General features: G+C 37.8%; 57 protein-coding genes and 1 other annotated feature (1 of these 58 running past the window's edge). Of the genes, 52 read left to right on the top strand and 5 right to left on the bottom strand.

Going from position 1 to position 57671, the window contains the following annotated elements:
* Positions 1-302: 302 nt before the first annotated feature.
* Complete coding sequence (gene ytvI, locus ACHABW_RS00005) at positions 303-1361, bottom strand: sporulation integral membrane protein YtvI (protein ID WP_435753537.1); 1059 nt, start codon at positions 1359-1361, stop codon at positions 303-305.
* A gap of 327 nt (positions 1362-1688) precedes the next feature.
* Entirely contained in the window at positions 1689-2042 is a 354-nt protein-coding gene (locus ACHABW_RS00010; RefSeq protein ID WP_110936478.1) for a YugN family protein, read from the bottom strand.
* A gap of 153 nt (positions 2043-2195) precedes the next feature.
* On the opposite strand from ACHABW_RS00010, the gene ACHABW_RS00015 reads away from it, so the two are divergent.
* The 8 genes from ACHABW_RS00015 to coaD all read left to right on the top strand — a co-directional run bounded on the left by ACHABW_RS00015 (position 2196) and on the right by coaD (position 7188).
* A complete protein-coding gene (locus ACHABW_RS00015) occupies positions 2196-2624 on the top strand; it encodes a CBS domain-containing protein (RefSeq protein WP_435753538.1) in 429 nt (142 codons plus the stop codon).
* A gap of 225 nt (positions 2625-2849) precedes the next feature.
* Positions 2850-3944 carry a CAP domain-containing protein gene (locus tag ACHABW_RS00020; protein WP_435753539.1) on the top strand — a complete coding sequence of 365 codons (1095 nt, stop codon included), beginning with the start codon at positions 2850-2852 and terminating at the stop codon, positions 3942-3944.
* Between the two features lie 73 nt (positions 3945-4017).
* Positions 4018-4437: a spore coat protein YlbD gene (gene ylbD / locus ACHABW_RS00025; protein WP_435753540.1), complete on the top strand. Its 420-nt coding sequence runs from the start codon at positions 4018-4020 to the stop codon at positions 4435-4437.
* Positions 4438-4464: 27 nt separating this feature from the next.
* Positions 4465-4704 (top strand): YlbE-like family protein, encoded by a 240-nt coding sequence (locus ACHABW_RS00030; RefSeq protein ID WP_110936474.1) that lies wholly within the window; start codon positions 4465-4467, stop codon positions 4702-4704.
* A 127-nt stretch (positions 4705-4831) separates the two neighbouring features.
* Positions 4832-5275 (top strand): YlbF family regulator, encoded by a 444-nt coding sequence (locus ACHABW_RS00035; protein WP_110936473.1) that lies wholly within the window; start codon positions 4832-4834, stop codon positions 5273-5275.
* Between the two features lie 263 nt (positions 5276-5538).
* Positions 5539-5814, top strand: coding sequence for a YlbG family protein (locus tag ACHABW_RS00040; protein ID WP_110936472.1), 276 nt, complete (start codon positions 5539-5541; stop codon positions 5812-5814).
* 294 nt (positions 5815-6108) lie between these two features.
* Positions 6109-6705 carry a 16S rRNA (guanine(966)-N(2))-methyltransferase RsmD gene (rsmD, locus tag ACHABW_RS00045; RefSeq protein WP_435753541.1) on the top strand — a complete coding sequence of 199 codons (597 nt, stop codon included), beginning with the start codon at positions 6109-6111 and terminating at the stop codon, positions 6703-6705.
* On the top strand, positions 6706-7188 hold the full coding sequence (gene coaD, locus ACHABW_RS00050; RefSeq protein WP_435753542.1) for a pantetheine-phosphate adenylyltransferase: 483 nt from the start codon (positions 6706-6708) through the stop codon (positions 7186-7188).
* Positions 7189-7266: 78 nt separating this feature from the next.
* On the opposite strand, the gene ylbJ is transcribed toward coaD, so the two are convergent.
* Positions 7267-8487, bottom strand: a complete 1221-nt coding sequence (gene ylbJ / locus ACHABW_RS00055) for a sporulation integral membrane protein YlbJ (RefSeq protein WP_435753543.1) — start codon at positions 8485-8487, stop codon at positions 7267-7269.
* A gap of 425 nt (positions 8488-8912) precedes the next feature.
* Here ylbJ and ACHABW_RS00060 point away from each other — a divergent pair, with 425 nt between their 5' ends.
* On the top strand, positions 8913-9956 hold the full coding sequence (locus ACHABW_RS00060) for a SepM family pheromone-processing serine protease (RefSeq protein ID WP_110936468.1): 1044 nt from the start codon (positions 8913-8915) through the stop codon (positions 9954-9956).
* Positions 9957-10132: 176 nt separating this feature from the next.
* On the opposite strand, the gene ACHABW_RS00065 is transcribed toward ACHABW_RS00060, so the two are convergent.
* Complete coding sequence (locus ACHABW_RS00065) at positions 10133-11359, bottom strand: nucleotidyltransferase (RefSeq protein WP_435753544.1); 1227 nt, start codon at positions 11357-11359, stop codon at positions 10133-10135.
* A 216-nt stretch (positions 11360-11575) separates the two neighbouring features.
* Here ACHABW_RS00065 and ACHABW_RS00070 point away from each other — a divergent pair, with 216 nt between their 5' ends.
* The 4 genes from ACHABW_RS00070 (at position 11576) to ACHABW_RS00085 (ending at position 13389) form a co-directional block, all read left to right on the top strand.
* On the top strand, positions 11576-12091 hold the full coding sequence (locus tag ACHABW_RS00070) for a YceD family protein (protein WP_110936466.1): 516 nt from the start codon (positions 11576-11578) through the stop codon (positions 12089-12091).
* A 54-nt stretch (positions 12092-12145) separates the two neighbouring features.
* Positions 12146-12319, top strand: a complete 174-nt coding sequence (rpmF, locus tag ACHABW_RS00075) for a 50S ribosomal protein L32 (protein WP_110936465.1) — start codon at positions 12146-12148, stop codon at positions 12317-12319.
* 224 nt (positions 12320-12543) lie between these two features.
* Positions 12544-12765: a hypothetical protein gene (locus ACHABW_RS00080; RefSeq protein ID WP_435753545.1), complete on the top strand. Its 222-nt coding sequence runs from the start codon at positions 12544-12546 to the stop codon at positions 12763-12765.
* 75 nt (positions 12766-12840) lie between these two features.
* Positions 12841-13389 carry an RsfA family transcriptional regulator gene (locus ACHABW_RS00085; protein ID WP_435753777.1) on the top strand — a complete coding sequence of 183 codons (549 nt, stop codon included), beginning with the start codon at positions 12841-12843 and terminating at the stop codon, positions 13387-13389.
* A gap of 118 nt (positions 13390-13507) precedes the next feature.
* Here the strand turns inward: ACHABW_RS00085 and ACHABW_RS00090 are convergent, their stop codons facing one another.
* The gene (locus tag ACHABW_RS00090) at positions 13508-13981 is read right to left on the bottom strand and encodes an N-acetyltransferase (RefSeq protein ID WP_183040902.1); all 474 of its coding nucleotides are present in this window, start codon (positions 13979-13981) and stop codon (positions 13508-13510) included.
* A gap of 173 nt (positions 13982-14154) precedes the next feature.
* Here ACHABW_RS00090 and ACHABW_RS00095 point away from each other — a divergent pair, with 173 nt between their 5' ends.
* From ACHABW_RS00095 to carB, 39 genes are all read left to right on the top strand, one after another.
* On the top strand, positions 14155-15042 hold the full coding sequence (locus tag ACHABW_RS00095) for a 2-dehydropantoate 2-reductase (RefSeq protein ID WP_435753546.1): 888 nt from the start codon (positions 14155-14157) through the stop codon (positions 15040-15042).
* Position 15043: 1 nt separating this feature from the next.
* A complete protein-coding gene (locus ACHABW_RS00100; protein WP_435753547.1) occupies positions 15044-15424 on the top strand; it encodes a DUF3397 domain-containing protein in 381 nt (126 codons plus the stop codon).
* Positions 15425-15620: 196 nt separating this feature from the next.
* Positions 15621-17258 (top strand): bacillithiol biosynthesis cysteine-adding enzyme BshC, encoded by a 1638-nt coding sequence (bshC, locus tag ACHABW_RS00105; RefSeq protein WP_435753548.1) that lies wholly within the window; start codon positions 15621-15623, stop codon positions 17256-17258.
* 114 nt (positions 17259-17372) lie between these two features.
* Positions 17373-17804, top strand: a complete 432-nt coding sequence (gene mraZ, locus ACHABW_RS00110) for a division/cell wall cluster transcriptional repressor MraZ (protein ID WP_110936460.1) — start codon at positions 17373-17375, stop codon at positions 17802-17804.
* Positions 17805-17911: 107 nt separating this feature from the next.
* Positions 17912-18859, top strand: coding sequence for a 16S rRNA (cytosine(1402)-N(4))-methyltransferase RsmH (rsmH, locus tag ACHABW_RS00115; protein ID WP_110936459.1), 948 nt, complete (start codon positions 17912-17914; stop codon positions 18857-18859).
* Positions 18860-18861: 2 nt separating this feature from the next.
* Complete coding sequence (gene ftsL / locus ACHABW_RS00120; RefSeq protein WP_223292284.1) at positions 18862-19233, top strand: cell division protein FtsL; 372 nt, start codon at positions 18862-18864, stop codon at positions 19231-19233.
* A 38-nt stretch (positions 19234-19271) separates the two neighbouring features.
* Complete coding sequence (locus ACHABW_RS00125; protein ID WP_435753549.1) at positions 19272-21464, top strand: penicillin-binding protein; 2193 nt, start codon at positions 19272-19274, stop codon at positions 21462-21464.
* A gap of 321 nt (positions 21465-21785) precedes the next feature.
* Complete coding sequence (locus ACHABW_RS00130; RefSeq protein ID WP_435753550.1) at positions 21786-23723, top strand: stage V sporulation protein D; 1938 nt, start codon at positions 21786-21788, stop codon at positions 23721-23723.
* 79 nt (positions 23724-23802) lie between these two features.
* A complete protein-coding gene (locus ACHABW_RS00135; RefSeq protein ID WP_435753551.1) occupies positions 23803-25269 on the top strand; it encodes a UDP-N-acetylmuramoyl-L-alanyl-D-glutamate--2,6-diaminopimelate ligase in 1467 nt (488 codons plus the stop codon).
* Between the two features lies 1 nt (position 25270).
* Entirely contained in the window at positions 25271-26608 is a 1338-nt protein-coding gene (locus tag ACHABW_RS00140; protein ID WP_435753552.1) for a hypothetical protein, read from the top strand.
* 15 nt (positions 26609-26623) lie between these two features.
* The gene (mraY, locus tag ACHABW_RS00145) at positions 26624-27601 is read left to right on the top strand and encodes a phospho-N-acetylmuramoyl-pentapeptide-transferase (protein ID WP_110936454.1); all 978 of its coding nucleotides are present in this window, start codon (positions 26624-26626) and stop codon (positions 27599-27601) included.
* Positions 27598-28971 carry a UDP-N-acetylmuramoyl-L-alanine--D-glutamate ligase gene (gene murD / locus ACHABW_RS00150; RefSeq protein WP_435753553.1) on the top strand — a complete coding sequence of 458 codons (1374 nt, stop codon included), beginning with the start codon at positions 27598-27600 and terminating at the stop codon, positions 28969-28971. Before mraY ends, murD begins: the two co-directional genes overlap by 4 nt.
* A 105-nt stretch (positions 28972-29076) precedes the next feature.
* The gene (gene spoVE, locus ACHABW_RS00155) at positions 29077-30177 is read left to right on the top strand and encodes a stage V sporulation protein E (protein WP_110936452.1); all 1101 of its coding nucleotides are present in this window, start codon (positions 29077-29079) and stop codon (positions 30175-30177) included.
* A gap of 820 nt (positions 30178-30997) precedes the next feature.
* On the top strand, positions 30998-32092 hold the full coding sequence (gene murG / locus ACHABW_RS00160) for an undecaprenyldiphospho-muramoylpentapeptide beta-N-acetylglucosaminyltransferase (protein ID WP_435753554.1): 1095 nt from the start codon (positions 30998-31000) through the stop codon (positions 32090-32092).
* Positions 32093-32119: 27 nt separating this feature from the next.
* Positions 32120-33046: a UDP-N-acetylmuramate dehydrogenase gene (gene murB, locus ACHABW_RS00165; RefSeq protein WP_435753555.1), complete on the top strand. Its 927-nt coding sequence runs from the start codon at positions 32120-32122 to the stop codon at positions 33044-33046.
* A gap of 144 nt (positions 33047-33190) precedes the next feature.
* Positions 33191-33994 (top strand): cell division protein FtsQ/DivIB, encoded by an 804-nt coding sequence (locus tag ACHABW_RS00170; RefSeq protein WP_435753556.1) that lies wholly within the window; start codon positions 33191-33193, stop codon positions 33992-33994.
* Positions 33984-34682: a DUF881 domain-containing protein gene (locus tag ACHABW_RS00175; RefSeq protein ID WP_435753778.1), complete on the top strand. Its 699-nt coding sequence runs from the start codon at positions 33984-33986 to the stop codon at positions 34680-34682. Before ACHABW_RS00170 ends, ACHABW_RS00175 begins: the two co-directional genes overlap by 11 nt.
* Positions 34683-34686: 4 nt before the next feature.
* Complete coding sequence (locus tag ACHABW_RS00180; RefSeq protein ID WP_435753557.1) at positions 34687-35385, top strand: DUF881 domain-containing protein; 699 nt, start codon at positions 34687-34689, stop codon at positions 35383-35385.
* Positions 35386-35748 carry a small basic family protein gene (locus ACHABW_RS00185; protein ID WP_110936446.1) on the top strand — a complete coding sequence of 121 codons (363 nt, stop codon included), beginning with the start codon at positions 35386-35388 and terminating at the stop codon, positions 35746-35748. It begins immediately after the preceding gene.
* 136 nt (positions 35749-35884) lie between these two features.
* The gene (gene ftsA / locus ACHABW_RS00190) at positions 35885-37192 is read left to right on the top strand and encodes a cell division protein FtsA (protein WP_435753558.1); all 1308 of its coding nucleotides are present in this window, start codon (positions 35885-35887) and stop codon (positions 37190-37192) included.
* A gap of 36 nt (positions 37193-37228) precedes the next feature.
* On the top strand, positions 37229-38389 hold the full coding sequence (gene ftsZ / locus ACHABW_RS00195; protein WP_435753559.1) for a cell division protein FtsZ: 1161 nt from the start codon (positions 37229-37231) through the stop codon (positions 38387-38389).
* A gap of 470 nt (positions 38390-38859) precedes the next feature.
* Positions 38860-39768, top strand: a complete 909-nt coding sequence (gene spoIIGA / locus ACHABW_RS00200) for a sigma-E processing peptidase SpoIIGA (RefSeq protein WP_435753560.1) — start codon at positions 38860-38862, stop codon at positions 39766-39768.
* A 228-nt stretch (positions 39769-39996) separates the two neighbouring features.
* Positions 39997-40716 carry an RNA polymerase sporulation sigma factor SigE gene (gene sigE, locus ACHABW_RS00205; RefSeq protein ID WP_183040904.1) on the top strand — a complete coding sequence of 240 codons (720 nt, stop codon included), beginning with the start codon at positions 39997-39999 and terminating at the stop codon, positions 40714-40716.
* Positions 40717-40840: 124 nt separating this feature from the next.
* Positions 40841-41626: an RNA polymerase sporulation sigma factor SigG gene (sigG, locus tag ACHABW_RS00210; RefSeq protein ID WP_110936442.1), complete on the top strand. Its 786-nt coding sequence runs from the start codon at positions 40841-40843 to the stop codon at positions 41624-41626.
* A 250-nt stretch (positions 41627-41876) separates the two neighbouring features.
* Positions 41877-42131 carry a YlmC/YmxH family sporulation protein gene (locus ACHABW_RS00215; RefSeq protein ID WP_110936441.1) on the top strand — a complete coding sequence of 85 codons (255 nt, stop codon included), beginning with the start codon at positions 41877-41879 and terminating at the stop codon, positions 42129-42131.
* 241 nt (positions 42132-42372) lie between these two features.
* On the top strand, positions 42373-43056 hold the full coding sequence (locus tag ACHABW_RS00220) for a YggS family pyridoxal phosphate-dependent enzyme (protein ID WP_435753561.1): 684 nt from the start codon (positions 42373-42375) through the stop codon (positions 43054-43056).
* Between the two features lie 29 nt (positions 43057-43085).
* A complete protein-coding gene (locus ACHABW_RS00225; protein ID WP_435753562.1) occupies positions 43086-43517 on the top strand; it encodes a cell division protein SepF in 432 nt (143 codons plus the stop codon).
* 21 nt (positions 43518-43538) lie between these two features.
* Positions 43539-43802 carry a YggT family protein gene (locus tag ACHABW_RS00230; RefSeq protein ID WP_110936438.1) on the top strand — a complete coding sequence of 88 codons (264 nt, stop codon included), beginning with the start codon at positions 43539-43541 and terminating at the stop codon, positions 43800-43802.
* A gap of 23 nt (positions 43803-43825) precedes the next feature.
* Positions 43826-44599, top strand: coding sequence for an RNA-binding protein (locus ACHABW_RS00235; RefSeq protein WP_435753563.1), 774 nt, complete (start codon positions 43826-43828; stop codon positions 44597-44599).
* A gap of 78 nt (positions 44600-44677) precedes the next feature.
* On the top strand, positions 44678-45181 hold the full coding sequence (locus tag ACHABW_RS00240; RefSeq protein ID WP_110936436.1) for a DivIVA domain-containing protein: 504 nt from the start codon (positions 44678-44680) through the stop codon (positions 45179-45181).
* A gap of 180 nt (positions 45182-45361) precedes the next feature.
* Positions 45362-45614: a binding site (T-box leader), on the top strand.
* 89 nt (positions 45615-45703) lie between these two features.
* A complete protein-coding gene (ileS, locus tag ACHABW_RS00245) occupies positions 45704-48469 on the top strand; it encodes an isoleucine--tRNA ligase (protein WP_435753564.1) in 2766 nt (921 codons plus the stop codon).
* Between the two features lie 374 nt (positions 48470-48843).
* Positions 48844-49305, top strand: a complete 462-nt coding sequence (lspA, locus tag ACHABW_RS00250; RefSeq protein ID WP_435753779.1) for a signal peptidase II — start codon at positions 48844-48846, stop codon at positions 49303-49305.
* Between the two features lies 1 nt (position 49306).
* On the top strand, positions 49307-50221 hold the full coding sequence (locus tag ACHABW_RS00255) for an RluA family pseudouridine synthase (protein WP_435753565.1): 915 nt from the start codon (positions 49307-49309) through the stop codon (positions 50219-50221).
* 197 nt (positions 50222-50418) lie between these two features.
* Positions 50419-50964 carry a bifunctional pyr operon transcriptional regulator/uracil phosphoribosyltransferase PyrR gene (gene pyrR, locus ACHABW_RS00260; protein ID WP_435753566.1) on the top strand — a complete coding sequence of 182 codons (546 nt, stop codon included), beginning with the start codon at positions 50419-50421 and terminating at the stop codon, positions 50962-50964.
* A gap of 161 nt (positions 50965-51125) precedes the next feature.
* Positions 51126-52454, top strand: a complete 1329-nt coding sequence (locus ACHABW_RS00265) for a solute carrier family 23 protein (RefSeq protein ID WP_435753567.1) — start codon at positions 51126-51128, stop codon at positions 52452-52454.
* A 168-nt stretch (positions 52455-52622) separates the two neighbouring features.
* On the top strand, positions 52623-53531 hold the full coding sequence (locus tag ACHABW_RS00270; RefSeq protein WP_110936430.1) for an aspartate carbamoyltransferase catalytic subunit: 909 nt from the start codon (positions 52623-52625) through the stop codon (positions 53529-53531).
* Positions 53515-54822: a dihydroorotase gene (locus ACHABW_RS00275; RefSeq protein ID WP_435753568.1), complete on the top strand. Its 1308-nt coding sequence runs from the start codon at positions 53515-53517 to the stop codon at positions 54820-54822. Before ACHABW_RS00270 ends, ACHABW_RS00275 begins: the two co-directional genes overlap by 17 nt.
* Positions 54819-55916, top strand: a complete 1098-nt coding sequence (carA, locus tag ACHABW_RS00280) for a glutamine-hydrolyzing carbamoyl-phosphate synthase small subunit (protein ID WP_435753569.1) — start codon at positions 54819-54821, stop codon at positions 55914-55916. Before ACHABW_RS00275 ends, carA begins: the two co-directional genes overlap by 4 nt.
* A protein-coding gene (gene carB, locus ACHABW_RS00285) for a carbamoyl-phosphate synthase large subunit (protein WP_435753570.1) crosses the window boundary here: on the top strand, positions 55909-57671 show its 5' portion. Its footprint extends 1450 nt past the window's final position; the window shows 1763 of its 3213 coding nt (coding positions 1-1763); its start codon is at positions 55909-55911; its stop codon lies off the right edge, out of view. Before carA ends, carB begins: the two co-directional genes overlap by 8 nt.

Raw genomic sequence — 57671 nt, forward strand, 5'->3', positions numbered from 1 at the left:
AGCTAGGTCTTTTATTGGAAAGTAGAAAGTGTAATTCAGACAATGTTTTCTTAAGGGAATGTGATATTTTTAGAGTTTGTTGTTTCCCAGGGAACAGCGGTGATCAATCCGCTCGAGGAGGCTGCTTTTCGCGGGGAACGACTGTCAGCCTCCTCGTGAAGTAAGGCTCGGCCCTGCGGAGCCTTCAGTCGTTGTTAATCAAGCAGAAATCGCAGCCTTCACTAAATCGAGCTTTTTAAAATCCAGTGTTAATTAGGCAACTGCTTCTAATTTAAATAAGAGACTTTTTGCGTTTTTCATATTCATACTTTAAAATTCATTTTAATAATTCCAGCTTCTTTTGCACTTGTGAAGAAGATGACAGCAAGTGGTCCTAGTATAAAACCAACAGCACCAAATAACATTAACCCTATGTACAAGGAGATAAGCGTTGCAAGTGGCGATAAACCTATGTGGTGGCCCATTACTTTAGGTTCTACCGTTCTTCTAATAGTTAGCAGTACAGCGGCTAGGATCAATAATTGAACTGCAACTGCGGTATTCCCTGCAATAAGATAATATCCTGCCCATGGCGCCAGAACTGCTATAGATCCGATAAGTGGAACGAAATCAACCGCCCAAATGAAGATAGACATTACTAATGCGACTTCTGGTGCAATAAAGAGTAATCCTATAAGGGTCACTATAAAAATAATAATACTGACAAGAAATTGTGCTTTAAAGAATCCAAATACAACATAGGATAACCTTGATGACATAAAACGTACTTTTTCTGCAGTATCTTCAGACATATAGCCGAATACTTTTGTTTTTAATCTTGGAAGATCTAGTAAAAATAAATATAAAGAGATCAAATAAACAAGAAATGAAACAAGATAAGATGGTATTTTCACTAAAATATTCGTTGCATGTCCGATGATATTCACATCTTGTAAAGTATTCCGCAAATGAAGTAACTGTGTCGTGACTGCTGCATCAATGTCATTAACAATGTCAGGAGAGTATTGGTCGAATTGTACCCTTAAATTTTCAAGAACAGACATCCATACAATGTTTATTTCGTTGATCATCATAGGTAGATTCTCTACGAATTGGTTTAACTGTGTAAGTGCTCTCGTAAATGTAAAGTAACCAATTACCACAATAATCATTAAGAAGGCTATAAATATAATAAAGACTGAAATACTCCTTGATAACTTTGCTTTATTTATCAGTAATTTTACTGGTGGAGAAAGAAATAAAGCAGTTATTAATGCAAGTATGATAGGTAGTGAAACAGGTAACACGAAATATGTAAACAGGGCAACGACAATGATGCCAATTATTAAATAAATATATTTTTTCTTTGATTGTGGTGTCAAAGTAATGCCCCTTTCTTGATAATGCTAAATGTATATATAAATAAACACCTATCTATTATTATATAAGAAAAACAATGAAATAAGTAAGATAGAGTAGAAAAATTAATCTTATTCAATAAATATAGTTATATCGTACCATAGAGTCATGGCTGACTCACTTAAAAGGCTTGTGAAAATCCTCAAAATTATGTTTATATTGAGAAGATAAGACGTCTCAATTTGAAAAAAGCCTTCGAGACATGTGTGTAAGACCTATGAAAATAGGTCTCACTAATCTGAATCGAAAGCAATTTGAATAAACGAATGTAGTTATATGTAGTTTACAATCTAAAGTGCTTCTGCTTTTAATTTGGCCAAGACAACTTCGATTTTTTTATTACATTTGTCTACAACTTTTTTAGGGAACTTTTCATCATACTCTACGCCGTGAGGATAATAGTGTTTCCCTACATAAGGTACCATAATTTCCACTAAACTATGAGGTAAAGGGATTTCTCCTTGCGTAACGTGTGCAGGAATTCGAAAATAATAAACGTCGTCGTGAACTTGGTCAATTATTTTGTAATCGAATGTAATTCGTTCATAATCGTATTGATTGTGAAAACCTGCTGCCTCCATAGCTTCTTCTATTACTTGATATTCAACTGTTAAACCATCTAGTCCAGTGTCATGAAATTTCATCTGTTGTAGCCTCCTTAGTATCAGTAAAACATCACTCTTCCTTAATAATATTATGAAATCGATTCTGTTGCAACGATGTCATCATTAAAAATAAAAATAAATCTTTAATTTATGGACAACCTAGGTGTGTGAATCTTGAAAGGAGGAAATTTAATGACTACATTGAAGGATATTATGACAGAAGAGGTTGATGCTTGTTCCCCAGCCGACAACATTTATGACGTAGCAGTTAAAATGAAAAATGACCATGTTGGTGCTATTCCAATTTGTGTTGATGGTAAACTGATGGGTATGATCACTGACCGAGACATCGTGATAAGAGGGGTTGCTGAGAAATTACCTAACACTTCTCAAGCTCAAGAAGTAATGAGTGATGATATTTTTACTGCTCAGAGTTCCATGGATGTAACAGAGGCTGCAAAGTTAATGGCTGAGCATCAAATTAGACGCCTACCTATTGTTGACGGTGATAAGTTAATCGGAATTGTCTCTTTAGGAGATTTAGCAGTACATCAATCTACAGAACACGAAGCGGCCATAGCCTTATCAGAAATATCTGAACTACCGCAGTACCATCATTAAAGTTATCATAAGTAAAAGGTTTCTCTTGTTATTAAAAGAGAAACCTTTTTCTTTTGCACTTTTTCTGTAGAATTTCTAGAGGCGTCTGAAGTGTTGGTCGCGGAAACCATCTGCCTGCAGTGAATTTCAATACCATCCTGTTCAATAGATGATATAATTATTTATATTTCCTTGGATTACTCTTAAAATAATTTGTTTATATATAATTAGGAAAGGAGAATTTTTTTGAAAGCAATTCTGGCATTTTTACTTACAATAGCTCTTTTATATTTTCTAGGTTCTGAGTGGTTAGAAAGCATTGAACCAGAAAATTTTGAAGATAATAATCAAGAAATTGAATTAGAAAGTGATAGTAACTCAGAGAATAATCAGGAAGTTCAAGTACAAAATGAGACCAATCACGAATCGGAAAACGAAACAGCTGACAATCTTGAAGACTTCTTTTTACACGAGTGGATAGGTCGAGATGCAGAGAATGTTTATAACATACTTGGGGACCCAGACAGAATTGATGAAACTCCATTTGGATATAAGTGGCTTGTATATACTTCAAGTGGGCCATTTAAAATGATTGGAGTACACGATAACAAGGTTGTGACTACTTATACGAACAGTGAGGATGTAATACTCGATGGAATTGCAATAGGGGGGAATTATGAAACAATTAGTTCCGTTTATTCTTTTGAAAAAAGTCAAACAGTATTAAACAGCGGGCTAAAGACAGTTACTTTTGAATTGACCGAGCAAGAACTTTTAGGGCGCCCACTTGTAAAAATCAAAGATGGTATATGGGCACAACTCTACTTCGACACGTTTAACGAGGATTTATCTTCTGTTCGTTATATCAATGAAGAATCGCTAATCAAGCACCGTGCCTATTCGATGACTTATAGTGGAGAAATCGCTGAGGCTGTTGATTGGGGAAAGGTTAATCAGGAGGAATGGGTAAGTGGGCAAGAATTACAAATTCTCGAACTTACCAATGGTATACGAGAGAAACACGGATTATCGACGCTGGAAGGTCATGAACAAACTTCAGAGGTGGCGTATTTGCATAGTAAAGATATGCATGATGAAAAGTACTTCTCCCACACTTCGCCTTCTCAAGGAGAATTAAGTGACAGGTTGGAAGAAGGGGAAATCAATTACAAATTGGCTGGAGAAAACATTGCTGCCCATTATGTAGATGGAATTGAAGCAGTAGAGGGCTGGTTGAATAGTGAAGGTCATCGAGTCAATCTGTTAAAAGATGACTTTACCCACCTAGGAGTGGGTGTGTATCGCGACTACTATACACAAAATTTCCTTACACCCAGGTAAAAATGGGCGCACGCCTCCTTCACAAAATAATTATGATGTAGTATAGCTATCTTGTGAAGGAGAGGTGAGTATCATGAGTAAATCTTTACACCCTGAAATTAAACAGTTCAAAAGTTTTGTTCGAAACAATCCTCACGTGTTAAGGGATGTTAAGAATGAATCAAAGACTTTGCAAGATTTATTTGAAGAGTGGAAATTGTTTGGTGAAGAAGATGATATATGGGATTCCTATTTGGAGACGTCGGAAAACGAAGACTCTGAAGAAAAAAGTGAGGAAAAGAATAAGAGTGATAGTACGAAAGATATCGATGTGTTAAATATGCTTAAAAAAATGAATTTAAATGACTTACAGCACCATTTAGGACAATTTACAACTGTTATTGGTTCCGTCCAGGAGTTAATTGGTCAATTCAAACAGCAACAACCTAGTCAAACACAAACTCCGCCGCCACCTGAAAGACCGTCTTCATTTTTTGGTTTTCGTGAAGACTAATTTAACTTCATTTTGAGGAGGTTGGTCATGAGAAGGAATGTGTATGAAAGAATTAAGGCTAATCCAGAAACACATTACTATTTAAGAGCTCATCCAAATTGGTATCGAAATCTAGGTAGAGATCCCGATGCATATAATAAAATGATCTCCGAATCTAACAGTTACTATGGTAAGACTTTTCCACAAAGAATAGATAAACTGCAAAGCAACATGAATTTAGTCATGATGATGTTAGATATGATGAGGCAAGGAAATGAGAATGTTTAACCTGTGTGATTGAGTTTTCTAAGTACTATTTATCGTTCTATTAAATATGAATAATCTCGAATAATACATGGACTTGTTTCATCGTGCCGCCTATTCATGTTATAATAAATAGGCGGAGGTGTTTAAAATGGTGACAACAATGACAGATATCAATATACTCCAAGAGTCTCATCAATTTAGTGAAATAATCTTAGAGTCCGACACATTTAATGACTATGTTGATTTAAAGCAACAAGTGCAATCAAATAAAGAAGCACAAACGATGCTTCGACACTTTCGCAGCTTGAAAGAGAGCTATGACGAGGTGCAGCGATTCGGGAAATATCACCCGGATTTTAAAAAAATCACCAAAGAGGTGCGAGAGTATAAACGCGAACTCGATACACACCCTTTGATTGCTGAATATAAAAATGCTGAGAAAGAGTTAGAGAATCTTTTGAATGAAGTGAGTCAAATTATTGCTCTAGCGGTCTCTCCGCAAATCAAAGTGCCAACAGGGAATCCGTTCTTTGATCAAGCAAGCAGCTGCAGCGGTGGCTGCGGTTCCGGTGGAAGTTGCGGATGCGGTTAAAAGAAGAGAGACTATTTTAAGACGTATTTTTTGCGTTTAGGATATTATAAACGTTTGGTTCTGCGACTAAACACTGTTAAAAAGGTTAAATCTTGCCTTTTGAACGCCATTTAGAGGATAAGAATGTATAAGTTGACAGGTATCTTTACGCCACGCGTGTCAAGGGAAACCCACCCTTGACACTTAAATGATGGTGGCGAAAGATAACACTGTAATTAATAAAAGACGCTACGCGTTTTTCTTAATGAAAAGGGGAAGTTTTTATGGTAACTGGTCGTGTTGGATTAGCCATTTGGGTACAATCGTTAAAACAAGTAAAGCAATTAAAACGCTTTGGTAATATCCATTACGTATCCAAGAAAATGAAGTATGTTATTCTTTATTGTGATGAAGACCGTGCTGATGAGAATATCGCCAAATTAGAGTCGTTTCATTTTGTAAAAAGTGTTTCAAAGTCTATGCGCCCTTGGATTAAAACAGAGTACCAAAACTCTGTTCCTGATAAGGAGAAAAAAGACGATTATAAAATGGGTATTTAGTCTTCAGGTAAACTGAAGACTTTTATTTATATGTAGACAAATAAAAAAAGCCTGTAAGTAATACCTACAGGCTGCCTTAAACCGATTTTCACTTGTTAAGGCAAGGGGAGAGGAGAAACCGGAGGAAGAGCTCGTGGGGAATAACAAGTCTTCTCCGCGGTTATCAGTAACATCGTCTTTCATGCTACTATTATTATTATGGACGGAAAAAATTGGATTATACATCTAAATTATTTCAAAGCATACAACTTTATTTAATGATAAAGAAAATTGTGGTAATATAGCTAAAACATAATGACTTTTCTAAGGCAGGGTGAGAATATAATGCGTGTAATAAGTGGTAACCGGAAAGGATTAAAGCTGAAAAGTGTACCTGGACAATCTACACGGCCTACTTCAGATAAGGTAAAAGAATCTATTTTTAATATGATAGGTCCTTACTTTGACGGGGGAATCATGTTGGATTTATATGCTGGCAGTGGAGCCATAGGATTAGAATCGCTTAGCCGAGGTATGGAGAAAGCTATTTTCGTTGATCGAGATAAAAAAGCAATCGAAACAATATATCGTAATATTGAACAGGCTAAAGCCGAAAAAGAGTCCGAGGTCTTCAGGGCTGAGGCGAAAAGGGCACTTAAAGCAATTCATAAAAATAATAGAAAATTTGATTTTATATTTTTAGACCCTCCCTATGCAAAAGAGCAATTACATATGGATTTAGCGTTTATTGATACAAATAATCTTGTTCAAGTGAATGGCTTCATTGTTATCGAACATTCAGTTCAAGTGGTAATGGAAGAAAATCTTGTCTCTTTTAAAAAAGTAAAAGATGAAAAATATGGTGACACTAATATAACTATCTTTCAAAACATTTCAAAGGAGGAAGTATGAATGAGTGGAATCGCAGTTGTTCCAGGAAGTTTTGATCCTGTTACTTTAGGTCATATAGATATTATTAGTAGAGGTGCGAAGGTTTTTGATCACATTATTGTATCGGTTTTGAACAATCAACATAAGCAACCTCTTTTTTCTGTTGAAGAACGTATTGAACTTCTACAGACGGCAACAAAACACCTTCCAAACGTTGAAGTGGACAGCTTTGATGGGTTGTTAATCGACTATGTTAAAAACAAAAAGGCAACTTCAATTATCAAGGGTTTACGTGCTGTTTCTGATTTTGAATATGAACTGCAAATGGCAGCTATCAATAGAAAATTAGATGATTCGATTGAGACGATTTTTATGATGACAAACAATCAATATTCTTATTTAAGCTCAAGTATTGTAAAAGAAGTTGCAAAATATCATGCTCCTTTAGATGATTTAGTGCCAAATAATGTTGAAGTTGCCTTAAAGAAAAAATTCGCAAAGTGATTATAAAAGTACTACTCCATTATACATAGGTACCCATACGATATAGGCTGAGTTCTTAAGGCTTATAGTCTTCATAGTTTAACGCTCTTGTGCAGTTAAAAACAACATCCAGAACCATATCAAAAGGCATAGAAGCGTAAAAGTACTTCCGAAAAGACTAATTATTTCATAAGTTTCCAGGAAAAACGAAGAAACCGATTCAAAAAAAGTAGGTAAGGATGGACCAAAATCACTAGAAGGAATAGATCGATTCGTGTATAAGTAATGAAACAGAAAATACGCAAATATGGCTGATAGAGTTCCGTGTATGCATCTTGCTATAAAAAACGGTGTAAACCGTATGTCTGTTTCCGCTATAATACTTGCAACTTGAGCTTGTACACTAAATCCATTAAACGCCAAAATGAAACTGACCACGACAGCTTGTTGAAGAAGAGAAGCGTCTTGTACGCTGCTAATTCGTTGACTTCCAATGGTTATCTCGAATAAACCTGCTATAATGCCGGGGCTTAATTCTTTGGGCATCTGAAACCAACCGAGTATAATAGAAATGATCATGCTGATGACCATCGAAACGTTGATAATTTCAAGCATCTGATTTAAGACTGCGAAGAAAATCATAAATCCACCGATCATTAAGAGAGTTTGAATCGAGGAATTAATCGCCTCGCCCATCATTTTTCCAAGAGGAATTTGGTTTTTCAGTCTGTCTTTATGCATGTTTTTGATTGCTTTTTTTAATGAGAAGGCTTCACTATGACGGCGATGTGTTTTGTCCGTCTTATAACCATGGAATCTCATAATGATACCTACACCCAGATTTCCGGCATAATGAGAAACAGCTAAGAGAAGACCAAGTTCAGGATTGGCAAAAAAACCTACGGCTACTGCTCCAAAAATAAATAAAGGATTTGAAGCATTTGTAAAGGATACCAGTCTTTCACCTTCAATGTTTGTCAGATGACCTTCTTGCCATAATCGAGTGGTTAATTTTGCTCCTGCTGGAAATCCTGAAGCTAGGCCCATTGCCCAGACGACACCGCCAGAACCCGGTACTTTAAATAAGGGGCGCATTAACGGTTCAAGCAGAGTTCCTGCAAAAGAGACGACACCAAATCGAATAAGAAACTCAGATAAGATGAAAAAAGGCAACAGAGACGGAAAGACAACTTCCCACCAAACTGTCATACCGTTAACAGATGCCTCAAATGCATACTTAGGAAAAATAATAAAACATAACGCTAATATAGTAGTACAAAATCCATAAATCATTGTTTGAATAAAAGGGAGTTTACTCATGGAATTTCTCCTTTTTATGAAGTGAGCTAGATGTCATTTAGCATGTTCCTCCGATTAGAACATAAGGAAATCAACTTTATTCATTTCGAAATGTTTTACTTAAATCCTTGTCCATTTATGTTTATACTAAGATAACTATTTTTAGACCACTGATCATATATTAAAAAGTAATAAAGATAGCTTGAACCAGCGAAAGATTACGACTACAGTCGGTAAGCTATATCTTCATCGTTAACTTCAGGAGCAAATGAAGATCCCTAGAGCGATTTTCCAATCGTTGTTCGTGGAATGCATACGCCTGTAGCAACTTTAAGTGGTATCGTGAACCTATCTGTTTAAAGCAATAAGCGCTTAAAAAATAACCCAAAAGAAAGACTAGCTAAATGACAAGTGGAAAGCTGAAATGTCATGAAAGGGGAACGAAGATGAAGGAATCAACAAAGAGTTCAAATAAATCATTCATAAAATGGGGGATATTATTTGCAATACTGATAGTTGTTAATTTTGTACAGCTTCCATACTATTTTACAGTGCCCGGAGAAGCAAAAGTTTTGAGTGATGTCATTGAGGTAGAGGACGCGAATGACTATGAGGGAACTTTTATGCTTACAACGATTCGAATGGGACAGGCCAATACTGTAAACTATATATGGTCATTGTTAAGTGACCGCCGTGAGCTGATCCCAGAAGATCAAGTGAGACCTGAAGGGGAAACCGATGACCAATATCAGCACCGTCAAATTATGATGATGACAGGGTCTCAGGAACTTGCTGTACTAGTAGCATATGAACAGGCTGGTAAGGAAGCCTATTTTGAGAATTACGGGGTTTTAGTTTCATCGATCATTCCTAACATGGATGCTGATGGAAAACTTGAAATTGGGGATCGTATCATTGCAATCGAAGGTGAAGAAGTGTTGGAAGTAGAGACACTGTTCGATATACTCGGAGAACTTGAAATTGGTGAGGATGTAGACATAACAATTGAACGCGAAGATGAGACAGAAGTTGTTAATTTAACGGTCAATCAATTTCCGGAAGAATTAGATCCAGAAGGAGAAAGAGGGGGGATAGGTATTGCTAATCCTGTAACAGACCGGATGTTAATTAACGAACCGGAAATTGAGATCGATGCAGATCAAATTGGCGGTCCTTCTGCTGGATTGATGTTTACCTTGGAGATATATAATCAACTAATAGAAGAAGATATTACTCACGGACTTGATATAGCAGGAACAGGTACGATAAGTGAGGATGGGACTGTAGGAAGAATTGGTGGAATAGAACAAAAAATATATGCAGCTGATAATGTTGAAGCGGATGTGTTTTTTGCTCCTAATGAATTCGGTGCAGAAGGATCTAATTATGAAATAGCTCTTGAAACGGCAGAATCACTAGGAACAGACATGGAGATTGTTCCCGTAAACACGTTTACAGATGCGTTGGAATACCTGGAAGGTTTATCATAAGGAGCAGATATCTATATTCATTTCGTACAAAGAGGCTGTATTAAAAAGTATATTCTACTTTTTGATACAGCCTTTCTTAAAAGGATTTAAAAGTTTCTGACTTTTAGAGATTGTTTTCTATGCTTTCAAACAAATGGCTCGGATCCGCTCTAGGCGGACGCTTTCCGCGGGCCTACTTAATAATTATCAGGATTGTATTGAATAGGAGTTGCTGTAAACTCATCTCTGAATGTTTTCCCTTGAGGATGCAGAACCAATTCATGTACTCTGCTGGCTAAAACATCGTGTAAAAATACTTCGTTCTTAGATTGACGGGCATTTGTAATGATAGGAATATCCAGCTTCTTTTTTATTTGTGCAAGGTACTGTTGCCCGGCAGGGGACATGCCAAGTATACGTAAATAAGGAAGATCTTTATTCGCTAAGCTTTCACTCATAAATTCTTTGGAAGTATTTAAAAGGATATGGGTTAAAAGACGTTGTAATCTAGTTCTTGTGTATCTCTTCGTCTTCAAAGCATCTAAAAAACCTTGAAATGAATCGTTATTTATCATGCACTTTTTAATTCGGTGCTCTAGTCCTTCCTCACATTCGAAAATGTCCTTTAGCGATAAGCTATCCTCTGTGATGATCTTGTATTTTAAGTAAGGATAGTAATCATCCCAACTATGAAATTTTCCATTTATTTCTTCGTGAAGACGTAATTCCTTTAAGGAGTAATCAGGGAGGTAATTAGAAATGCTTTCAAAACTCGCTTTTTCAATTAACAATTTATGACGAATGGCGGTAGCACTGGCAATCTTTTTATCCTTAATGAAAATATCATGATAATTAGCACTTATTCGCTGAATAGTATCCATTTTTATAGAAGATGCCAATCTCGATGCGGATTGAGTATAATGGAAACCGAGGATATTATTAGGTTTTGACAAATCGAGCATGTCCTTGTTCTGAGTCAAAGAAGTATAAACTTCTGAAAAAGATCTAGGGTAACTTTTTCCAAGTTTTAATTCCTCTTTGATGCGAATGTTCACTTCGGTTTCATTGTTTGAAAGCCAAGTATTTGCTTCGATGAAAGGAGTAATATCTCCATTTTCACTACCAAAACAAATATGAGTGACTCCGAGAGAATCAAGGGTACGTACGGCTCCATCGGCAAATATTTCAGCTTTTTGGGTAGCATAAACGTGAGGAAGTTCCACCACCAGATCGATCCCGGCTTTTAATGCCATTGTAGTTCTAGCCCATTTGCTAACTAGTGCAGGTTCGCCCCTTTGAAGGAATGGTCCACTCATTACAGCAATAACTAAATCAGCATTTGTTTTTTTTATCGAAGTTTGGAGATGATATAAATGACCGTTATGAAATGGATTATATTCAACTATGAGCCCAAGTACGTTCAAAATAACACCTTCTTTCTAAATTTTTTATGGTTGTTTATCTTATTAAAAAGTACCATAGATGAAGCTTCATTTCATCTACTCGCATTACGTTTTAAAATATGATATTGTATAAACGAGAAATGTACGTAGAAAAAGAATCTATGATGTAAAGATCTTATCTTGACAAACGTTTTTTTGAAAGATATAATTACATTTGTTGTCTTGAGGTGATTAAGAATGAAATGGTCGGTACAGCAAGTGCAATCTCTTCAGGAGAAAGGATTGCAACTAGATGAATTAGTCGACTTTAGTGAATTAAAAAAACTAGATAGTGAAATTCGTGAGATTACTCCCGTTCGAGTAAAGGGAGATGGTTCTGTTACAAGAAATTCTGTCACATTTCAATTAGAAATTGCAGGTTCTATGACACTTCCGTGTGCTCGGACACTAAATGATGTGGAGTATCCTTTTACCATGAACGCAACTGAAGTATTTCAGTTAAATGATTGGGCGACCTTCGATGAAGATGAAGAAGTTCACCAACTGAAGGATAACATGATTGATCTAGTACCTTTTGTACAAGAGCGCATTTTGCTAGAGAAGCCTTTGCGTGTATTCAGTGACAAAGAGGAAGGGCCGGCTCCGAAATCAGGAAGTGGTTGGGAACTAACAACGATGGATGACAAAGGGCAGGAGAAAGTTAAGGTGGATCCTCGGCTAAAAGAACTGGAAAAGTTTTTTGACAAAAAATAGTAAGCAATGTTAATTGTTTACTTGATTTGAATTATCTCCAAGGAGGTGGGACTCATGGCAGTACCATTTAGAAAAACAAGTAAAACGAAGAAGAATCAACGTCGTTCACACATCAAGTTAAGTGTGCCGGGAATGGTAGAATGTCCTGATTGTGGTGAAATGAAACTTTCACACCGTGTTTGTAAATCATGCGGATCTTATAAAGGACGCGATGTAGCAAGTAAGTAAATAAATTAGAAGCAGGAAGGAACTCCTTCCTGTTTTTTTTATGCTTTTTTTTGTGAACTTTTCGGTTTAAATGTGAAAGAGCGACTCCTGTGGGATTAACAGATGGTCACTCTTAATGTATAAATTACTTGGCATTGCTCCGCTTACCACGCGTCCATTAACGAGGAATTTTGGTTATCATAAAGCTCTGTTGTTTTCTCTGTAAAAATATATAAAGAGGGAGAATGGAAGAACCTTGGATATTGATAGGTGGATCGATAAAGAAACAAGATATATCATTGGTGCCAGTCCCTTCTGCCGACAAGAGAAGGTATTCAATCTTCACTTCTATGGATGAAGGAGTAACAGCGTGTGCAAGACTTTCGGAAAGTGAAGCACAAAAGCCGTTGATGCCTTCAAAAATAAAAAAAATTAAAGATCATTGTTTGTCCCTTACCTATTTCTAGTGCTTATAAGTCTATCTTTTCTACTATATGCATACATATAAGAAGAAATTGAAAGATTGGCACGGAAAGGAGGGTATTGTATTGATTAGACAAGATGCTTGGAATCAAGACGAGGACTTATTGCTTGCTGAGACAGTGTTGCGACATATTCGTGAAGGTGGAACTCAACTTGCAGCCTTTGAAGAAGTAGCTGAAAAACTTTCTAGAACTTCCGCCGCATGCGGTTTTCGATGGAATTCTGCGATTCGTAAACAATACGTGGCAGCGATACAGTTAGCTAAAAAAACAAGAAAAGATTTGAAACGTACTCAACTTCAAACAACGATCATAGAACCTTCCGATCAAGAAAGTTCCTTGACCTCAATAGCTTCACATAAAGAGCTCTCAAGCGCAGAACAGTTGGAGTGGATGGATCAAATAATCTCTTTCTTGACATGGCAAAAAAATAAAATCAACTCAGACCAAACTGTGACGGAAAAGACATCTAAGTTACACCTTGAAAATGAGCGGCTCACAGCAGAGCTAGCGAAGTTAAGGGATGCTTACCAGGAAGTGAGAGAGGATTATCAAGTGATGATTCACGCAATGCAACGTGCCACACATAGAGAAAAATTAAATAAATGATAAGAAAAGCGAAACCCCTTTGAATACCGATGTAGTAGCAGGACACTCCCGTTACAGTGAATTTACACATAGCAAAGCCCGAAGAACTAATTCAAATCTTCGGGCTTTGTTGGGTTCTTTATATTTGTTCAGAAACTCCTTTTGGAAACCATACATATGGATTTTCTCCACGATCCCGATCTGTTTGGTAAGTCAGAGCTTCGAAACCTTGTTTTGCCCAAAAATCATCGGATCTTTGACGAGCGTTTGTTTTTACTGGGAGTCCTTTGCTTTTAGCGAAATCCACGAGACTGTTTCCAATCCCTTTTCCTTGGTAGCCTGGTAAAACTTCTAATTTCCATAGCTCATAGTAATCTTGCGATGGATCGAAATATTGATCGAATTTTTTATCAATCATATATAAACTCATTCGACCTACTAATTTATTACCGAAATAAACGCCATAAAATGGAGAATCGCTATCATTTTCTACAATATTTTCTTCTAAATCTTCTTTCATTGATAACTCTTGTTGACCATACTCTCTGAAATTTTCGAATTCCTCAAGGGTTTTAAAATTTACTTTTAGTCTGCTCACTTCATGTTTATCCAATTGCTTCCCCTCCATAATTACATTTCCATTTTATTTTGATAATGTTAGAAGATAACTATATTCATATTATAATTGAAATGAATCAAAAATGAAAACGTTATCTACCCAGTTTATATTTTCTTTGTAACACTTATGATAAAATAAGGCCTAGGATCGAAAAATGAGGTGTTCTTATGAAAGTTACGGTAATTGGTGGAGGTGCGATTGGCTTATTAGTGACCTCTTATCTATTGACATTTGGTCATACTGTCCAATTGGTGACACGAACAAAAGAACAAACCAGGCTGATAAAAGAAAATGGTATTATGAAAGAAAAAAACGGATTTATTGAAAGTCATCAAGTTGATGTAGTTACCATCAGCAAATTCCAAGCAAATAAAGAGGATTTAATTATTATAACGGTCAAACAAACGAGTGTGGATTCTTTGATAGATTATTTGCGACAAATCATTCCTCCGGAAACACCATTGTTGTTTTTACAAAATGGGATGGGACATCTTGAAAAGGCTAGAAAGACACTTCAAAATCCTATTTTAGCTGGTATTGTTACACATGGAGCTATTCGTCAATCTCTAACTAGAGTGTCTCATACCGGGGAAGGAGAGATTAAAATAGGTGGCGAACGTTTATCTGAAAAACCTCTTTTTAATCTGTGGAGTAATGACAGTACCTTTTCTATTACATGGAGTCCTAATATATTAGTGGATATCAAACAAAAACTATTGGTGAATGTCGTCGTTAATCCATTGACTGCCATTCATAAAGTTAGAAATGGCATTTTATTACTAGATAGTGAATTAAAGAAGAAGGCTTATGAAGTTTTTCAAGAAGCTAGATTTTTACTGGATTTTCCAGACAGTGAATGGCAAAATGTACAGAGAGTTATCCATAAAACTGCAGAAAACCAGTCATCTATGTTAATAGATATTCTACATAATAGAAAAACTGAAATTGACGCTTTAACAGGCTATTTGTTAGAACAAAGTGACAAGAAAAATATACCTATCGAAAAGATAAGGGGAATTCATCAACGTGTAAAAGAAATTGAAAAGGGGATGTAAGATGGGTGACTTGGCTATTGGGTTTATTGCTACTCTTATAACAGCTCCAATATTAGGACTCTATTTAGTATATTTTGTGTTAGTTAAAATAACGAAAAGTAAGCAATATGCTTTTAAAACAGCAGTTGATTATACCGTATTTTTGTTTATAATGTCGGTTTATTTTTTATGTAGAGAAATATGGTCCTTGGAAATTGGAAGTTTCGTACTTTTATTTTTATTACTGTCTGCAACTATTTTTACGATTGTACATTGGAAGCATAATGATGACATTCAAATAAAAAAGGTGTTTAAGAGCGTTTGGCGCTTTCAGTTTGTCGTGTATTTACCGTTGTATTTTATCTTTACAATTTATGGACTTGTATTTCGAATATTCTCGTAAGAAAAGCATAAGACTTCTTCATTGGTTGTCGCATGATCTTCTGTTATAATGAAGCAGAATTTCTTTAGCGCTACTTGAAAGGTTTCATCTGGAGTTGTTACAAACACAAGAGATAAATATCATAGAACTTTTTACATAATTTCGCGAATGATAAACTAATCTAGTTCAATTTGAAAATGGAAGGTTGAACACAGTCATGGAAATGAAAATTACTAACACGCATGAATCAGGCTCTTTTATACATAAGTATTTAAATAATAACCGTAATGCTCTTTCCTTTTTTGATTACAACTTATCCAGTAAAAGTCAACGATCCAGGTATGATGAATTAATGAGAATGTCCTTTCAGAGAGAAGAACTCGTGCAGGCGTTAACGTCGTATAATAAGAAATATAATGCATATCCCCGTACATTTGCACAAATTGAACGCTTGAAACAAAAAGAAAGTGTTGTCGTAGTTGGCGGTCAACAAGCCGGTTTATTAACTGGGCCAATTTACACGGTGAACAAAATTCTGTCGATTCTTATTGAAGCTAGAGACTTGGAAGAGAGCCTTTCTAGTCCTGTAATTCCTATATTTTGGATTGCCGGTGAGGATCATGACATTGATGAAGTGAATCACACATTTTTCACAGACGGAAAAGAAACAAAAAAAATTAAAATAACAGAACGGAATGATTTAAAGCAACCTGTATCTGAAAGAATTATTGATCAAGAAGAGGCGAAGAAGCTAGTTAAGGTTGCGTTTCAATTTTTACCTGAAACTGAGCATACGGCATGTCTCTACAAAAAACTTCTAGAAGATATTGAACAAGGAAACACGTATTCCGAATGGTGTGCAAAGTTGCTGTCTCGTTTGTTTGCGGACACCGGTTTGGTTTTAATGGATGCTGCAGACCCTCAAATCAGACAAATTGAGCAGCCTTACTTTCAGGAAATGATCCGAAAGAATGACTCTATCAGAGCTTCGTTTCTCGAACAAGCCAGAGAGATGAAAGCGGCAGACTTTGGAGAACCTATTACGATTGACCAACAAAACGCTCATCTTTTCTTTCATGAGGAAAAGCAGCGTTTTCTTCTAGAACGACTAGAGGATGGGGACTATCAGGAAAAAGAAGGCTCTCGCAAGTGGTCAGAAGACGAAATGTTAGAAGCAGTCACTACAGGAAAATTAGCATTAAGTAATAATGTTGTTACGCGCCCTTTAATGCAAGACCTGTTGTTACCCGTGCACACGTTTATAGCTGGACCGGGTGAGTTAAAGTATTGGGGAACGTTAAAACAAGTTTTTCATTCCTTTGACCGTTGTATGCCATTGGTGAAGCCAAGGTATCATATCACCTATTTATCTCGTAGGTCCGAGAAAACTATAAGAAAGTATCAACTAGATACTAAAAAAATCACGTTTGAAGGAACGCAGCAGGAAAGAGAGCAAATCATCAATGATGGAAAAGCTGTTGATGATGTGAAAGTATTCAAAAAAGCAAAAAAGAGATTGGCTAAATTTGAGGATAAACTTGAAGAAGGTATTTCTCCTTTGGGTAAAGGTGCATTACTTTTACATGACCAGTTCCGTCTAAAAATGAAAGAACAATTAAAAGTATATGAAAAAGAAATCAGTCATTTTGTCGAATCAACGCAAAGGATTCACCTTCAAAGATTATTGTGTTTAGAGGTGGAGGTCAGACCAAACGGCAATTGGCAAGAAAGACACTTGAACATTTTTCCTTTTTTAAATTTATACGGGGAAGATTTGGTAAAAGATACGTTCAATGAAATGTTAGACCATCGAAAATTACTTGAAACAGGTCACCATTTATATTTGACGATGTAAAATACTTCAGAGAAATCTGAAGTATTTTTTTTCGTTTATTTTCAAAAAGAAAGTGGTATAAAGTGGAGGGATGTGGTAAGTTAGTGTTATTAAGTGGGGAGGAGGTGGATCTTTATGTTCATGGGAGAACATCATCATAACATTGATGATAAGGGCAGAATGATTGTTCCTGCTAAATTCCGAGATGAATTAGGATCCACCTTCGTTGTCACACGGGGAATGGATAAGTGTTTATTTGTATATCCTGAACCGGAATGGAAAATACTAGAAGACAAGCTTAAAAATTTACCTTTTACTAAAAAAGATGCCCGAGCGTTTACAAGATTTTTCTTTTCTGGAGCAGCGGAATGTGAATTGGACAAGCAAGGAAGAGTAAATATTGCCTCTACACTTCGTAAATATGCTGGTTTAGAGAAGGAATGTGTGGTTATCGGAGTGTCGAACCGAGTGGAAATTTGGAGTAAAGAGGTTTGGGAAGAATATTTTGCCGAATCTGAGGAGTCGTTTGCAGAAATTGCTGAAGGCATCGTAGATTTTGATTTGTAATAAGGAAAAGCGGAAGCGCTTTGCATCAACTTTTAAGTTAAATTAGCACCTATGGTTTATAGGAGGGTGCTATTTGTTAATCATATGCAGAAGGGAGGAGAGATCGTTTGTTTGAACATGAAACAGTATTGAAAGAAGAGACAGTAAAAGGACTAGATGTCAAACCTGATGGTATTTATGTCGATTGTACCTTAGGTGGCGGAGGTCATAGTGAACGGATTTTACAAGAGTTGTCTCCTGAGGGGAAACTAGTTGCATTTGATCAAGATGAAAAGGCGTTAGCTCACTCGAGAGAAAGACTGTCTAACTATTCTGCACAAGTAGCTTTCATACATAGCAACTTTGAGTTTGTTAAAAATTCTTTAGAAAGCAGAGAAATAGATGCAGTGGATGGATTTGTCTTCGATCTAGGTGTTTCCTCTCCTCAATTTGATGAACCGGAAAGAGGATTTAGTTATCGCTATGATGCTCCGTTAGATATGAGAATGGATCAATCTCAAGATCTTTCTGCCTTTACAGTCGTAAATGAATGGAGTTTTCAAAAGCTACAAGAAATTTTTTCCCGATATGGTGAAGAAAAATTCGCGAAATATATCGCCCGTAAAATTGAAAAGAGACGGGAAACAGCTCCTATTACTACCACGTTTGAATTAGTTGAGGTCATTAAGGAAGCAATTCCTGCTCCAGCGAGACGAAAAGGTGGCCATCCGGCTAAAAGAACCTTTCAGGCAATCAGAATTGCCGTTAATGATGAATTAAATGTATTTAAAACAGCTCTCGAAGATGCTATCTCACTCTTGAAACCAGGAGGACGTATTGCTGTTATAACTTTTCATTCTTTGGAAGATCGAATATGTAAACAAGTTTTTAAAAATAAGAGCAGTCTTCCAGAACTTCCGAGAGGCTTGCCCGTCATTCCTGAAAGTTTAAAACCAGAATTATCATTGATAACGAGAAAACCGGTGACAGCTAATGAGCAAGAGTTGGAGGAGAACCACCGTTCCCACTCTGCAAAATTAAGGATTGCTGAAAAAAATAAGAAGGAGGAGGAATGAAAATGAGCCCACTTGTGGAAAAGAGAATGCATGAATCCACTGCCCCGCAACGAAGAACAGTTACTAAACCGGTAAAAGAACGCATATTTAAAGGTGGGGTTACGAAAGGGGAAAAGCTTATTTACATGATTACAGCAGGAGTTATCGTGTTTACGCTCTATCTTATTCTCTCAAATTATGCAACTATTTACAGTGCAAATCATCACATCGAACAGAACCAAACTAGCATCTCGGAATTAGAAAGTGTGAATGATGGATTATCACTTCAAGTAAAAGAGCTTTCTGATCCGGAAAGAATTCTTGATATTGCGCAAAATGATCTTGGTATGAAATTAAATGACCAAAGTGTAAAAGTTATTCATGGAAATGACTAAATGCTCCTTCTGGAAAAGTACAAGGGAGGCAGATTCTCATGCAGCAACAAATAAAAAGTAGCCAAGTTACAAAAAGAGCTGTTTTCTTTTTGTTTCTTTTGTTTATTGTATTCGTGGTGATCTTTTCTCGGTTTGTCTACATACAAGCTGCAAAAGAAGTGCAAGGGGTAGACTTAGAGGAATTAGTAGCTAAACGATGGTCGCAAACAAATGTTATTGATGGAGAACGAGGGTCTATCTATGATAATAACGGTGATGTATTGGCGGAGGAAATACCCTCTTATACTGTTATAGCGATTCTAGATGATAGATTTGACAGCTATGTAAAGGATCCAAAAGCGACCGCTCAAAGTTTAAGTCCTATATTAGAGATGGATGCAGAGAGACTCGAAGAACTCTTATCCCGAGACTCCGTTCAGGTAGAACTAGGTGCACAGTCGAAAAATATGAGCTACGAAAAGCGGGAAGAAATAGAAGAGTTAAAGCTTGAGGGGATTTTGTTCAGAGAGGATCCTCGACGTTACTATCCAAAACAAATTTTTGCCTCTCATATTATCGGTTATACAGAGAGAGATATGTCGGTCGCTCGAATGGGTATTGAAAGCAGTTTAAATGAATATCTTCTGGAAGCTGATGGTGAGATTACTTATCAAGAAGATGGAAGAAATAGAAAACTTCCAGATTCAGATGAGACTATTAAAGAGCCAAAGAATGGCGATGATGTCTATCTAACCATTGATTCTCGAATTCAAATGGCTATTGAGCAGACGATGAATCAAGTGGTTGAAGATTTTAATCCTGAACGAGTGATGGCGATTGTTGCTAATGCAAAAACAGGGGAAATCCTAGGCATGTCAAATCGCCCTAGTTTTAATCCGAACGAATATGAATCCATTGAAAATTATACGAACTACACCATTTCCTCACGATTCGAACCTGGTTCTACTATGAAAATATTCACCTTGGCTGCAGCGATTGAAGAAGGTGTTTACAACGGGGACGAAACGTATGAGTCAGGGTCAATCGAAATTGTAGATAAAACAGTTAATGATCATAATGGCGGAAAAGGTTGGGGGACTATTACTTATGATGAAGGGGTAAGGCGGTCATCCAACGTAGCTTTTTCAAAAATTGCCCTTGAAAAACTTGGACCAGAAAAACTTTATAGCTATATTGATGCCTTTGGCTTTCGTGAACCGACAGGCATTGATTTACCGAATGAAGCAACAGGACTCATTGCTGAACAATATACCATTGATGCAGCGACAACTGCTTTTGGACAAGCGACAGCTATTACTCCTATCCAACAAGTCCAAGCAGCTACAGCGGTGGCAAATGATGGCAAGATGATGAAACCATACATTATTGATCGAATTGTAAATCCGAATACAGGAAAGATTGATTTTGAGAATGAGCCTACTATTGCAGGGGAACCGATTTCGGAAGAGACGGCTAACCAAGTGCTGGGTATTCTTGAGACAGTGGTTACAGAAGAAGATGGCACGGGAAGACCGTATGCAATTGACGGTTTTGATATCGCAGGTAAAACGGGAACTGCGCAAATTCCTAGTGAATCAGGTGGCTATCTGTCAGGTGAAAATATTTATTCCTTTATAGGGATGGCTCCAAAAGATGATCCGGAAGTGATTGTTTATGTTGCAGTCGACAGGCCACAACTAGGTGCTGGTCAAATCGGGTCCGAGCCAGTATCGATGATCTTCCGTAATGTGATGGAACAAAGTCTTCAATATTTAGACATTGCCCCATCTGAAGACGATGAAGTGTCGTCTGTTCAAAAATCTATTGAGTTAGAAGACTACCAAGGTGAAAGCCTTGAAGAAATCAAGACTACTTTGACTGAAAAAGAACTTCAAGTAATTGTTATAGGAGAAGGCGATAAGATAACCGGTCAATCTCATGAGCCAGGCACACAATTAATCTCTGGAGAAAAAATTATCTTTTTAACAGACGATGAGCTGCCGCTAGTTCCGGATATTTCTGGCTGGTCACTGCGTGATGTCTATTTATTAGGCAAACTTCTAGACATTGGTATGGAAGTGAATGGCAGCGGTTTTGTTCAAGAACAAACTCCAGAAGCTGGTACAGAAATGGATGAACTTAGTCGTATGAGCGTAAGCCTTTCTAAGGATAATGAAGATGAAGAGAACATTGGTGAGGTTGCAGAAGATAACGCTGTGGAGGAAGAAGAGCAAGAATTCTTTATGGATTAGCTTAGTAAGGTGATATTTCGGACGAAATAGTTCTAACGGGCACTAAAAAAGGAGATTTTTACTTTTTTAGTGCCCTTTTGAGGAGATAAGAAAGTTTAAGTTGACAGCTATCTTTACGCCACACGTGTCAACGTAAACCCACCTTCTTTCGAGTGCACCTACACGCAATACGTAGGTGCTACTCGGGGGTGGCTAAAGATCACGCTGTATTTCATAAAAGCAGGCTAAGCCGTTTTTCTTAGATAATATTTCAGTGGCTTCGTTCTAACCTGTCCATTTTTTTCATATGTCTGAACCAAGTGATTGGTGAGGAGGTTGTTTATGAAAACTGTATCCTTTGTAACGGTAAGAAAAAGACTCATATTTACTTTAATTGCGGGGGTAGTACTGTTTTTAATTATGGGAGCACGTTTATGGTACGTGCAAGTAGTTATGGGTGAGGAGATTTCTGAAAAGGCAGAAGAGTCATGGGGTAGAAATATTCCTTTTGAAGCGGAAAGGGGAGATATCCTTGACCGAAATGGCGAATCGCTCGCGATAAATGTCACTGCTCCTACCGTATTAGTTGTTCCAAGGCAAATAAAGGATCCTGTAAAGGTTTCGGAGCAATTAGCCAAGGTGCTCCATATGACTCCTGAAAAAGCATATGAATATGTGACTCAAAATACGTCTATTGTGCGCATAAATCCGGAGGGAAGAAAAATATCGAATGAATTAGCAAATGAAGTTCGTCTTTTGCAGCTGGAGGGCGTTTATATTGCTGAAGATAATAGGCGACACTATCCGTATGGAAAGTATTTGTCTCACGTATTAGGGTTTGCCGGAATTGATAACCAAGGCCTTACTGGTATCGAATTATTTTATGATGAACAATTGGCTGGGGAAAAAGGGTATGTATCCTTTTACTCTGATGCTAAGGGACAGAGAATGCCTAACTTAGCAGATCGTTACACGCCTCCCGAAAATGGTGATGATTTAAAATTGACGATTGATTCCAACGTGCAGACAATTATCGAGAGGGAACTTGATGAAGCCGAAGCTACCTATAATCCAGATGGAGCTATGGCTATTGCGATGGATCCAAAAACAGGAGAGGTTCTTGCAATGTCATCCCGGCCAGATTATGATCCGGAAAGGTTTCAGGAAGTGCCACCGGATATTTATAATCAAAATAAACCAATTTGGAGTACGTACGAGCCAGGGTCAACGTTTAAAATTATCACACTTGCTGCAGCCCTAGAAGAAGGAGTTGTAGATCTCGACGAAGATAATTTTTATGATCCAGGGTATGTAAAAGTTTCTGGTAAAAGATTAAAATGTTGGAAAAAAGGCGGGCATGGGGAGCAAACTTTTTTAGAAGTTGTCCAAAATTCTTGTAACCCGGGTTTTGTTGAACTGGGCGAAAGATTAGGGAAAGAAAAACTTTTTAAATATATCGATGACTTTGGTTTTGGTAATGAAACGGGAATTGATTTACAAGGAGAGGGGACAGGGATACTATTTGATTTGGATGTAGTTGGTCCTCTTGAACTGGCGACAACTTCATTCGGTCAAGGGGTCTCTGTAACACCGATTCAACAAGTTACTGCGGTTTCTGCTGCAATAAATGGAGGTACTTTATACGAACCGTATTTAGCCAAAGAATGGTTAGACGGCGCAACTGGAGACACCATAAGTAAGAAAGAATCAGTAGTGAAAAAACAAGTTATCTCTGAGGAAACCTCTGCGGAAATTCGTAGAGCTTTAGAATATGTTGTTGCTAAAGGAACAGGACGGGGTGCTTTTGTAGATGGATACCGAGTCGGTGGTAAAACCGGTACGGCTCAGAAGGCAAAAGACGGAAAATATTTAGAAAATAACCATATTGTATCCTTTATTGGTTTTGCTCCAGCTGATGATCCTGAAATTGTTGTTTATGTGGCCATTGATAATCCAAAAGATACGATACAGTTTGGTGGGGTTGTAGCTGCTCCAATCGTTGGAAATATTATTGAAGATAGTTTACGTGCTCTAGACGTTCCAAGAAGAAAAGAGCAAGTAGAAAAAGAAGAGGCATGGTCTGACATACCAGTTATAGAAGTACCCGATTTATTAGGCTTAACGAAGCGCGAGATTTTTGATGCTTACTATGATATTGAGTTAGATATTAGTGGGGATGGCACGGAAGTAGTTTCACAATCGCCTGATCCAGGAACTAGAATAGAAACAGGTTCAACAATTCGAATATATTTGGGTGACAAAACCGAAGAAGAACAGTAAAATGTTAAAGGGTCAGCACCTATGATTTGGTTGTAGGTGCTGCCTTATAAAAAAAGAAGTACATGAAAGAGGGAGCAAAATGACCGATTTAAAAACACTGACGGAGGTATTACCATCCTTTGAATATATCGGAACAAAGAATCCTGAAATTACCCATGTTGAAATGGATTCTCGTCTCGTTAAGAAAAACAGCTTATTTTTCTGTGTTCCTGGTTTTACAGTAGATGGACACGAATTTGCTGAGCAGGCGATTCAGAAAGGAGCTGTTGCTTTAGTTGTAGAAAAAGAGCTGACTATAGACGTTCCAATGATTAAAGTGAGAGATGTCAAACGTGCAATGGCTATTCTTTCTGCTCATTTTTATGGACTACCTAGTTCAAAATTACATATGATTGGTGTGACTGGTACAAACGGCAAAACGACTACGACACATATTATCGAGAAAATTTTATCTGATTTCAAAATGGAAACAGGTATAATTGGTACAATGTACATGAAGTACAAAGGAAAAGAAATCAGTGTGAAAAATACAACACCGGAATCACTCGTATTGCAAAAAGAATTTGCGGAAATGGTGAAAGAAAATGTTGAAGCGGTGACAATGGAAGTCTCTTCCCACGCGTTAGAATTAGGGCGAGTCCACGGAACAGACTTTAATATTGGTGTTTTTACAAACCTTTCTCAGGACCACCTGGATTATCATGGCACGATGGAAAAATATGGACAGGCAAAAGGATTACTTTTTGCACAACTTGGCAGTAACTTTGATAAGAGTGTGAAAAAAACTGCTGTTTTAAATGTGGATGATAAACATTTTAATACGCTGGAAACAATGACAGCAGTACCCATTATTACTTATGGCATCGAGGAACAAGCTGACTTCCGTGCGAAAGATGTAAAGATCCGGGAAGATGGCACGAACTTTACATTGGAAGTAGCGGGGGAGGAGTACCTGTTTAAACTTTATTTAACCGGACTTTTTTCCGTGTATAACGTACTTGCAGCAGCCGCAGCAGCGTATGCGAGTGGAGTGCCATTATCTTCTATTAAAACAAGTGTAGAAGCTATAAAAGGCGTTTCAGGAAGGTTTGAAAGAATAGAAGGAGATACACCTTATCACGTCATTGTAGACTATGCCCATACTCCAGACAGTTTAAAAAATGTGCTGGAAACGATCAAAGGTTTTGCTAAAGGAAAAGTTTCCGTCATTATTGGTTGCGGGGGAGATCGTGATCGTTCAAAAAGACCTCTCATGGCTTCGATAGCAGATGAATTGGCTGATTTTGTTTATTTAACATCTGATAATCCTCGTTCTGAGGAGCCCCTATCAATCCTTTATGACATGAAACAAGGAATTAAAGGAGATAGATATAAAATCATAGAAGACAGGAAAACCGCTATTATTACTGCAATTAATCAAGCGAGTCAAGACGAAGTAATCTTGATTGCAGGTAAAGGTCATGAAACATACCAAATCATTGGTGATCAAACTTTCTCCTTTGATGACCGGGAAATTGCAAGGGAAGCGATGAGGGAGCGGATATAAGATGAATGGCGATATTGATTATCAACTCATCAAGACTGTTTCTGATCGGATTAGCGGAAAGTTTACATTTAATTTTGTTTCTGCCGGTGTAAGTACCGATAGTAATAGAATTAAACAAGGTATTATATATGCTCCGATTATCGATGGTGGTTTTGATGGACACCAACTAATTGAAACAGCCATAGAAAATGGTGCAGTCGGTAGTTTTTGGCAGAACGGAATAGAACTTCCAACTACTCTGCCTGAAAGTTTCCCAATCTTTTACGTTGATAATGTCCATCTTGCGCTTGAAAGAATGGCAGATGAATACTTGTTTAATGTAGATCCAACTACAATCGTGGTTCTAGGTGACTACTCAAGAGTAGCCACTAAAAAAATTCTGAAAAAAGTACTCGATCAATCGTTTGTTGTATATGAAGGTGGGAGCAGTGTCACTGTCCTTCATGTACTTGAAACAATCCTTTCTATGCCAAGTAATACGGATGTTCTTATTATGGATGTTCCTTCTACTAAAACATCACATGTGAGTAGAATAAGTGAAATTGTAAAGCCTTCTTTAGCAATTATTAGTGAGAATACTGGAGGAAATACCCAAGCGATTTCTATCGTAGAAGGTATGAAGGCAACCGGTACTGTTGTGATGGACGGGGATCGTCCGATCGCTGAAGGTGAATGGAAAACAGATGTCATGACAATTGGCTACGAAGACAGTAATATTTTCAGTATTAAATCTGTTCAAACAAAGGAAGATTCGCTCCGATTTCAAATGGAAGGTATCCTCATTGATTTCATTATTCCAATTTATTTGAGCAATCACCTGAAGTGTGTCGTACCATCCATTGCAGCAGGTCTTCACTTAGGAATAGGTGCGGACCAGATAGCTCACTCATTAAAGGATCTGACTATGGAAGATCTGGGGTTAGATGTAAAAGGAAATGCTCCGGGTTCTATAGTAGTTTTCGACCATGAGAAAGTAGAACACAGTGATGTTGAATATAGTATTAACATGGTCAAGTATTTACACTCTTTTGAAAATAGGGTAGTTATTGTTGATGAAGGATTTCAATCTACCCCCTTGGATATTACGCTTCATGAAATTTTTGCTTCTAAGTTAGCAGACCCCATCACGCATGTGATAACAATAGGAGAAAAAGCTTTTTGGGTGACAGAGGCATTAAACAGATTGACAAATGATACACTTATAACTAGGCACTTTCCAAATCACGCTAAAACAGTTGATATGCTTAAAGAACTCATTAATTCCTCTAGTTTAATCTTATACAGAGGAGCAAATAGAGCACTACTAGAACAAATAATTACAGAATTGAATAGAGGTTAGAAAGGAGTTCCTTTCATGTTGGAACAAGGTTTGTTATTTACATTATTAGTGTCATTTTTGTTAACGGTAGTACTATCGCCAATTTTTATCCCTTTTTTAAAGAGATTAAAATTTGGTCAAAGTATTCGAGATGAAGGTCCAAAGTCTCACCAGAAAAAAACAGGTACACCGACAATGGGTGGAGTGATGATTATCTTTTCTATCGTTCTATCTACGCTCGTTATGGCAGGGCAATTTCATACTATCGGTGTAGAAGTTTGGTTGTTGCTTTTAGTAACAGCAGGATTCGGATTACTAGGATTTTTAGACGATTATATAAAAGTAGCCAAAAAAAGAAATTTAGGATTAACTTCAAAGCAAAAATTCTTTGCTCAGGTAGGGATCTCAACTCTCGTTTACATTGTGCTCGTACAGGCAGGTTTATCCACAGATATTCGTATACCAGGAACGGAATTGGCAGTGGATATTGGGGTCTTTTATTTTCCATTGATTATCATCATGCTTGTTGGTGCAAGTAATGCCGTTAACTTAACGGATGGATTGGATGGACTTGTGGCAGGGTCATCAGCAGTTGCTTTTGGGGCGTTTGCTATTATTGCTTATTCAACAGGTATGCTCACAGTTTCTTTGTTTTCTGTAGCTGTTGTAGGTGCAGTATTAGGGTTTCTAGTGTTTAATGCACATCCTGCAAAAGTATTTATGGGGGATACAGGTTCATTAGCACTTGGGGGAGCTCTTGCGATGATAGCAATTTTAACGAAAATGGAGCTTTTACTCGTGATCGTAGGAGGAGTTTTCGTTATTGAAACCTTATCAGTCATTATCCAAGTGATTTCCTTTAAAACAAGGGGGAAAAGGATTTTCAAAATGAGTCCTCTTCACCATCATTATGAGCTTTCGGGCTGGAGTGAATGGCGTGTTGTTGTAACATTTTGGGCAGTTGGAATTTTATTTGCTGTAACCGGCGTTTATTTAGAGGTGTGGATGACATGAAAATGATTAAAAAATTTGAAGAAAAAAATGTGCTCGTTATTGGATTGGCTAAAAGTGGTACCGAGGCTGCCAGATTGTTGCATAAGCTCGGCGCAAAGGTAACAGTTAATGATCAAAAACCTTATGAAGAAAATACACAAGCCCAAGAGTTAGAGAAGCTTGGAATATCCGTAGTTTGCGGCTCGCATCCAGAAAATTTAATTAACAAAACAGTCGATTATGTCGTGAAAAATCCAGGTATAAGGTACGATCATCCACTGGTAGTTAAGGCAATTGACATGAAGCTGCCAGTTTACACAGAAGTTGAACTTGCGTATTTAATTTCCGAAGCAGAAATGATTGGTATTACTGGATCGAATGGTAAAACAACAACAACGACGTATATAGGTGAGATGCTATATGGCGGTGAAAAAGAACCGTTATTAGCTGGGAATATAGGGGAAGTCTCTTGCGGTGTGGCTCAGCAGGCAACTACACAGCATGAAATGGTTGTAGAATTGTCCAGTTTTCAGCTAATGGGCATTGAAACATTTACACCAAGAATTGCAGTTTTCTTAAACTTAGTGGAAGCACATATTGATTATCACGGCTCGATGGATGAATATATGAATGCTAAGAAAAACATTTTTTTGAATCAATCCGACAGTGATTACTTGATTTATAATGCAGATGATCCTCTTGTTAGCGATATCGTTCAGGAAGCGAAAGCAGAGTTAATCCCATTTTCCACTAAAGTGACGATACAGAATGGCGCTTCGATTGAAGATGGTTGGATAAAGGTATTTAACCATCGGTTAATGGAGGCAAAAGAATTATCACTTCCAGGTGAACATAATTTATCCAATGCTTTGGCCGCGGCGACTGCTGCTATATTAGCGGGAGGCAAGGTGGATCAGGTGAAACATGTACTAAGGACGTTTGCAGGAGTGAAACATCGTCTAGAATATGTTGGAGAAGCGGTTGGAAGAAGTTTCTATAATAATTCGAAAGCAACGAATGTTCCGGCAACGGTGACTGCATTACGTGCATTTAAACAACCAATTGTTTTAATCGCCGGTGGATTAGACAGAGGGCTTTCCTTTGATGGCTTGATTCCGCTGCTATCCGAACACGTGTCGAAGATAGTTTCATATGGGGAGACAAAAGAAGCGATAGCAGAAGCAGCAAGAAAAGCAAATGTGCCATTTATCAAAACGGTGTCTTCTTTAGAAGAAGCGACGAGGCTAGCATTTGAGAAGTCTGTCTCAGGTGAAGTGATCCTTTTATCACCAGCTTGTGCATCCTGGGATCAATTCAGAACATTCGAACAACGAGGCGATGAATTTACACGTGTTGTTAAAAGAATATTTAATGAAAACTTACAGGAATGATTGTCCTAATTTTTCATAGGTATAGTTAGTAAAGACATGTAATCAAGCTTCTTTACTTGGCGATCCTCCATTCAAGGAGCTTGATGAAGAATGGAGGTTCTTTCTATGCCTAGAGTTAGGTCTTCACCGGATATATTTTTAGTTATTGTCACGTTAATGCTCGTGACTGTTGGATGTTTGATGGTTTACAGTGCGAGCTCTGTTTCTGCAGAGTATCGATTTGATGACGCATATTTCTTTGTGAAACGTCAGCTCATTTTTGTTGCGCTTGGTTTCGTCTCTATGTTTTTAATGACCCAAATAGACTATTGGAGATGGAGAGACCTTTCAAAAGCAGCGTTGTGGGTTTGTTTCCTGCTCCTTCTCATCGTACTAATTCCAGGTGTAGGTTTGGTAAGAGGGGGGGCTCAGAGTTGGTTAGGGATTGGAGCTTTTTCGATCCAACCTTCTGAGTTCATGAAATTAGCGATGATATTATTTTTAGCGTCATACATTTCTGTTAATCAAAAGTTTATTGTGACATGGAAGAAAGGTTTAATACCTACTTTGGCACTTTTGTTTCTTGCGTTTGGGCTTATTATGCTCCAACCGGATTTAGGAACTGGGGCAGTGATGATTTTAACTAGTGTGCTGATGATATTTATTGCAGGGGCGAGGATTTCTCATTTTGTAATATTAGGGTGTATTGGTATCGTTGGATTCATAGGTTTAATCGCTTCAGCTCCTTATCGTATTCAAAGAATTACGTCGTTTTTAAATCCTTGGGAAGATCCTCTAGGGGGTGGCTTTCAAATTATTCAATCTCTCTATGCAATTGCTCCTGGAGGCTTACTTGGATTAGGATTTGGAGAAAGTCGTCAGAAGTATTTCTATCTCCCTGAGCCTCAGACCGATTTTATCTTTGCTATTCTTACAGAAGAACTTGGCTTTATCGGTGGTGGATTTGTGCTAATCTGTTTTGCAGTTCTTTTATGGAGAGGGATTAGAATTGCTCTTTATGCACCAGATTTATTTGGTACATTGTTTGCTGCTGGAATCACGGCGATGATTGCTTTTCAAGTAATGATAAACGTTAGCGTAGTAATCGGGTTAATGCCTGTTACTGGAATTACATTACCTTTGATGAGTTACGGCGGTTCTTCATTAACAATTATGCTTACTACAATTGGAATATTATTAAATATTAGTCGTCATACTCCCGCTTAGACTAATTTTAATAGGGCGCCTGCTGAAGAAAGTAGGCGTTTTTTTATATGGTAAGAAAGATTCAGACGATGTTTCTTGAGGACGAATGTGATTTTTTAAAACGTTAATTTATAAATTTCTTAGTTTTAATGAAATTGTTGTATTACTTTGGACAGAGGTGCTTGAATCCGCTTTAGGCGGACGCTTTCCGCGGGCAATGCTTCAGTCTCCTCGGGAAAAACCACCCTGTGGGGTCTTCAGCTATTGCTAATCCCGCAAGAGTCGCCGCCTTCGCTACTCCGAGCTTTTATAAATTCAGGGTTAAGAAAGCAGCTATTTTAATTATAAGACGCTATGCGCTTTTCTTAAAAAAATCAACGTAGATGGATTTTCTAAAAGCTTATTGGTTATTTTTATCAGAAACAATAACGATTACGTAACTGCCTTTATAAAAATTGTTGTTTGGAAGAATCCGCGAGACTCCCGTGGAAGAATGATCCAAGCGAGACCCCGCAGAGCGTTCGTTTGCTCGAGGAGGCTCGCGGATCATCCACGGAAAGCGAGCGGTAATTCTTCCAAACAACCTACCATGATAACAAAAGAAACAAAATAGAAAATAAGACAAAAAACTTTTTAATGACTGCAATGCAGTTTTTCTTATTGTTTTTTACGTTAAGATGATCGAATTACTAAAAAAAATAAATAAGAATTTAAAATACACTTAAAATCACTCTATATATCGGTTAAAATAAGAATGATTAGATTATAATGGCAACCTTACTATCGTGATAGAATACATTGTTTAACGAATCTTTAGGTAACGGTTATTAGGAGGATATTGATGAAGGTATTAATTTCAGGTGGAGGAACGGGTGGGCATATTTATCCCGCTCTAGCACTTATTAGACATTTAGAAAAACAAGATCATTCGCTTGAATGCTTATATATTGGCACGGATAATGGTTTAGAAGCTTCTATTGTTCCAAAAGAGGGAATCCCTTTTAAAACGGTCAAAATTTCAGGTTTTAAACGAAAGCTATCCTTGGAGAATATACGAACAGTTTATCGGTTTTTAAATGCTGTCAGGGTGGCCAAAAAATATATAAAAGAATTTAAACCCGATGTAGTCATAGGAACTGGCGGTTATGTTTGCGGACCGGTTGTTTATGCGGCCGCTAAAAGAAACATACCTACACTCATTCATGAGCAGAATAGTGTCCCAGGTCTAACGAATAAGTTTCTAGCAAAATATGTGACCAAAATCGCAATCTCTTTTCCGGATTCTGCGAAGTACTTTCCTGAAAGTAAGGTTGTATTTACAGGGAATCCAAGAGCAACGGAAGCCGTTGCCCTAAGGAGAGAAGATGGGAAAAATCGTTTAAAAGAGCTTGGGTTAGATCCAACTAAAAAAACAGTACTTGTCGTAGGTGGAAGTCGCGGAGCTAAACCAATTAATGATGCCATGATAGAGACTTTCCCTTTATGGAGAGGGAAAAATTACCAATGTTTATATGTCACAGGTGAAGCTCATTATAATAATGTCAAGGATCATTTATCGGAAGAAGATAGTCATCGAATGGTTTGTGTACCTTATATAGATGATATGCCGGCTATATTACACGAGGTTGACCTGTTAGTTGCAAGAGCAGGGGCTACTACATTAGCAGAAATCACAGCTGTAGGTCTTCCTTCTATCCTTATTCCTAGCCCGTATGTGACAAATAATCATCAAGAAAAAAATGCGAGATCACTGGAAAAAGAGAATGCTGCGAAGGTTATTCTTGAGAAAGATGTTTCCTCAGAACAATTATTATCTGATATTGATCATATATTAAATGATGATTTTGTTTGGGAAAGTATGAAAAAAGGAGCCTTATCGCTTGGTAAACCAAATGCTGCAGAAGATATCAAAAAAATGATTCAAAGTGTCTTATAGGCGAAGGGTTGGGAAATGGGGGATTAAATGAGACAATTAGCTAATGAATTGGAGTCATTAGACGTTGGAGTAGTGAAAGTAGATGAATCTTTAAAGAATCATACTACTTGGAAAATAGGTGGGGCAGCTTCTATTTTGTATGAACCGAGTTCCCTAAAAGGACTACAATCAGCTTTACGTGCAATTACGGCTAGGAACCTTCCTTTATTTATCTTAGGTAGAGGGTCTAACGTTCTCATTTCTGATGAAGGTATTCCAGGTGTGGTGATTAAGCTTGGAGACCAAATGGCCAGTTACACATTAAAAGGAACTTTATTAACGGTAGAGGCCGGATGCTCCCTTATTAAATTAGCTACTATTCTTAGTAAAAAAGGATACTCAGGACTTGAGTTTGCTGCTGGTATCCCAGGATCGTTAGGAGGAGCCGTGTATATGAATGCAGGGGCTCATGGGGCAGATATTTCCTCTATCTTAACGAAAGCTTTAATCCTTTTCCTGGATGGCAGTTTAAAATGGTTGACCAATCAAGAATTGAATTTTGATTATAGAACATCAGTTTTACAAAGGAATGGTGGCATTTGTGTTGCAGCAGAATTCCAAATGGAACAAGGAAATGCTAGTTCTATTCGCGGAGATTTATTAAAAAATAAATCCTATCGAAAAGAGACACAACCTTGGACAGATCCTTGTTGCGGAAGTGTGTTCAGAAATCCGTTACCAAATCATGCAGGGAAGTTAATAGAAGAGCTGGGGTTAAAAGGATTTTCGATTGGAGATGCAGAAGTATCTTCTGTACATGGAAATTTTATTATCAATAAAGGGGATGCAAAGGCTGAAGATGTGCTCAAACTTATTCAGTATGTTCGGGATAAGGTTGAAGAGCGATTTGAAATACAATTACAAACGGAAGTGGAATTTGTTCCACTTGCAAAGGATAGCTCTGATTTACAATAAATCACATAATAAAATAAGTGATTTTCCTTACAAGAGTAAATAACTGCGTTATGATGGAGAGAAGCAGGAAATCGTCTTTATTTGTCGATAAACTGAAAATTGGTTTTCTCATTCAATCCCTTGCTATACGATGGAGGAAGATGTATGAAAGAAAAGAAAGTAGTTGAAATTGAAGAGAGAATTCCTAAACTCAAAGCTCGAAGAAAACAACGGACCAATCGACGATTAATCTTGTATGTGTCAATCTTCTTTTTATTAATGTTATTCATTATCTATTTTCAAAGTTCGTACAGTCATGTCCAACAAGTAAAAGTAAAAGGAAATGATTACGCGAATTCAGAATGGGTGATTGAACAATCCGGCTTGCTTGATGGAGTGAGTATGTGGAATTTGAATGAAGAAGAAGTTTCTAAAAAGATTACGTCTCACGAGGCTGTATCGAGTATTGAACTTTCAAGGGAATTTTTAAATAGTATCATAATAGATGTTCAGGAATATGCACATATTGCCTATGTTCAAGAGGAGAATACTTTTTTCCCCGTCTTGGAAACTGGTGAGCAATATTCAAAAGATCCTGCCCAGGATGTTGTCCCATATGATGCACCCGTTTTACGAAATTTTGAAACGGAGGAGTTAAGAGTACAGATGGCATCTCAACTCTCGAAAACTCCAAAAGGGATATTTGAGCGTATTTCAGAAATTACTCTGGAACCTACGGAAAATGATCCTACCCGAATTACGTTGTTGATGAATGATGGATTTACAGTAAGTTCAACTATAAGGGATTTTTCTGTAAGGATTACCCCGTATCCTGCTGTCGTTGACCAGTTAGATCCCGAGATTGATGGGATCGTTCATATGAGGATGAATCCTTATTTTGAAAGTTTTGAAGTGGAAGAGGAAGAAATAGACGAAGAGGAGGTTGAGGGCATTGAGGGTGAAGGGTAAACATGTGATGTTCTCGTTTGTTCTCTTGATTACTGGTTTTCTTGTTTCGTTAAGTTACCAGTACACAAGTCATACAAACCAACAAGGTCCTCCTTTGTCTGATTCCCAGTGGCAAGAAGAAGATGAACTTCGTAATGAGGTCATTTCCGAACAGCAAGTAAATCAAAAGCTTACGGATAGTTTAAGAGAGGTTCAGAGTCAAATTAAAACGGTGGAAGACGATATTTCGACTTCTGAGCGCTTGTATTTGAATTTGGTGGAAGATATTGATCAACTTCGAATGGTTACTGGGTCTGTTGGCGTGAGTGGAGAAGGAATCCATGTCAAGCTAGATGATGCAGAATATGTGCCAGGTGAAGACAATCCCAATCATTACATTGTCCATGAACAGCATATCCAACAAATCGTAGATGAACTTCTCGTTGCCGGGGCAGAGGCTATTGCTGTAAATGGTCATAGAATACACCAGCAGTCGTATATCCAATGCATAGGGCCTGTGATCGAGATTGATGGAGAAACGTCATTCGCACCTTTTGAAGTAACGGCAATCGGTGACAGTGAAACATTAGATGAATCTTTGAATCTTGTAGGTGGAGTAAAAGATCAGCTCGTCAATCAAAATATTGATATTCGTATTGAGAAAAGAAATGAAATTATATTAGATCCTTTCTTCTCTGAGAAGGGGTGAACCTATGAATAATAGAATGACTATTTTTGCTTGTGTCACGATAATTATTGGATTTATGGTGGCTGTACAATTTCAAGCTGTAAGTGAACCTGAAAATAGAGAAGGCCGGAATATGGCTGAACTCAGGCAGGATTTAGTGGCGGAAAAAGAAAAACAGCAAAGATTAAACGAAGAACTAGAGAGACAGCGCGAAATACTGTATCAATTGGAACAGACAGAGGATGTTGAAGAGGTCATGGGCGATGTGATTACTGAATTACAGGAGCAAGCTGGACTGACAGAAGTTAGTGGGCCAGGAATAATCTTAAAAATTGATGTTGCTTTTGATGTAGATTATGAAGGGGGTGCCATTAGATCAGTTCCGCCTTACCTGGTGCGTTTACTTATTAATGAACTGAACATTCAGGGAGCGACTCATATAGCCATTGACATGCAACGTTATGTAGCAACTACCGCTATTAGAGAAGCTAATGGCAGAACGCTAGTTAACGGTAGTTGGCTCAGTCATTTTCCATTAGAAATAAAAGTGGTTACTGATGATCCGGAATCAATGCACCATGCTATGATGTCTTCCCAATCCAGAGAGTTATTTTCTTATGAAAATTTAAGCCTTGTCTCTACTCCTGTGAATCAAGTGGAATTACCGGCTTATGAGAAAGACTATCGAGTTCGGTTCATGGAACCAGTACAGGAGGGATCCTGAATGTGGTTGCCACTTCTAGCTCTTATAATTGGAATATTATTTGGTTTTCTTACAGACTTCCAAATATCGGATGAATACTCAAGTTATCTATCTATCGCGGTACTAGCAGCCTTGGATACGCTCGTTGGTGGCATCCGAGCACATTTGGAAAAAACATTTGATGATAAGGTATTTATTACCGGATTTTTCACAAATATTTTTCTAGCTGCTAGTTTAGCTTTTCTCGGTGTTCATCTTGGTGTAGACTTGTATTTAGCAGCTGTTTTTGCATTTGGTGTACGTTTATTTCACAATATCGCAATTATTCGACGGATTTTTCTTGTAAAATGGACAAAAAAGAGTGATAGTACTACGAAAGACTAATGGTATATTTTTCATTTTTTGTTTTTATACCCATAAAAAGAGGTAATGAGATATAATTGTTGAATACAACCTTTAAGTTATCATATTAAAAAAAACATTTATTAACTTTAAAGCAGGTTAAGGGAGGTGCAAGCCAATGAAAAATCATGATACATATGTAACTCTAGATATCGGAACCTCATCGGTACGAGTTATTATTGGTGAAATGACAAATGGCTCTTTGAACATAATTGGAGTAGGAGAGTCTGAATCAGAAGGAATTAAAAGAGGAGCAATTGTCGATATTGATCAAACTGTTCAATCTATCAAAAGAGCTGTTGAAAAAGCAGAAAGAATGATAGGAATGAGCATCAAATATGTCATCGTTGGTGTAACAGGTAATCATATTCAACTACAGCCTTGCCATGGGGTAGTTGCTGTCTCTAGTAACGATCGTGAAATAGGGGACGAAGACATCACCCGGGTTATTGATGCTGCACAAGTGATCTCTATTCCACCGGAAAGAGAAATTATCGATGTTATTCCACGGCAATTTATTGTAGATGGTCTAGATGAGATCAATGATCCAAGAGGCATGATAGGTGTCCGTTTAGAAATGGAAGGAACAATTATCACCGGATCGAAAACAATGTTACATAATCTATTGCGTTGTGTCGAAAAAGCTGGTCTGCAAGTAGCCGATATTGTCCTTCAGCCATTAGCAGCAGGTTCTATCGCGCTCTCTAAAGACGAAAAAAGTTTAGGTGTGGCCCTTATTGACTTGGGTGGAGGATCTACTACTGTCTCCATATTTGATGATGGATCTTTACAAGGAACTAGTCAGATTCCAGTTGGTGGAGATCACATTTCTAATGACATCTCAGTCGGATTTAGAACGTCAACGGAAGAAGCGGAAAAAGTAAAAACAAGTTATGGACATGCTTTCGTAGATCATGCCTCCGATGATGAAACATTTGAAGTTTCGGAGATTGGTAGTGATCAAAAACAAGAGTTTTCACAATGGCAACTTGCTAACATTATAGAACCTAGGCTAGAGGAAATGTTCTTGTTAGTACAAAAAGAAATTAACAGACTTGGGTATCAAGACTTGTCTGGAGGTTTCGTTTTAACTGGAGGAACGGCTAAAATGCCAGGAGTTCTCGAGCTTGCTCGAGATGTACTTCAGAAAAATGTACGTGTCGCTATTCCAGATTATATTGGCGTACGAGAGCCTCAATATACAAATGGAATTGGTCTTATTACATTTGCATACCGAAATGTTCGAATCCAAGGGAAAGAAATTGCTTCAGGCTTAGAAGAAGTAATTCAAGGGAATGAGGAAGATCGTAAAGAGCGTAAGGAAAACCAAAAACAATCTAGACAACCAAAACACTCTAAAAATTCAAAAGAAGAACCAGGTGTGAAGAAAAAAGTTTCGAATATGTTTAAGATGTTTTTTGAGTAAATATAAATGTAATGAGGATGGATTGGAGGATCGAAAATGTTAGAATTTGAACAAGATATGGAACAATTAGCAACAATAAAAGTTATAGGTGTAGGTGGCGGCGGAAGTAACGCAGTAAACCGAATGATCGAAAATGGTCTTCAAGGTGTTGATTTTATTGCTGTGAATACAGATGCTCAAGCACTACATCTTTCTAAAGCAGATCATAAATTACAGTTAGGTGGTAAACTCACTAGGGGATTAGGTGCTGGTGCTAATCCTGACATTGGAAAAAAAGCGGCAGAAGAAAGTCGTGATCAATTAGAAGAACAACTATCGGGCGCAGATATGGTATTCATCACCGCTGGAATGGGGGGAGGAACTGGAACAGGAGCAGCGCCAGTCATTGCAGAAATTGCAAAAGAAGCAGGAGCTTTAACGGTTGGTGTTGTTACGCGTCCTTTTACTTTTGAAGGACGAAAAAGAATGTCGCAAGCCGCGAATGGAATTGCAGCTTTAAAGGAAAAAGTGGATACACTTATTGTCATTCCTAATGATCGCTTATTGGAGATTGTTGATAAAAATACTCCTATGCTTGAAGCGTTCAGAGAGGCTGATAATGTATTGCGTCAAGGTGTCCAAGGTATTTCTGATTTAATTGCAGTTCCTGGTCTTATTAACCTGGATTTTGCTGATGTGAAAACAATCATGAGTGAAAAAGGATCAGCTTTAATGGGAATAGGTGTTGCTACTGGAGAAAACCGTGCTGCTGAAGCTGCTAAGAAAGCAATTTCTTCCCCATTATTGGAAACAAGCGTAGATGGTGCACAAGGTGTGCTGATGAATATTACAGGCGGAAGCAATCTTAGTCTTTTTGAAGTTCATGAGGCAGCGGAAATCGTATCTTCAGCGTCTGACAGCGAAGTAAACATGATTTTTGGTTCAGTAATAAATGAGAATTTAAAAGATGAAATCGTTGTTACCGTTATTGCAACAGGATTTGAAATGGAGCAGCAGCAACAACCAAAGGAAAGGGCACCGTCCAGTCGTGCTTCTTTAGGTCAGCAAAGATCTAGTCAGCCAAGCTCGCAGACTAGAACTGAAACTGCATCCACACAAGAAAAATCCAAGCCAACTTCTAATCAACCACAACAGTCAGAAGAAGAATTGGATACATTAGATATTCCAACATTTTTAAGAAATCGTCGAAACAGATAATATAATATCAAAAAGCCAGTTCCAAAAGCTAAAAACTTTTGGAACTGGCTTTTTTTAGTTCATGTCGGTTTTATAAATATATAGAAAAATTTACCGGATGTGACAAAATATGCAGCGTTTTTATTAGCTTAATAGGATGTATTTATAGAACTTCGGGTTACGTAAAAGAGTTAGAAGAATCGGAGGCGACCGCCTTGAGCGGACTTGAATACTATTATAAACAACGTTCAAATTAAGAAGAAGATTTATTGAGGGTACTTTCCTTCATAAATCTTCTTTTTTTGCATGACAGGGTAAAACTACTCTGAATTTATATACTTTTTATGATTCGTATAGTTCACAAAATTTCTTGTGACACAAAATTCGAAAACCTCTCAAAATAAGTAAGGTTTTCATAGCAAGAAGTGACAGACTTAGTTCTTTTTGTGGGCTATACTTATCCTTAAATTCGAGGTTGGACGGTGGAGATAATGAATCTCTATTTGGATTTGATATGGCTATTAAATTTTTTAATTGATCTGATGTTACTCATATTGACATCAGTTGTTATGAAGAAAAAGACATCTAAAAAAAGGTTTGTTTTTGGGGCCTTATTTGCTTCATGTTTTGTATTTTTCATGTTTATACCCGAAGCAGCATTTATGGTTCACCCGGTTAACAAAGCACTTTATTCGGTACTTATTATTTTAATCACATTTTCTTTCGAGCAAATTAGAAGTTTCTTTCAGGCACTCCTCATGTTCTACTTTGTTAATTTTGCGATAGGTGGTGGGTTAATAGGTATACATTATTATTTTAATTTAGACCATTCATTTTTACAGGGTACTTTTGCCACCAATGGTTTTGCATTTGGTAGCCCTGTTAGTTGGGGGTTCATTGTAGTTGGTTTTCCAGTTTTATATTTTTATACGAAGAAGCGGTTTGAAGTTGTTGAGGAGGTGAAAATACGGTTCTCTGAAATTATGAAAGTAAATGTAAAAGTTGCAGGGATAGCGTTAGAGCTTACAGGATTTGTCGACAGTGGGAATCGACTAACTGATCCCTTTTCCAAAAAACCAGTAATGATTATAGATATGACAAAAGTTAAGAATCAATTCCCAGAAGATATTGTTAACTTAACAAAACAAAAACCTGACAACATTACTCAGTCATTTGACCAGTTGTCATGGAATGTTTCCATTGTCCCTTTTCGAACAGTAGGGAGTGAGCTCGAGTTTCTCTGGACGATAAAACCAGACGAAGTGACGGTAGAAGAGCAGGGAAAAGCATATTCTTGTCCTCGTACACTGTTAGGGCTTAGTTATCGTTCCTTAGGAGAAAACGGAGATTATGATTGTCTCCTTCATCCTGCGATGATTCAGCATAGAAAAGAAATATAAAGAGATATAAACCGGCTGTTTTTAGAAAAAGAGCTTTGTAGAAGTAAGGCGGTCGACTCTAGTGGAAAAAAGCATCTGGAGAAGACTAGGCTGGACGTTTTCTGTCCGAGGAGGCTAACGGTGTTGCTCACAGAATGCGTCCATCAGTAGCATATTCGAATACCATTATATGCTTTTGAAAAGCAATATTTTTTAGAAATCAGCCTATTAAACCGAGGAGGAGCGATAATGAAAAGATATATGATGCCGCTTAAGTTGTGGTGGTTTAAGCTACGAAAAAAATTAAACCTAAAATCGGATGAGATATTCTACATAGGAGGAAGTGAAGCACTTCCTCCCCCCTTGTCTAAGGATGAAGAGGCATATTTATTAAAAAAATTACCGAATGGAGAAGAGTCTGTGCGATCAATGCTTATTGAAAGAAACCTTCGTTTAGTAGTTTATATTGCTCGAAAATTTGAAAATACCGGAATAAATATTGAAGATTTAATTAGCATTGGAACCATTGGTTTGATAAAAGCAGTGAATACATTTAATCCAGAAAAGAAAATTAAATTGGCGACATATGCATCTAGGTGTATAGAAAATGAAATTCTGATGTATTTGAGAAGAAATAATAAATTAAGATCTGAAGTTTCGTTTGATGAACCCTTGAATATAGACTGGGACGGAAATGAATTGTTGTTATCGGATGTTCTTGGAACAGAAGATGATATTATTACAAAAGGTATGGAAGAAAAAGTAGACCGAAGGCTTCTTGTTAAAGCATTACTGAGTCTGAATGATCGAGAAAAACAAATTATGGAGTTACGTTTCGGATTAGCGGGAGAAGAAGAAAAAACGCAGAAAGACGTAGCGGATATGCTGGGAATTTCACAATCTTATATTTCTCGTTTAGAAAAAAGAATTATTAAAAGGCTTCGGAAAGAATTTAATAAAATGGTTTAATCTATCTTTCATCTTATATAAATAGTGTTATTATTTATGCTTCGTTTTGATTTGATGTCTGCATAATTTTCCCTCTCAAGGACATACTGATTTTGTACCTTATCTCCTGTTGGGAGGGAAAGCATTGACACGACATAAAGTGGAAATTTGTGGAGTAGATACATCGAAGTTAACTGTGCTGAAGAATAAGGAAATGAGAATTTTATTTAAGGCGATGCAGGAAGGCGATCCAGATGCGAGAGAAGAATTAGTTAATGGCAATCTTCGACTCGTATTAAGTGTGATCCAAAGATTTAATAATCGAGGTGAATACGTCGATGATTTATTTCAAGTAGGATGTATTGGGTTAATGAAGTCCATCGACAACTTTGATTTAGGACAAAATGTTAAATTTTCAACGTATGCAGTTCCGATGATAATTGGAGAAATTAGAAGATACTTAAGAGATAATAACCCAATTCGTGTATCTAGATCACTTAGGGATATTGCATACAAAGCTCTTCAGGTTCGTGATAATTTAATGAGTGAGAAGAAACGCGAAAGAGAACCAACAGTCCAAGAAATTGCAAAAGTATTAGGTGTACCGAAAGAAGAAGTAGTGTTTGCATTAGATGCCATTCAGGATCCTGTTTCCCTTTTTGAACCTATCTATAATGATGGTGGTGATCCAATTTTTGTGATGGATCAAATCAGTGATGATAAGCAAAAAGATGTAAATTGGATTGAAGAAATCGCTCTGAAAGAAGCAATGATTAAGCTAAATGAGCGGGAAAAGGTAATACTTGATATGCGATTTTTTCAAGGGAAAACTCAAATGGAAGTAGCGGATGAGATAGGGATATCTCAAGCTCAAGTTTCACGGTTGGAAAAAGCAGCCATCACACAAATGAATAAGCACGCCCGTGAATAACCTGCGAAAGCAGGTTATTTTTTTATGTGCAGATTTATATGGATCATAGTCCTAAGGTGTTCTATTACTCGGTAGAATTAAACACATTCACAGCGCAATCAATTATATCTGCAAGTGTTTTAATGTAAGCACTTAAGCTATTTACATGAGCTATTATACTAGCTGTTTTCTTTAAATTGATATATGAGCTTTGTTACAAGCATAAGATATAGAAGATTGAATATAGGACTTTAAAGAAGGAGAAGATATTATGTTAAATATGTCTGAATTACAGTCAAAAGATATTGTAAATTTATCCGATGGTAAGTTGTTAGGGCACTTAACCGATATTGATATTGATTTGGAGCAAGGCAGAATTAATTCTATTTTTATAGGTGGGAGTAAAATAAGGAATATGTTCCAAAAAGATGAAGAATTCATGGTGCCCTGGAAAAACATTGTGAAAATCGGTTCAGATGTCATATTAGTGCGTCTAGAAGGGGAATTCCAGGCGAAATTAGAATAAACAACATGGATATTATCGATAATTCCTAGTATTTCGACGCTCCTTTCATGAAATCATTGCTTGAATGTAAAAAATTCTTTATGATAACAGTATGGACTTATGAAAATCACCTTGATCCGGATAAAGAAGAGTACCTGTTTCAGTAGCATCTTATAACAACCAAGATGCTACTAGGGTCACTCGTCTTATTTAAAGAAAACTAGAGTTATTTATTAGAAATGAGAGGGGTTTGTCGACAGTCATGTCAGTCACTGAAAATTTAACAATCATTCAAGATACTATTCGTGCAGCATGTGCTCGGTCCAACAGAAATCCAGATACAGTAAATCTCGTTGCAGTTACTAAATATGTCTCTACTGAAAGAGCACAAGAAGCAGTCTCTGCCGGTATTTTACATTTAGGTGAAAACCGAGTAGAAGAAGGAATGGAGAAATGGCAAGTGATTGATGGGGATGTCAATTGGCACTTTATAGGGAACTTGCAATCCAGAAAAGTGAAAAATATAATTCCTGCTTTTCATTTCATTCATTCTTTGGACCGTCTTTCGTTAGCAAAAGAATTGGACAAGCGTGCAGAAGAGGGACAGACTGTAAAATGCTTCGTTCAGGTGAATGTTACTGGTGAAGAGTCAAAGTCTGGTCTAACTCCAGCTGAACTTCCAGCTTTCATCGAGGACGTAAAGCAGTATACATCGGTTCAAATCGTTGGTCTAATGACGATGGCACCATATACAGAAGACGTGGAAACAGTGCGACCAGCTTTTAAACAATTACGTGAGTTAAAAGAGCAAATTGAGCAAAAAGAATATATTCATGCTCCTTGTCATGAATTATCAATGGGGATGTCAAACGATTATGAAGTTGCTATTGAAGAAGGTGCAACTTACATTCGAATTGGTACCTCATTAGTTGGAAAAGAAAAATAGCCATTCAAAGAGGCGAGGTGTTAAATAATATGAGTATGAAAAGAAAGTTTAAGCGTTTTTTTGAATTAGAAGATGACTATAATGAATCGGAGATGGAAGTGGAAGTTGCAAATTCCGAAGAGGATGAAAAGTTTTCAACTCCTGAAAAAGAAACCAGAAAAGATAAACGAAATGTAGTGAGTTTGAGTAGTGTCCAAAGTCAAGCAAAGGTGATGCTTATCGAGCCTCATAGTTACGATGAGGTGCAGGAAATAGCTGATCAATTAAAGAATAGAAAAGCAGTTGTTATAAATTTACAGCGAATACCTAGAGATCAAGCAAAGAGAATTGTAGATTTTCTCAGCGGTACAGTTTATGCTATAGGAGGAGATATACAGAAACTCGGTAGTGAGATTTTTCTTTGTACTCCTGATAATGTTAACGTAACTGGTTCGATATCTGATATGATCCAAGGATCATAGTATGTAGGAGAGTGAATGAAAGTGGAATTAATAGCAAGTTTAATCATTCAAGCAGTTGAAATTTATTGGTTTATCTGTATTATTTATATTTTTATGTCTTGGATTCCAAATGCAAGAGAATCATCATTTGGTCAAGCCATTGGAAAATTGGTAGAACCTCTTTTTGCTCCATTCAGGCAAATCATTCCGCCACTTGGCATGATTGATCTGTCACCATTGGTTGCCTTATTTGCACTACGTTTTGCAATGGATGGATTAAGATACTTATTTAATATGTTTTTATAACGAATGAGATGGTTGGTGAACAAGTGTCTATTTATGAACATTACAGAAAAGAAGAATATGCATTTGTTGATCAAGTACTTGATTGGAAAGAAATGGTTGCAAATGAATATCGGTTTAAGGTAACGGATTTTCTGGATCCAAGACAACAACATATCCTTTCTACTCTTATCGGTAAGAGTGATGAAGTGCGAGTGTCGTTTTGGGGCGGCCATTCAGCCCCTGAAAGAATGCGGGCCATTTTGTACCCTGATTACTATACTCCTGAAGAATCGGATTATAGTGTTTCAACATATGAAATTACTTACCCAAGTAAATTCGTGACGATAGAGCATCCCCATATTCTTGGCTCGTTAATGAGTATTGGTATAAAACGAGAAAAATTTGGTGACATCATTTCAACAGAAGAACGGTATCAAGTTGTTCTTGCGGATGAGGTTGCTGATTATGTCCTTGTTAACCTAGAATCGATTGGAAAAGCAAAAGTTAGGCTGGAGAAAGTTAATCGTGAGTCTCTTATAGAAGGTGTCAAAGAAACCGATGAACAGTTTGTTACTGTGTCATCAATGAGAGTTGACAGTGTCGTTTCAGAAGCTTTTCGTCTTCCTCGGGCAAAAGTGAAAGTGGCGATTACTGGTGAGAAAATTAAAGTTAATTGGAAAATAGTTGATAACCCCTCTTATACTATACATAAAGGGGATGTTCTTTCAGTAAGAGGTTTTGGAAGATGCGAGATTCTGGAATTAGAGGGAGAAACTAAAAAGGGAAAACATCGAATTATCTTGGGATTTCCTAAGTAAAAAAGGAATTTTTTCAGGTTATGTCGAAACATGTACATAAGTATTGTAATAAACAATTATTCGGAGGTGCTCTAGGTTATGCCATTAACTCCCTTAGATATTCATAATAAGGAATTTACCCGAGGTTTTAGAGGGTATGATGAGGACGAAGTAAATGAGTTTTTAGATCAAATTATTAAAGATTATGAATCCGTCATTCGTGAAAAGAAAGAGTTATTAGATCGGGTTTCTGAACTTGATGATAAGCTTACTCACTTTTCAAACATTGAGACAACGTTGAATAAGTCTATTCTAGTCGCACAAGAAACGGCAGAAGGTGTCAAAAGATCAGCAGAAAAAGAAGCGAAATTGATCATTAAGGAATCTGAGAAGAATGCTGACCGTATAGTGAATGAAGCGCTGTCCAAGTCCCGGAAAGTTGCTTTAGAAGTGGAAGAGTTAAAAAAACAAGCTTCTGTATACCGTACGAGGTTCAGAATGCTTCTTGAAGCTCAGTTAGAGATGCTTAATACAGAAGACTGGGACGACTTAAGTCAAACAAGTAAAGAGCAACAAGAAGAAGAGTCCTACGAAAACTTTTAACCTACTTGACGTATAAAAAGAAATTATCATATACTTTAATAACCGGTTTATATTGGAGAATGACGCTGTTTTTATAAATAGATGCTTGGGATGAAATTTACCAAGGTTAAGTGAGCATTCACTTTTTTGAATTTATCTGTTTTCTTGTTGTTATATAGTTCAATGATTGGTAATAATAAATGATAAGCGACGATAGGGAAAGTAAGAATAGATTTGAGGCAGTTTAGCGAACCGGTGATGGTGAGAGACCGGTGCCCCAACTATTTTGAAAATCACCCTAGAGCTGTGCACTGAACGAGAGAAACCTACTTATCTCTCAAGTAAACTGTACCGTGTCATGAGCGATATTTCATGCTTAAGTTGAGTGCTATTGGTCAAATAAAAGTCAGCACTTATATGGGTGGTACCGCGGGTTTTCCTTCTCGTCCCAATGTGGATGAGGGGGATTTTTTGTTTTTTTTGGCTATTACAAAGCCTTTAATAAATTATTAATGTAAGAGGAAGTTAAAGGAGGAAGAAAGTATGGAATATAAACAAACATTATTAATGCCGAAAACGGAATTTCCGATGAGAGGGAATCTTCCTAATAAAGAACCCGAGATGCAAGCGGATTGGGAAAGCATGAGAATTTACGATAAGGTTCAACAACGAACAGAAGGAAGACCAATGTTTGTGCTGCATGATGGACCTCCATATGCAAATGGTGATATTCACATGGGCCATGCATTAAATAAAATCCTTAAAGATTTTATCGTGAGATACAAGTCTATGAATGGATTTCAAGCACCTTATGTCCCTGGCTGGGATACACATGGTCTGCCAATCGAAACAGCGCTAACTAAAAAAGGCAAAGTTGATCGTAAAAAAATGACAGTTGCTGAATTCCGCAAAAAGTGCGAAGAATATGCCTTAGTCCAAGTTGATAATCAACGAGAACAATTTAAACGTCTAGGAGTAAGAGGTGACTGGGACAATCCATATGTAACTCTCACGCATGAGTACGAAGCACAACAAATTAAAGTGTTTGGTGAAATGGCTAAAAAGGGCTACATTTATAAGGGGAAAAAACCTGTTTACTGGTCGCCTTCCTCTGAGTCAGCACTAGCAGAAGCAGAAATTGAATACCATGATAAACGCTCTCCATCAATCTATGTCGCATTTGATGTAACCGATGGACGTGGAGTTCTCCAAGGAGATGAGAAATATGTCATCTGGACAACAACTCCTTGGACGATTCCTGCAAATTTAGCAATTGCTTTACATCATGAATTGAACTATGTAGTGGTTAACGTTAATAATAATAAATATATTGTTGCTGAAGGGTTACTTGAATCACTTGTGAAAGAATTTGAATGGGAAAACTATGAAATCACCGCTACTTATAAAGGTGCTGATCTCGAGCATACGAAAGCAAAGCACCCATTTTATGATCGTGAATCACAAGTTATTCTTGGGGATCACGTTACGTTGGATGCGGGTACGGGTTGTGTTCATACAGCACCGGGTCACGGGGAAGATGATTATATTATTGGTCAGCAATACGGATTAGATGTTTTATGTCCTGTAAACGATAAAGGTGTATTCACAGAGGAAGCACCAATGTTTGAAGGCTTATTCTATGATGAGGCGAATAAATCAATTACAGAGAAATTGGATGAAGTAGGTGCGTTGCTGAAACTTACGTTTATGACTCACTCTTATCCACATGATTGGCGTACGAAGAAGCCGGTGATTTTCAGAGCTACACCACAGTGGTTTGCTTCTATTAAAGATTTCCGCGAAGACTTATTAAAGGAAATAGAAGAAGTAACATGGCTTCCTAAATGGGGCGAAACTAGATTATATAATATGGTACGAGATCGTGGTGATTGGTGTATCTCCAGACAACGTGCTTGGGGCGTGCCGATTCCAATCTTTTACGGAGAAGATGGGGAACCTATCATTAATGATGAGACGATTACTCATGTATCTGAATTATTTAGGGAGCATGGATCTAACATTTGGTTCGAATGGGAAACAGCCGATCTCCTTCCAGATAAATTCGAGTCTGAACATAGCCCGAATGGTGTGTTTACAAAAGAAATGGACATTATGGATGTATGGTTTGACTCCGGATCATCACACCAAGCAGTGCTTGAAGAACGTGATGACTTAGTTCGTCCGGCGGATGTTTATTTAGAAGGTTCTGACCAATATCGCGGTTGGTTTAACTCTTCGTTATCTACTGCGGTAGCTGTGACGGGTAAATCACCATACAAACAAGTGATTAGTCATGGATTTACGTTAGACGGCAAAGGCAAAAAGATGAGTAAGTCACTTGGAAACGTCATTATCCCTAATAAGATAATGAAACAGCTAGGTGCTGATATTTTAAGACTTTGGGTTTCTTCAGTGGACTATCAGGCAGACGTAAGAGTATCGGATGATATCCTAAAGCAAGTTGCTGAAGTGTATCGTAAAATCAGAAACACTTTCCGCTTTTTACTCGGAAATCTAAATGATTTTGATCCGAAATCAAATACAGTTGCTTACAATGACTTATCTGAGTTGGATCAATATATGTTAATCAAGTTAGACGATCTTGTAAAGGATGTTAAAACTGGTTACGATGAGTATCAGTTTGCCCATGTTTATAACAAAGTTCATAATTTCTGTACGGTCGAGTTAAGTTCTTTTTACATGGATATTTCAAAAGACACGTTGTACATTCAACATGCCGATCACCTTGACCGCAGAAGGATACAAACGGTGATGCATGAGACGTTAACTACTCTCGTTAAGTTATTATCACCAATCCTTTCCCATACGACAGAAGAGGTGTGGAAGCATATTCCTGGTGTAGAAGAAGAAAGTGTTCAATTGACAGATATGCCTGAAGTAAAGAATTACGACGGCGTAGCTAAGTTGAAAGAAAAATGGGATCGTTTTATGGATCTGCGAGACGATGTATTGAAAGCATTGGAAGAAGCTAGAAATGAAAAAGGAATTAAGAAAAGTTTAAGTGCTCATGTAGTTGTTTATGCAGATGGCGAAGACTTTGAGCTTCTTTCATCCATTGGAAATCTTAATAAGCTATTCATAAGCTCTGAGGCAACAGTAGCTGGAAGTATTTCAGATGCACCGGCAGGAGCGAAAAAATATGAAGCAATTGCTATTGAAATCCTACAGGCTGAAGGTGAAACATGTGAACGGTGTTGGATGGTCACAAAGGAATTAGGAACGAATGTAAATCATCCTAATCTTTGTCCTGACTGCACAGACACAATTGTAAATCATTACGAAGGATAACTAAAAAACTAGTCTAACGGTCCATCAGCCGGTAGACTAGTTTTTTTTTAGATAATTTATAAAATTCTTAGTTATTAGAGACTGTTGTTTCCATTCGAACAGAAGGTTTCGAGACGCTTTCCTCGGGCAATGCTCAAACAACCTTCCGTGACAATAACGGAAGAAAGAGACGAAGTTTTTTAAATTTGCTGGAATGGAACCCGCTTACCCAGGTAACGATAAAACCAATTAAGATTTTGTTATCAAGTGTGGCATAAATGCAAAGATTTATTTAACAAAAAGCGGATATGCTGTTTTTCTTAATTGTCTGTTTCTCGTTGCTATGCTAAAATGCATAAGGGTACATTAAAGCAGTAGTGAGGGGAGACATGGCGTTGATTTATTATGTAATAGCACTCGTTGTGATTTTATTTGATCAACTTACAAAATGGTTGGTTGTACAACATATGGAAATTAGAGAAAGTATTCCACTCATTGAGAATGTACTATACTTAACGTCCCACCGAAACTCAGGAGCAGCGTTTGGGATATTACAAGGGCAAATGTGGCTGTTTTTCCTTGCTACATTGATTGTTATAGGTGTTGTCATTTATTATATAAGGTTATATGGTAAAGAGCAGCCTTGGTTCGGCCTTTCTCTCGGGCTCGTTCTAGGAGGCGCAATAGGGAATTTTATTGATCGGGTATTGTTCGGTGCAGTAGTTGACTTTATTGATACCTATATTTTTTCATATAATTTTCCTATTTTTAACGTAGCTGATTCCGCATTAGTGGTTGGAGTTATTATGCTTATGATACATGTCATTAGAGAAGAAAAAACACAAGGGAAGTCATAAAATGAAAATACATGAATTTAAATCTGAAGAGCAAGGTGTTCGAATAGATAAGTGGCTCACTGAACAAGCCTCTGATTGGTCTCGAAGTCTGGTACAACAATGGATACAAGATGGATTTGTGAAGGTAAACGGAGAAATAACGAAGAGTAACTATAAAATTAAACAGGATGATCATGTAATCATTGATGAGCCTCCTGTAAAAGAACTAGAAGCAGAACCTGAAGAATTAAATCTTGATATCGTTTATGAAGATAGTGACGTGCTAGTTGTGAATAAACCTCGGGGAATGGTTGTTCACCCAGCACCAGGCCATCCTTCTGGGACGCTTGTTAACGGTTTGTTGGCACATTGCAACGATTTATCAGGGATTAATGGTGTCTTGCGCCCAGGGATAGTCCATCGTATAGACAAGGACACGTCTGGACTTCTGATGGTTGCAAAAAATGATTTGGCTCATGAGTCACTCGTTAATCAATTAAAAGCTAAAACGACAAAGCGCAGATACATTGCGATTGTGTCCGGTGTCATCCCTCATGACAAAGGGTCAATTGAAGCGCCAATTGGAAGAGATCCAGATGACCGACAGAAAATGACGGTAACAGAACATCATGGCAGGGATGCTGTCACACATTTTCAAGTGCTTGAGAGATTCGAAAAATACACACATATAGCGTGTGAATTAGAAACAGGACGTACTCATCAAATAAGAGCTCATATGAAATACATCGGTTTTCCGATTGTGTCGGATCCTAAATACGGTCCACGTAAAAAACATGATTTTCCAATTGTTGGACAAGCACTTCATGCAGAAATGCTAGGATTTGTACATCCGAGAACAGAGGAAGAACTTATGTTTCATGCACCTATACCTGAAGACTTGAAAGAATGTCTAATTGTAGCGAAAAATAGCCATTGACAGAGAAGAGCAGGCATGGAATAATGATGATAGATTAAAAACTTAATCCTTTAATTACAGTCCCGTGAGGCTGAGAAGGGAAATGAATTTGAGAAAACCTACCTTTCAGGAGGGATTTCTGAAACAATCATGTACCAACCCCTCTCGCTGTGATCGGCGTGAGGGGTTTTATTTTTACAGAAAAGAGGCTGAAAAGAATGTCTAAGACGATATTAGATGAGCAAGCCATTAGTCGAGCATTAACGAGAATCGCACATGAAATTATTGAACGTAATAAAGGAATCGAAGACTGTATCCTTGTTGGCATTAAAACAAGAGGTGTATATATTGCTCAGCGGTTGGCCAATCGAATCGAGGAAATTGAAGGTAAGAAAGTCGATATAGGTGAAATTGATATAACCCTCTATCGGGATGATTTGTCACATAGGACAAAAGATGAGCAGCCTGAGATAAAAGGAACTTCGATTGATATTGAGATCACGAATAAAAAAGTCATTCTTGTCGATGATGTTCTTTATACAGGCAGAACTGCCAGAGCAGCACTAGATGCTTTGATTGATTTAGGCCGACCTGCTCATATTCAACTGGCCGTCCTTATTGATCGAGGTCACAGAGAATTACCGATACGACCAGACTTTGTTGGAAAAAACGTTCCAACTTCTAATTCAGAAGTAGTGGAAGCGAAATTACATGAAGTAGATGGTATCGAAGAAATTATTATTACACAAAAAACCTCCCTTTAAACCAGTCCGGAGAGGCTGACAAGGGGTATATTCCTCCTTTATGACACTGAAATGCAGGTAAACTGCATTCATTCATAAAGTGACGAAATACCTCTTTGTCCAACAAAGAGGTTTTTTGTTGCAATGAAACAGTTACTGTCAAAACATAGGAGGACATACAGATGAGAACAAAACAGCAGCAAACAGTAGGTATTCGAGAAAAACCCCGATTAGATAAATGGATTATTTTAAGTATTCAGCATTTATTCGCTATGTTTGGAGCTACTATATTAGTGCCGATGTTAACAGAATTAAGTCCGGCAGTTGCACTCGTTTCAAGTGGACTCGGTACATTAGCTTATATTCTTATTACGAAAGGTCGTATTCCTGCATATTTAGGATCCTCCTTTGCCTTTATAGCACCAATCATCGCAGGCATGTCGATCGGTGGACCAGAAGGTGTTATGGTAGGAAGTTTCTTTGCGGGATTATTATACGGAATAGTAGCAATTATCATTCGTGCAACGGGAGTTAATTGGCTTATGAGACTTCTACCACCAATCGTAGTTGGACCAGTTATCATGGTCATCGGATTAGGGTTGGCAAGTGTTGCTATCAATATGGCGATGATCGATCCAGTTTCTGAAACGTACAGTGGCATTCATATGACAGTATCTCTATTTACGCTTTTATTAACAATCATTGCATCGATCTTTTTCAAAGGATTCTTCGGTCTTATACCTATATTATTCGGAATTGTTGGTGGATATATTTTTGCCATGTACCAAGGACTAGTTAATTTTACTCCAGTAAAAGAAGCGAGTTGGATAGAAGTTCCTGATTTTATTATCCCGTTTGTAACATATACTCCTGGTTTTTCATGGGAAATCATTTTTATCATGGTTCCGATAGCAGTCGTGACATTATCCGAACACATCGGTGACCAAATGGTATTAAGTAAAGTAGCAGAGCGAAACTTTATTGAAAAGCCCGGTTTACACCGTTCTATTTTTGGAGACGGCATTGCTACGATCATTAGCTCCCTTCTAGGTGGACCGCCAAATACGACATACGGCGAAAATATTGGTGTCGTAGCATTAACAAAAGTGTTTAGTGTATTTGTAATAGGTGGTGCGGCAGTATTTGCCATAGCATTTGGCTTCATAGGTAAAGTGTCTGCACTTATCACTTCAATTCCTACCGCAGTAATGGGTGGTGTTTCTATACTATTGTTCGGTATTATCGCTTCCAATGGTTTAAGAATGCTGATTGATAATAATGTAGACATTGGTAAAAAACGTAATTTAATTATCTCTTCCGTCATTTTGGTCATTGGAATAGGCGGAGCATTTATACAAATAACGGATGATGTGCAGCTAGCTGGAATGGCTTTGGCAACGATTATTGGAATAGTATTAAATTTGATTTTACCTGGTAAAGATCCTGTGAAATCAAGCAGGGAAATGTTTGAAGAAATGAGTTCTGAAAAAAAGGACAGTGAAATTTCATAGTTACATCCTTTAAAAAGACCCAGTGAGGTTTAGAAGGGTGAATAAAGAGAGGAGATTTTCCTTCTTTATGAGCGCCCTTGAGTATACAAGGGCGTTTTTTTTAAAAGTTAAGAATTTATAACAAAAGACGCTATTCGTTTTTCTTATAAAATTTAAGGAGATGGTTGCATGAGACAGTTGAGAACCTTGAATGATTTATCGATGCCTGAGTTGGAATATTTGTTGAAGGAAGCAGACCGGCAGACATATTCCTCTAAACCAATGCACATGGAACAAATAATTGTTGCAAATCTCTTTTTTGAACCTAGCACGAGAACTAAATGCAGTTTTGAGATGGCTGAAAAACAGCTTGGTATAGAAACGATTGCATTTGATGCTACGCACTCGAGTGTGCAAAAAGGAGAAACGCTTTATGACACAGCCAAAACATTAGAAGCAATTGGTTGTAAAGCGTTGATCATTCGCCATCCGGAATTACGATACTACGATCAATTAAAAGGTTTGAATATTCCCGTTATCAATGCAGGTGACGGAGCTGGAGATCATCCAACACAGTCTCTTCTCGACTTACTGACGATTAGACAGGAATTCCAACGATTTGATTCCTTACACGTCGTTATATGCGGAGATATTAGGCACAGTCGTGTCGCTCATACAAATGCCAAGATCTTAGAAAAACTTGGTGCGAAGGTTTCGTACTCCGGCCCACTAGAATGGATGGATCCTCAATTAAAAGAAGATCAATATTTAACGATGGATGAAGCTGTGGAGCAAGCAGATGTACTGATGCTGCTAAGAATTCAAACAGAAAGACATGATGGCAACGGAGGGTATACACAAGAAACATATCATAATCAGTATGGACTCACAGTAGAGAGAGAAAAGAAAATGAAAAAAGAAGCTATTTTACTACATCCCGCTCCTTTTAATAGAGGTGTAGAACTCGCTGATGAATTGGTAGAATGCGAAAGGTCCCGCATCTTTAAACAAATGAAGAATGGTGTAAGTGTCAGAAAAGCAGTATTGGCTCATGTGTTAAATTTGAAAGGAGAGAAATTTTATGATCGTGTTATATAAAAATGCCCGCAGATATGCAGAAGAAGAAGCTAAATTAGAGGAAATTCATCTATTAGTTGATGACTCAAACGGAACTATTTTAAAATTGTCTAAGCAAGCTATCGATGAAGCAGAGGCCGACAATGTGATTGACGTGAAGAATCTTTTACTTGTGCCAGGAATGGTGGATTTACATGTTCATCTTCGTGAACCAGGCGGAGAGAAAAAAGAAACAGTTGAAACCGGAACATTAGCAGCTGCAAGAGGTGGTTTCACTACGATTGCTGCTATGCCAAACACTCGACCAGTACCTGATTCTCCAGAACACTTTTCGACAATTAATAACAACATGATAGAAAAAGGCAGTGTTCGAGTTCTGCCATATGCCTCGATCACGGAGCGCCAATTGGGCAAGGATATTACCGATATGGAAGCACTAGCGAAGTTAGGGGCATTCGCTTTTACTGACGATGGGGTAGGAGTGCAAGAGGCTGGTAAAATGTATGAGGCAATGAAGTTGGCCGCAAAGTTGAACAAGCCTGTGGTTGCCCATTGCGAGGATAACTCGCTTCTTTTTGGAGGAGTTGTTCATGAAGGTAACTTTTCCAAACAATCAGAAATCCCCGGAATACTCTCTGCATGTGAATCTGTGCATATTGCTCGCGATGTACTATTAGCAGAAGCAACAGGCGCCCATTATCATGTGTGTCATGTGAGTACAAAAGAGTCCGTGCGAGTCATTCGTGATGCTAAAAGGGCTGGTATTTCCGTAACTGCGGAAGTTACGCCGCATCACCTTATTCTTTCAGAGAAAGATATCCCCGGGGATGAGGGGAATTATAAAATGAACCCCCCGTTACGAGGAGAAGACGACCGAATTGCACTCATTGACGGTCTGCTAGATGGCACGTTGGACTTTATCGCAACAGATCATGCACCGCATACAGAAGACGAAAAAAAGCTTTCTATGACAGACGCACCTTTTGGTATAGTAGGACTAGAGATTGCTTATCCTTTATTGTATACAAAGCTCGTTAAACCAGGTGTTTTCACGGAACAACAACTTATTGAATGGCTAACAATCAAGCCTGCAAAAGCGTTCAACTTGCCTTATGGGAAACTAGTAGAAGGTGGAGCAGCAGACTTTACCTTAATTGATCAAAACAAAACGATGAAAGTCGATACTACTCAATTTTTGTCCAAAGGAAAGAACACTCCATTTGCAGGAGAAGAACTTCAATCCTGGCCGGTACTTACCGTCTATCAAGGGAAAACAGCATGGCAAGAAAAGAAAGAGGAGGCCTCTCAATGAAACGACAACTTATTCTTGAAAACGGCGAAACATTTGTAGGAGAAGCAATTGGAAGTGAGCAAGAAAAAAATGGAGAAGTTGTATTTAATACAGGAATGACTGGTTATCAGGAAATTCTTTCAGACCCTTCGTATTGTGGACAGATTGTAACAATGACCTATCCACTGATCGGAAACTATGGGATAAATCGTAATGATTTTGAAAGTGTGAAACCGAGCATTAATGGTCTAATTGTTAGAGAAGCAACAGAGTATCCTAGTCACTTTCGATCTCAGCTCTCCATAAATGACTGGTTAATGAATGAAGATATCCCGGGAGTTCAAGGTATCGATACGAGAAAACTGACTCGCATGATTCGAAATTCAGGTACATTAAAAGGCCGTCTTTGTTCGATGGATGCAGATGTCGAGCAAGTTGTGGCTGAGTTAAAGGAAATGCATTTAGCGACAGACCAAGTATCTCGAGTTTCCACGAAAAGTCGTTATATGAATCCAGGACCTAAAGAGAGAATTGTCTTGATTGATTATGGTGTAAAAAAAGGAATCGTAAAAGACCTTGTTTCAGAAGGATACGAAGTTCTCGTTGTGCCTTATTCCATGACAACCAAAGAGGTATTGGCATTACAACCTGACGGGATTGTTCTAAGTAATGGCCCAGGAAACCCAACAGATGTCCCAGAAGCGATTGAAACAGTGAAAGGCTTGATAGGGAAGGTTCCGATGTTTGGAATCTGTCTAGGTCATCAATTGATCGCCTTAGCTTGTGGAGCAGTAACGACTAAAATGAATTTTGGCCATCGTGGCAGCAACCATCCGGTGAAAGATCTCCGAACAGGTCACATAGCGATGACCTCACAAAATCATGGATTTACAGTCAATGAAAAATCTCTAGAAAATACCGATTTGGAAATCACTCATATCAACGTGAACGATTCTTCAGTAGAAGGAGTTCGTCATAAGGAATTCCCGGTTTTCAGTGTTCAATACCACCCGGAGGCTTCACCAGGACCGGAAGATGCAAAAGGTTTATTCAAGGAGTTCAAACAACTTGTTGAAACGAATCAAGAGGAATTAAGGGGGAAGACACATGCCTAAACGACAAGACATTCATAAGATTCTCGTAATAGGATCTGGTCCAATAGTCATTGGTCAGGCTGCTGAGTTTGATTATGCTGGAACACAAGCTTGCCAGACATTGATGGAAGAAGGCTATGAAGTCATACTAATTAACTCGAATCCAGCAACAATTATGACAGATGAAACAACAGCAGACCGTGTGTACATTGAACCGTTAACGAAAGAGTTTGTTAGTAGAATTATCCGTCAAGAACGACCTGATGGAGTACTCGCAACTCTTGGTGGACAAACTGGTTTGAACTTAGCGGTGGAATTATCGGAGAGCGGCATTTTGGAAGAGTACAAGGTTGAGCTTTTAGGAACTAGCTTAGAAGCGATCAAAAAAGCGGAAGACCGAGAAGAATTTCGAACACTCATGAACCAAATAAATGAACCAGTTCCCGACAGCGATATTATTCATTCTATAGAAGAAGCGGAAGCTTTCGTAAACCGCATTGGTTATCCTATCATCGTTCGTCCAGCTTACACTCTAGGTGGCACAGGCGGAGGGCTTGTGTATGATCATGACGATCTAGTCGAAATTGTCGCAAGTGGACTGCATAGCAGCCCGGTTCACCAATGTTTAATTGAAAGAAGTATTGCTGGTTACAAGGAAGTTGAATATGAAGTCATGCGCGATAAAAATGACCAGGCGATTGTTGTATGTAACATGGAAAATGTCGATCCTGTAGGCATTCACACAGGTGATTCAATCGTAGTTGCACCTAGTCAGACGTTAACAGACCGGGAGTACCAAATTCTAAGAAATTCCTCGTTAAAAATTATCAGAGCCTTAGGAATTGAAGGCGGATGTAACGTTCAGTGTGCAATGGATCCATACAGTGAACAGTATTATATTATCGAGGTAAATCCAAGAGTCAGTCGTTCTTCGGCATTAGCTTCTAAAGCAACAGGATATCCAATTGCAAAATTATCGGCAAAAATTGCTGTAGGATATCAGCTGGATGAATGTATTAATCCGATTACGAAAACAACGTATGCAAGTTTTGAGCCGGCATTGGATTATATTGTTACGAAAATTCCGCGCTGGCCTTTCGACAAATTTGATTCTGCTAATCGCACACTCGGAACACAGATGAAAGCTACGGGGGAAGTCATGGCGATCGGAAGAACTTTTCCTGAATCGTTATTAAAGGCAATTCGCTCGACAGAAGTGGATTTAACACACTTGTACCATCGAAAAAGAGATACATTAACCCGTGAAGAGATTGAGCTGCGAATACACAAAGCAGATGACGAACGAATTCTTTACGTCGCAGAAGCGTTCCGTATTGGCTTAACAATGGAAGAAATTCACGATTTAACGAAAATAGATTTCTACTTTTTGTTTCATATTGCAAAAATTATTGAGCACGAAACAGCTTTACAAACAAGTGGTCTAGAGGAAGATGTCGTTTATAAAGCGAAAAGACTAGGTTTTTCAAATGAAACAGTGGCTGACTTATGTGAAACGACGATTGCAGAAGTTGAAAAGTTTCTTGTCGAAAAAGAAATTACTCCAGTTTTCAAGATGGTCGATACGTGCGCAGCCGAGTTTGCTTCAGAAACTCCTTATTACTATGGTACGTACGAAGACGAACAGGAATCAATCATCACGTCAACTCCGTCTATCCTAGTGTTAGGATCGGGACCGATTAGAATCGGCCAAGGAATCGAATTTGACTATGCAACGGTCCATACCGTTAAAGCGATCCAAGAGTCAGGATACGAAGC

Source organism: Salipaludibacillus sp. CF4.18 (assembly GCF_051262595.1).
In the GTDB taxonomy this organism is placed as follows: domain Bacteria; phylum Bacillota; class Bacilli; order Bacillales; family Salisediminibacteriaceae; genus Salipaludibacillus; species Salipaludibacillus neizhouensis.

Coding starts and splice junctions, on each gene's coding strand:
- ACHABW_RS00010 (WP_110936478.1), bottom strand. CDS start 2,042: ATGAAATTTCATGACACTGGACTAGATGGTTTAACAGTTGAATATCAA.
- ACHABW_RS00015 (WP_435753538.1), top strand. CDS start 2,196: ATGACTACATTGAAGGATATTATGACAGAAGAGGTTGATGCTTGTTCC.
- ylbD (WP_435753540.1), top strand. CDS start 4,018: ATGAGTAAATCTTTACACCCTGAAATTAAACAGTTCAAAAGTTTTGTT.
- ACHABW_RS00030 (WP_110936474.1), top strand. CDS start 4,465: ATGAGAAGGAATGTGTATGAAAGAATTAAGGCTAATCCAGAAACACAT.
- ACHABW_RS00035 (WP_110936473.1), top strand. CDS start 4,832: ATGGTGACAACAATGACAGATATCAATATACTCCAAGAGTCTCATCAA.
- ACHABW_RS00040 (WP_110936472.1), top strand. CDS start 5,539: ATGGTAACTGGTCGTGTTGGATTAGCCATTTGGGTACAATCGTTAAAA.
- rsmD (WP_435753541.1), top strand. CDS start 6,109: ATGACTTTTCTAAGGCAGGGTGAGAATATAATGCGTGTAATAAGTGGT.
- coaD (WP_435753542.1), top strand. CDS start 6,706: ATGAGTGGAATCGCAGTTGTTCCAGGAAGTTTTGATCCTGTTACTTTA.
- ylbJ (WP_435753543.1), bottom strand. CDS start 8,487: ATGAGTAAACTCCCTTTTATTCAAACAATGATTTATGGATTTTGTACT.
- ACHABW_RS00060 (WP_110936468.1), top strand. CDS start 8,913: ATGAAGGAATCAACAAAGAGTTCAAATAAATCATTCATAAAATGGGGG.
- ACHABW_RS00070 (WP_110936466.1), top strand. CDS start 11,576: ATGAAATGGTCGGTACAGCAAGTGCAATCTCTTCAGGAGAAAGGATTG.
- rpmF (WP_110936465.1), top strand. CDS start 12,146: ATGGCAGTACCATTTAGAAAAACAAGTAAAACGAAGAAGAATCAACGT.
- ACHABW_RS00080 (WP_435753545.1), top strand. CDS start 12,544: ATGGAAGAACCTTGGATATTGATAGGTGGATCGATAAAGAAACAAGAT.
- ACHABW_RS00095 (WP_435753546.1), top strand. CDS start 14,155: ATGAAAGTTACGGTAATTGGTGGAGGTGCGATTGGCTTATTAGTGACC.
- ACHABW_RS00100 (WP_435753547.1), top strand. CDS start 15,044: ATGGGTGACTTGGCTATTGGGTTTATTGCTACTCTTATAACAGCTCCA.
- bshC (WP_435753548.1), top strand. CDS start 15,621: ATGGAAATGAAAATTACTAACACGCATGAATCAGGCTCTTTTATACAT.
- mraZ (WP_110936460.1), top strand. CDS start 17,373: ATGTTCATGGGAGAACATCATCATAACATTGATGATAAGGGCAGAATG.
- ftsL (WP_223292284.1), top strand. CDS start 18,862: ATGAGCCCACTTGTGGAAAAGAGAATGCATGAATCCACTGCCCCGCAA.
- ACHABW_RS00125 (WP_435753549.1), top strand. CDS start 19,272: ATGCAGCAACAAATAAAAAGTAGCCAAGTTACAAAAAGAGCTGTTTTC.
- ACHABW_RS00130 (WP_435753550.1), top strand. CDS start 21,786: ATGAAAACTGTATCCTTTGTAACGGTAAGAAAAAGACTCATATTTACT.
- ACHABW_RS00135 (WP_435753551.1), top strand. CDS start 23,803: ATGACCGATTTAAAAACACTGACGGAGGTATTACCATCCTTTGAATAT.
- ACHABW_RS00140 (WP_435753552.1), top strand. CDS start 25,271: ATGAATGGCGATATTGATTATCAACTCATCAAGACTGTTTCTGATCGG.
- mraY (WP_110936454.1), top strand. CDS start 26,624: ATGTTGGAACAAGGTTTGTTATTTACATTATTAGTGTCATTTTTGTTA.
- murD (WP_435753553.1), top strand. CDS start 27,598: ATGAAAATGATTAAAAAATTTGAAGAAAAAAATGTGCTCGTTATTGGA.
- spoVE (WP_110936452.1), top strand. CDS start 29,077: ATGCCTAGAGTTAGGTCTTCACCGGATATATTTTTAGTTATTGTCACG.
- murG (WP_435753554.1), top strand. CDS start 30,998: ATGAAGGTATTAATTTCAGGTGGAGGAACGGGTGGGCATATTTATCCC.
- murB (WP_435753555.1), top strand. CDS start 32,120: ATGAGACAATTAGCTAATGAATTGGAGTCATTAGACGTTGGAGTAGTG.
- ACHABW_RS00170 (WP_435753556.1), top strand. CDS start 33,191: ATGAAAGAAAAGAAAGTAGTTGAAATTGAAGAGAGAATTCCTAAACTC.
- ACHABW_RS00180 (WP_435753557.1), top strand. CDS start 34,687: ATGAATAATAGAATGACTATTTTTGCTTGTGTCACGATAATTATTGGA.
- ACHABW_RS00185 (WP_110936446.1), top strand. CDS start 35,386: ATGTGGTTGCCACTTCTAGCTCTTATAATTGGAATATTATTTGGTTTT.
- ftsA (WP_435753558.1), top strand. CDS start 35,885: ATGAAAAATCATGATACATATGTAACTCTAGATATCGGAACCTCATCG.
- ftsZ (WP_435753559.1), top strand. CDS start 37,229: ATGTTAGAATTTGAACAAGATATGGAACAATTAGCAACAATAAAAGTT.
- spoIIGA (WP_435753560.1), top strand. CDS start 38,860: ATGAATCTCTATTTGGATTTGATATGGCTATTAAATTTTTTAATTGAT.
- sigE (WP_183040904.1), top strand. CDS start 39,997: ATGAAAAGATATATGATGCCGCTTAAGTTGTGGTGGTTTAAGCTACGA.
- ACHABW_RS00215 (WP_110936441.1), top strand. CDS start 41,877: ATGTTAAATATGTCTGAATTACAGTCAAAAGATATTGTAAATTTATCC.
- ACHABW_RS00220 (WP_435753561.1), top strand. CDS start 42,373: ATGTCAGTCACTGAAAATTTAACAATCATTCAAGATACTATTCGTGCA.
- ACHABW_RS00225 (WP_435753562.1), top strand. CDS start 43,086: ATGAGTATGAAAAGAAAGTTTAAGCGTTTTTTTGAATTAGAAGATGAC.
- ACHABW_RS00240 (WP_110936436.1), top strand. CDS start 44,678: ATGCCATTAACTCCCTTAGATATTCATAATAAGGAATTTACCCGAGGT.
- ileS (WP_435753564.1), top strand. CDS start 45,704: ATGGAATATAAACAAACATTATTAATGCCGAAAACGGAATTTCCGATG.
- ACHABW_RS00255 (WP_435753565.1), top strand. CDS start 49,307: ATGAAAATACATGAATTTAAATCTGAAGAGCAAGGTGTTCGAATAGAT.
- pyrR (WP_435753566.1), top strand. CDS start 50,419: ATGTCTAAGACGATATTAGATGAGCAAGCCATTAGTCGAGCATTAACG.
- ACHABW_RS00265 (WP_435753567.1), top strand. CDS start 51,126: ATGAGAACAAAACAGCAGCAAACAGTAGGTATTCGAGAAAAACCCCGA.
- ACHABW_RS00270 (WP_110936430.1), top strand. CDS start 52,623: ATGAGACAGTTGAGAACCTTGAATGATTTATCGATGCCTGAGTTGGAA.
- ACHABW_RS00275 (WP_435753568.1), top strand. CDS start 53,515: ATGATCGTGTTATATAAAAATGCCCGCAGATATGCAGAAGAAGAAGCT.
- carA (WP_435753569.1), top strand. CDS start 54,819: ATGAAACGACAACTTATTCTTGAAAACGGCGAAACATTTGTAGGAGAA.